This window comes from Alteraquisediminimonas sediminicola (assembly GCF_019740335.1).
GTDB lineage: Bacteria > Pseudomonadota > Alphaproteobacteria > Sphingomonadales > Sphingomonadaceae > Alteraquisediminimonas > Alteraquisediminimonas sediminicola.
The window spans coordinates 968,694-1,026,364 of the sequence record NZ_JAHXZS010000001.1 but is presented as its reverse complement, the minus strand read 5'-3'; the positions used below and the strand labels follow the sequence as shown (position 1 = coordinate 1,026,364).

Below are 57,671 nucleotides of genomic sequence, written 5' to 3'. Positions count from 1 at the left end.
CGCTGTCGCCTTCGACGAGATATAATTCGGTGCCTGCGGGGTCATCCGACGAACAGTCGGTCAGCTTGCCCGGCAGGCGTAGGTTGCGCTTGGACGTCGCGGTCTTGCGCTTGACCTCGCGTTCGGCCTTGCGGCGCAGACGTTCGTCCATGCGATCGAGTATGAAGCCGAGCAATGCCTTGCCGCGTTCCATATTATCGGTGAGATAATGGTCGAAATGGTCGCGTACCGCGTTTTCAACCAGTCGCGCAGCTTCTGGCGAGGTCAGCCGGTCCTTGGTCTGGCTTTGGAATTGAGGGTCGCGGATGAAGACGCTCAGCATCACCTCATTCGAGGTCATAATGTCTTCGGCGGCGATGTCTTTGGCCTTTTTCTGGCCGACCAATTCGCCAAAGGCGCGCATGCCCTTCACAATCGCGGCGCGTAAGCCTGCTTCATGTGTGCCGCCATCGGGGGTGGGGATGGTGTTGCAATAATAGCTATAGCTGCCATCCGACCATAAGGGCCATGCGACCGCCCATTCGACCCGGCCTTGTTCATCGGCAAAGTCTTGGCGTCCGGCGAAGAATTCGGAAGTTGCGCATTCGCGCGCGCCGATTTGTTCCTTGAGATGATCGGACAGGCCGCCGGGGAATTGGAACACGGCCTCGCTCGGCGTGTCGTCACCGATCAGTTCGGCGGCGCATTTCCAGCGGATTTCGACGCCGGCGAAGAGATAGGCTTTTGAGCGGGCGAGGCGGTAGAGGCGGGCGGGCTTGAAATGGGCGGTGTCGCCGAAAATTTCGGTGTCCGGGGTGAAGGACACGGACGTGCCGCGCCGATTGGCGACCGGACCCATTTCCTCAATGGACCCAAGCGCCAGTCCGCGTGCGAAGCGTTGGCGATAGAGCAATTTATTGCGGGCGACCTCGATCACCGTGTCGGTGGACAAGGCATTGACCACCGAGATGCCGACGCCGTGCAGGCCGCCCGAGGTGGCATAGGCCTTGCCCTCGAACTTGCCGCCGGAGTGGAGCGTGGTGAGGATCACTTCGAGCGCGGATTTGCCCGGAAATTTGGGGTGCGGATCAACCGGGATACCGCGACCATTATCGGTGATGGTCAGGCGATTGCCCGGTTGCAGGTTGATTTCGATCCGATTGGCATGGCCGGCCACGGCCTCGTCCATCGCATTGTCGAGCACTTCGGCGGCGAGATGGTGATAGGCGCGTTCGTCGATCCCGCCGATATACATGCCGGGACGGCGACGTACGGGTTCGAGCCCTTCCAACACCTCGATGGTGGAGGCATCATAGGTGCCAACGACAGCACCCGGCGCGGCAAAGAGATCTTCATCGGACATGGGGGGATGCATAGCGGGTCGGGAGTCCGACGTGCAAGGAGATGTTGTTGCAATATGATAGGAGCGGTGCGCTTTCCCTCATTTAGGGGCTGATGTGCGCTTTAGCATGGCGAAACGGGTGGTGTTACTGCCCTTGGAAATTGCCGCCAAATGTACGCAGTGCCGCAAGGACGACCGGCTGCCGCGCCTTATTGAGAGGAAAGCCAAGGCGACACCAAAGGGAAGGGGGTGTCGCCGCCCGGCGTTTGAGGGGCTAAAAAACTTTTACCCGCACCAATGAATGTCGATGGGCTGTTCCAGATCGGCGAGCACGCGGCCAATGGGCAGGGCTGAGGACGTGCCGTCTTCAATCGCCTGTTCGAGCAGCTCGCGGCGATTGTCGCCCTTGGTGACGATCATCAGCGAACGGGCGGACGCAATCGCTGCGCGCGACAAGGTGACGCGGGCGACGGGGGCGTCTTTCGGCATCGGTTCCGGCATGACGCCCAAAGCGCGACGTTCTTTCGGGCCGTTCAAGGCTTCATCCAGATCGGGACCGGCATAGATCGCGGCGGTGTGGCCGTCTTCGCCCATGCTAAGCCAGATCAGGTCGCAGGGCCATTGCAAGTCCTGCAGGCGCGCATCGGCGGCCTTGCCCGCGGATTTATAATCCTTGGTGTCGCTGCCGATCGGCATCACGCGCGCGCCGAGCGGGAGAAACAGCTTGGCCAAAGGCGTGACCTTGGCGAGCGGATCGCTGACCGGCACAAGGCGATCATCGGTCGGGAAGATGGTGACTTTCTTCCAGTTCAGCTTTTGCTTGGCCAATTTTTCAAGAATCGGCATCGATATGTCATCGACCGGCACCGAAATCACGGCATCGCCGCGCGCATCGAGTGCGCTTTCGATGATGAAACCGACATCGCCCGCTACCGCATCCGCCAGTTCGGTGGCGGTGTCATAATCCCAGAATTCGGCTTCGATCATCAGATGAACTCGATCTTCGACACGCAATACCAACGGTCGCCCGATGGCACGGTCACTTCGATTTCGTCATCGACCTTCTTGCCGATGAGCGCACGGCCCAAGGGGCTGTTGTACGAGATGCGACCGCGCTTGGCGTCCGCTTCCATCTGGCCGACGAGCTGATAGGTGATCGGCTTGTCATCCTCATCGAGCAAGGTCACGGTCGCGCCGAACACGATCTTGTCGCCGGACAGGCTTTTCGGATCAACGACCATGGCGCGGGCCATGCGGTCGTCCAGATCGCCAATCGAGGCTTCGATCTGTCCCTGACGTTCCTTAGCGGCGTGATATTCGGCATTTTCCGAGAGGTCGCCATGGGCGCGCGCTTCTTCGATTGCCTGAATGACTGCCGGACGTTCGATCATCTTGAGGCGCGTCAGCTCCTCGGCAATCATTCGATAGCCTTCTTCCAGCATGGGCATTTTCTCTGGGGATGCCATGTACTCGGAACCTTTCGTCAAAACGCTCCCGTGACGCTCCGGGTTGGAGCGCCATACAACCTCACGATGTCGGGATTGAAGTTAGTGGCCCTTAATAGTCCTGGAGTGCGCGAACTTCAAGTTCATGCGCACGCAGGGCTGCAATCGCCCTTGCCGTGGCGACGGAGGCCGCGGCAGTGGTGAAATACGGGACCTTGCCATAAAGGGCGGACACGCGGATCGACTGGCTGTCTTTCAGCGATTGCCAACCTTCCGTGGTGTTGAAGATCATGGCGACTTCGCCATCCTTGATCTTGTCCACGATGTTGGGGCGGCCTTCGGCGACCTTGTTGACCTTTTCGACGTTCACGCCCTGCGCGATCAGATAATCGGCAGTACCGCCAGTCGCGATGACCTTGAAGCCGAAATCGGCCAATTGGCGCACGCCGGGCAGGATCACGGCCTTGTCGCTATCCTTGACGGATACGAACAGGGTGCCGGATTCGGGCAGGATCGTGCCTGCGCCCAATTGCGCCTTGGCGAATGCGGTCGCGAAATCGCTGTCGATGCCCATGACTTCGCCGGTCGATTTCATTTCCGGGGACAATACCGGATCGACGCCGGGGAAGCGCGCGAACGGGAAGACGGCTTCCTTGACCGCGATATGTTTGATGTGGCGATTGATCTTCGGCAGTTCGGCCAGCATTTCACCGGCCATGACGCGGGCGGCGAATTTGGCGATCGGCTGGCCGATGGCCTTGGCGACGAACGGCACGGTGCGGCTGGCGCGTGGGTTGACCTCGATCAGATAGACCTTGTCGTCCTTGACCGCGAACTGGATGTTCATCAGGCCCTTGACGAACAGGGCGCGGGCCAGTGCATCGGTCTGGCGCTCGATTTCCTCGATGATGTCCTGCGACAGGCTATAGGGCGGGAGCGAGCAGGCGCTATCGCCGGAATGGACCCCGGCTTCTTCGATATGCTGCATCACGCCGGTGACGACGACATCGGTGCCATCCGAAATCGCATCGACATCGACTTCAATCGCATCGCGCAGATATTGATCGATCAAGACGGGGCTATCGCCCGAGACCTTGACCGCCGTCTGGATGTAATTTTCCAACTGCGCCTGTGTGTCGACGATTTCCATCGCGCGGCCACCCAGCACGTAAGACGGGCGCATCAGCACCGGATAGCCGATCTTATCGGCGACCGCGATGGCTTCTTCCCGGCTGCGGGCGATGCCATTGTCCGGCTGGCGCAGGCCGAGCTTGTTGATCAGCGCGGCGAAGCGTTCGCGATCTTCGGCCAAGTCGATGGCGTCGGGCGAGGTGCCGAGGATCGGGATGCCCGCATCTTCGAGCGCCTGTGCGAGCTTGAGCGGGGTCTGGCCGCCGAACTGCACGATCACGCCCTTGAGCGTGCCGTTCTGCTGTTCGACATGGAGGATTTCCAACACGTCTTCAGCAGTCAGCGGTTCGAAATACAGGCGATCCGACGTATCATAATCGGTCGACACCGTTTCCGGGTTGCAGTTGATCATGATCGTTTCATAACCCGCTTCCGACAGCGAGAAACACGCATGGCAGCAGCAATAATCGAACTCGATGCCCTGACCGATACGGTTTGGGCCACCGCCGAGGATCACGATTTTTTCGCGGTCGGTCGGCTGGCTTTCGCATTCCGGCTGGCCGAAAATCGGGCTTTCGTAAGTCGAATACATATAGGGCGTTTTCGCGAGGAATTCCGCCGCGCAGGTATCGATTCGCTTGAACACCGGACGCACGCCGAGACGATGGCGCAGCGCGCGCACTTCCTTTTCGGTCACGCCGCCGGTCATCGCCGTCAGTGCCTCATGCACCAGACCGCCACTGCTGGCGGCGGCGCTGGCGAGGCCGGATTTGAGATTCGCCGATTGCAGCGCGAGAAATGCGAGACGTTCGTCCGAAAAGCCCATCGCCTTTAATGCGCGCAAGGATTCAGCATCGCGCGGCAGGCCATTGTCCATCACGCCCTGTTCAGCGGCGACGATTTCTTCGAGCCGTTCAAGGAACCATGGATCGAATTTCGCAATCGCGGCGATTTCGGCGACGGTCATGCCTTCGCGCAATGCCTGTGCGGCGATCAACAGGCGATCCGGGGTCGCGCGCGACAAAGCGGCGGTCAGATCGTCCTTGGAGGCGCCCTTCAGTTCATCGATGAAGTTGAAGCCGGACAGGCCGGTTTCCAGCCCGCGCAGGGCCTTTTGCATCGATTCATGGATGTTGCGGCCAATCGCCATCACTTCGCCGACCGACTTCATCGCGGTGTGGAGCAAAGGTTCCGCGCCCTTGAACTTTTCAAAGGCAAAGCGCGGGATCTTGGTCACGACATAATCGATGGTCGGTTCGAATGATGCAGGCGTCGCCCCGGTGATGTCGTTGGTGATTTCATCGAGCGTATAGCCGACCGCGAGCTTGGCCGCGACCTTCGCAATCGGGAAGCCGGTCGCCTTGGACGCGAGCGCCGATGAACGCGACACGCGCGGGTTCATCTCGATCACGATCAGGCGGCCATCCTTGGGATTGACCGCGAACTGCACGTTCGAGCCGCCGGTTTCGACGCCGATTTCACGCAGGCACGCGATGCTCGCGTTCCGCATGATCTGATATTCCTTGTCGGTCAGCGTGAGGGCGGGCGCGACGGTGATGGAATCGCCGGTGTGGACGCCCATCGGATCGATATTTTCAATCGAGCAGATGATGATGGCATTGTCGTTGCGATCGCGCACGACTTCCATCTCATATTCTTTCCAACCCAAGAGCGATTCTTCGATCAGCACTTCGGTGGTCGGCGAGGCATCGAGGCCGCCGGTCACGATCTGGAGAAATTCATCCTTGTTATAGGCAATGCCGCCGCCGGTGCCGCCCATGGTGAAGGACGGGCGGATGATCGAGGGCAGGCCGGTGCGTTCCAGCACGGCGAGCGCCTCATCAACCGAATGGGCAATGCCCGAGCGCGCGGATTCGAGGCCGATCTTGTCCATCGCATCGCGGAATTTGATGCGGTCTTCGGCCTTGTCGATCGCTTCGGCATCCGCGCCGATCATTTCGACATTATATTTCGCCAGCGTGCCATCGTTGAACAACGCCAGCGCGGTGTTGAGCGCGGTCTGGCCGCCCATTGTCGGCAGGATCGCGTCCGGGCGTTCCTTGGCGATGATCTTTGCCACGATTTCGGGCGTGATCGGTTCGATATAGGTCGCATCGGCCATGTCCGGATCGGTCATGATCGTGGCCGGGTTCGAATTCACGAGGATGATGCGATAGCCTTCCTCGCGCAGCGCTTTGCAGGCCTGCGTCCCGGAATAATCGAACTCGCATGCCTGACCGATGATGATCGGGCCTGCACCAACGATGAGGATGGATTTGATGTCTGTGCGCTTGGGCATGGTCTTAATTCACACTTTCGCCGGTCATCATCCCCACGAACTTTTCGAACAGATAATGGCTGTCCTGCGGGCCGGGGGAGGCTTCGGGATGGTATTGGACGCTGAACGCGGGCTTATCGGCGAGTTCGAACCCGCAATTGGAGCCATCGAACAGCGAGACATGGGTTTCACGCGCATTTTTCGGCAGGGTCGTGCTGTCGACCGCAAATCCGTGGTTCATGCTGGTGATTTCGACGCGATCATCGGACAGGCGCTTGACCGGGTGGTTCGCGCCGCGGTGGCCCTGGTGCATTTTCGACGTTTCCGCGCCAATCGCGATGCCGAGCATCTGGTGGCCAAGGCAGATGCCGAACAACGGCTTGCCCGTTTCCAGCCATTGTTGGATCACCGGTACGACATACGCGCCGGTTGCCGCCGGATCGCCGGGGCCGTTCGAGAGGAACAGGCCGTCCGGGTTATGCGCCATGATGTCTTCGAACGACGCGGTCGCCGGGACCACGGTTACGCGCGCGCCTGCCGCGACGAGGTTACGCAGGATGTTGCGCTTCACGCCGAAATCCATCGCGACGACCTTCGGACCGGTGGCTTGCGCGCTGTTCGCGTCATAGCCATTGGCGCGAGTCCAAAGCCCGTCTGCCCAATCATAGCTTTGCAGGGTGGTGACGGGCTTGGCGAGGTCCATGCCTTCCAGCCCCGGCCATGATTTGGCCATCGCCTGCAAGGCGGGGATGTCGAACTTGCCGTCCGGGCTGTGCGCGATCACGCCATTGGGCGCGCCTTGTTCGCGGATGCGGCGCGTCAGTGCGCGGGTATCGATGCCGGAGATGCCGATGCGGCCATTCGCGGTCATCCATTGGATGAAATGCCCGGAGTTGCGATAATTTGATGGGTTGGTGACGTCCTCGCGCACGATGCAGCCGAGTGCGTGCGGGTTGGTCGCCTCAATATCTTCGGCATTGGTGCCGACATTGCCGATATGCGGGAAGGTGAAATTGATGATCTGCCCGGCATAGCTCGGGTCCGTCATGATTTCCTGATAGCCGGTGATCGATGTGTTGAAGCAGATTTCGCCCACGGCAGCGCCAGCGGCCCCGAATCCACGACCCCAGATGACCTCGCCAGACGCCAGAACAATAGCCCCTGTCGCGTTATTTGGCGCAGGCGGATAAGCGGCGTCAGCCATAGGGCGGGCACTCCTTGGGTAAGATTCGTCATCGCGATGTTGCAAGGCATCCGACTAGGGATGCGAACCGCCAGCGTCAATCTATTAAAGCAGCACAGGAACGGCTAGGAGCACGACTTACCGAAATTAATGGAAGTTATGGCATGATTCGCGACGATATCAAGAATGCACTGGTCACAGCGATGAAGGGCGGGGACAAGGCCGGGACGGCGACGATTCGCCTGATTCAGGCAGCGATCAAGAATCGCGACATCGAGGCCCGCACCGGCAAAGCGCCAAGCGATGATGATGTGCTGGTGATTGAGGTCATGCAGAAGATGATCAAGCAGCGCCGCGAATCCATCGATATGTTTGAAAAGGGCGGGCGGCCAGAACTCGCCGCCAATGAAGCCGCGGAAATCGTGGTGATTGAACGCTTTTTGCCCGCGCAGATGAGCGAAGCGGAAACCATCGCGGCGATTGAAGTGATCAAGGCGGAACTGGGTGCGACCTCGGTCAAGGACATGGGCAAGGTGATGGCGGAGCTGAAAGAACGCCATGCCGCGAGCCTCGATATGAGCAAGGCGAGCGCCTTGGTGAAGGGTGCGCTTTCTTAATCCATGAGCCTGACCCCTGCCTTTCTCGATGAATTGCGTGCGCGGACAGTGTTGTCCGCGCTGATCGGCAAGAGTGTGAAAGTCACCAAGGCAGGGCGCGAATATAAGGCGTGCTGCCCCTTTCATAACGAGAAGACGCCGAGCTTCACGATCAACGACGATAAGGGCTTTTACCACTGCTTTGGCTGTGGGGCGCATGGCGATGCGATTCGCTGGATGACCGATCAGCGCGGCCTGCCGTTCATGGATGCGGTGAAGGAATTGGCGGCGGCCGCCAATTTGGATGTCCCTGCGCCCGATCCGCGCGCGGCGGAGCGCCAGCAACGGGCGAATTCGCTGCATGATGTGATGGCTGCCGCTGCCGAATGGTTTGTGGCGCAGCTTGCGTCCTCTGCGGGGGCGGAGGCGCAGCAATATCTCGTCCGCCGGGGATTGAGCCGGGCGACGATTGAGCGTTTTGGCATGGGGTTTGCGCCGGATAGCCGGGGCAAGCTGCGTGCGGCGCTCGCAAAGTTCGGCGATGATATGCTGATCGAGGCGGGGCTGTTGATCTCGGTCGAGGGCAAGGAGCCTTATGACCGGTTCCGTGGCCGGGTGATGATCCCGATCCGCGATGCGCGCGGGCGGGTGATTGCCTTTGGCGGACGGATTTTGGGCGATGGTGAGCCGAAATATCTGAACTCCCCCGATACGCCGTTATTCGACAAGGGGCGCACGCTTTATAATCTCGACCTTGCTTTGGCCGCATCGCGCAAGAGCGGGCGGGTGATCGTGGTCGAGGGCTATATGGATGCGATTGCGCTGGCGCAGGTCGGGATTGGCGATGTCGTCGCCCCGCTTGGCACGGCGCTGACCGAGCAGCATCTTGAGCGGCTGTGGCGGATGACGGATGTGCCGATGTTGTGCTTCGATGGCGATTCGGCGGGGCAGAAGGCGGCGATTCGCGCCGCGTTGCGCGCCTTGCCGTTGTTGCAGCCGGGGCAGTCGTTGCAATTTATCACCCTGCCGCAAGGGCAAGACCCGGATGATCTGGTGAAAAGCGGCGGGGCGGGGGCGTTTGAGCGGTTGGCGGACACTGCCGAGCCTTTGGTCGATCGGTTGTGGGCGCATGAGCTTGCATCCGGGCCATTGGCGACGCCGGAAGAACGCGCCGGGTTGAAGCAGCGATTAAATGAGTTGGCGCAGGCGATCCAGCAGCCTGATATTCGCCAGCAATATCGCGAGGAATATCGCCGCCGCTTCGATGAGAAATTCGGTTGGCAGCCGCGCAATACTGCGCCGATGCGCCAGAATGCGTGGGTGCCGCAAGGTACGGGCCAGCGGCGTGGCCAGATGCGCGGGGGCGGCAAGGGGGGCTGGCAACCGCCATTGCCGCCGGTGCGCGCCGGGACGTTGGCGCTGGCGCAGGGCGGGGTCGAGGCGGGTTTCAGCCGTGCGATCCTGGAAGGGCTGGCGCGTTTTCCGGCGTGCATTGCGGAGCGGGCAGAGGCGATTGCGGCCATGCCGATCACCGATCGGCGCGATGATGCGCTGCGCCATATACTTTTAGATATAGCTTTTTCTTCAACAAAGCTTGAACCACAGGCCGTGGCTACCATATTGGCGGAAAAGGGATTGCATGGCATTGGCGGGACGACGAGTTCCGACAAGGGTCTTGCCTTTTCCTTTTTGCGTGGCAAGGCAGATTCCGGGCGGGCGCGGCGTGAGTTGATCGAGTTGATCGACGCGTTGTCCGAGCGGGTGGAAATTGCAACTGCGCTGGGGGACGCCGATCGGCGGTTCACGGCAATGTTGGACGAAGCGAGCTTTGCGGAGCAGCAGCGGCTGCGGGCGGCGCTACAGGCGGCGGAGACGCGGCTGGCCGATCTGGTGCAAGACGCCGGATCGGGGCAAGATGGGGTATAAGGGTCACTTATGGCAAAGGCAGATATGACGGATTCGACAGATAAGGCGGAAGCAGGCGATGCCCCGCTGATCGACCTCAATGAAGCCTCCATCAAGAAGCTGATCTCGCGCGCGAAGAAAAAGGGCTATCTGACGTACGATCAGCTCAATGAGGCGCTGCCGCAGGATCAGATGTCGTCCGAGCAGATCGAAGACATCATGTCCGCGCTCAATGACATGGGCGTGAACATCGTCGAGAACGAAGAAGCGGGCGAAGACGGCGATCAGGACGATAATGCCGAAGAGCAAGTCACCGGCCTAGATGACGGCGACGGCGATGGCTCCGGCCTGATGACGCAGGAAAAGAAGAAGGAAACCATCGATCGTACCGATGATCCGGTGCGGATGTATCTGCGCGAAATGGGCGCGGTCGAACTGCTGAGCCGCGAAGGCGAAATCGCCATCGCCAAGCGGATCGAAGCCGGTCGCGACACGATGATTCTCGGTCTGTGCGAAAGCCCGATCACGTTCAACGCGATCATCGATTGGTCGACCGCGCTGAATGAAGGCACGATGCAATTGCGCGAGATCATGGATCTCGATGCGATGCTGTCGAAGGATCCGGCGCCGGAAAGCCTGACCGATGACGATGTCGATGGCGATGGCGAGATTTCGGAAAAGACCGCCGGGCCGAGCTTCAAGGAAGAAGATGAGGTCGAGGAAGAATCGGCCGATGGCGATGAGGACGAAGACGGCCTGACCGAACGCCGCGCCAAGCGGCCAGTGGAAGAGGAAGAGGAGGACAACACCCTTTCCCTCGCCCAGATGGAAGAACAGCTCAAGCCGATGGCGCTTGAGCGATTTGCCACGATCACCTCGCTTTATCACCGCTTTGCCAAATTGCAGGGCCAGCGTTTGGATGCGCTCGGTTCGGGCGTCGGTTTCCCGCAAAAGCAGGAAGACGAATATCAAAAGCTGCGCGAAGACCTCACCGCCGAGGTGGAAAGCGTGCAGTTTCATGGCAGCAAGATCGAATATCTGGTCGATCAGCTGTACAGCTTCAACCGTCGTTTGACCGCGCTGGGCGGGCAGATGCTGCGGCTGGCCGAGCGCCACAAGGTCAATCGCAAATCGTTCATCGATTCCTATATCGGCCATGAACTCGATGAAAATTGGGTCGAACAGGTCCGTGGCATCGATAAGAAATGGGCGGCCTTTGCCGACGCTGAAGTCGATACCGTTGAACGCATTCGCGCCGAAATCGCCGAAATCGCGCAGGCGACAGGCATGTCGCTCGGTGAATTCCGGCGTATCGTCAACATGGTCCAGAAGGGCGAACGCGAAGCGCGTATCGCCAAGAAGGAAATGGTCGAGGCGAATTTGCGGCTCGTGATCTCGATTGCGAAAAAATACACCAACCGTGGCTTGCAGTTCCTCGATCTGATTCAGGAAGGCAATATCGGCCTGATGAAGGCCGTCGATAAGTTCGAATATCGCCGTGGGTACAAGTTCAGCACTTATGCGACCTGGTGGATCCGACAGGCGATCACGCGCTCGATTGCCGATCAGGCGCGGACGATCCGTATCCCGGTGCATATGATCGAAACGATCAACAAGCTGGTCCGTACCAGCCGTCAGATCCTCCATGAAATCGGTCGCGAACCGACGCCGGAAGAATTGGCGGAACGTCTGTCGATGCCGCTGGAAAAGGTCCGCAAGGTGATGAAAATCGCCAAGGAACCGATCTCGCTCGAAACGCCGATTGGCGATGAGGAAGATTCGCATCTCGGTGATTTCATCGAGGACAAGAATGCGATTATCCCGGTCGATGCGGCGATTCAGGCGAATCTGAAGGAAACAGTGACACGCGTGCTGGCATCGCTTACCCCGCGTGAAGAACGTGTGCTGCGGATGCGTTTCGGCATCGGCATGAACACCGATCACACGCTGGAAGAAGTGGGTCAGCAGTTCAGCGTGACCCGCGAACGTATTCGTCAGATCGAAGCCAAGGCCTTGCGCAAGCTCAAACATCCGAGCCGGTCACGCAAGATGCGCAGCTTCCTCGACCAATAAGCTTCGTACATAAATAAGCTGATTTTTGGCGGCGCGGTCCTTGTTAAGGGGCCGCGCCGTTTCCTTTTCGCCTGACCGTGGTTGATCCGCTTTTAGGCCTCATTTCGTCGCAAATCGGCGAGATTTATATATTCATAAACTGGATGTTTACCTGATCTCATTATGCCGGTTCCATCAATTGGCCGGGGCAGTGCGCTTCCTTGCCCAAACCGCAGAGGATGGCAGTCATGTATCAGGGTCAAGCACAACAGCGCATCGTTGCTGGCATCGACACTGCAATCTGGGCGCTGGTCGGGCAAGAAGGGACCATCAGCCGGTCCTATGTCCGTGGGCCGGGCATGAGCGAGAGCCGGACGGCGGGGCGCAATCTGGCCGATGCGGTGCATTATCTGTGCGTGCTGCATGGCCGCCATCCCGGCGTGGTTGATATTGCGGCGAATATGACGGCCGATCCGGTCATCGGCGCATGGATGGCGAAGGTAATTGAGGCGTTCGCCGAAGAGCGCCGCTACATGAACAAATTGGCCGTCGAGGTTGGTCCTCAGCCATCGACGCCGGGACAGGCCGAAAGCGTGTCGACGGTGAATAGCCAGCGGCACGCGCTTGAAATTCTATCGCGTTCGGATCGTGACGGCTGTGCGCTGGGCGCGGCGATTGCGCTGGTGCTGGATTGGGTGGCTGTGCGAAATGTGCTGGACCGCGCGGCGACGCGCTTGGGTATGACGCCGATCCCCTTGGGCTTGCCGCTGGAAGGCGATACGCTGGCGATGGCGGCCCATTATGCGACGACGCCGGGGATCGAGCGCGCGATCCTGTTCGGGGCGCAGCAATTGGTCGCCCAGCATCGCGGCCTGTGGAATTTATTGGAAGCGCGGCATCTCGCGCGCGCCGATTATTGAGCGCGCAACGGCGATCAGATTAATGGTCTGACGCGGTGTGGCCGTCTGCCAGCACGAAGCGGCGGTCGCAATAAGGGCAGTCGACCGAGCCGCTTTCATCCATCTGCAACCAGATACGGGGATGGCCGAGCGCCGCGCCACCGGGAATATCCGATGCGCCGTCGCAGGCGATGCGGCTGTGACGCACAATAACAGTTTCAGGCGCCGAGCTGTCGGAGACGTTGACGGGAGTTGTGCCGGTCATGTTGGTTCCTCGCACTGGCGCAGTTGATAACGTGCCGCCTCTAACAAGCCGCTCTGCCCAGTGCAATCAGCTTTGCGCAATCTGGTAATGATCAGGCGGCGTCCATTGCTTTGATCATCCGCCAGACCAAGGCTTCGTCGGCTTCAAGCGGCGATAGTAGGGCAATGCGGCCATCCGCCGTGCGGCACCCGAGCAGCACCATGAATTCGCGTTCGCCCGCCTCCAGATCGAGCACCGCCACCGGGGCATGATTTTCGAGGGCGGATTGCGCGCTATGACGGCGCCTTGGCGTGGCGGTCGCCGGATTGTGGCTGCGTCGCGCCTCGCGTTCGGCCTTGACCACGCCCTTGATCCCGCCCTCCGTCTGTTCCAGCAGGGGGGGGAGCGCACCTTGGCCAAGATGCAGCCGCGCCGCATGTTCGAGTACGGCTGCGAATTCGGTCACGCGGCTTTTGTCATAATCGCCGCCGAAGACGAGCTTGATCACCGCCGTCATCGGGGCGCGTTGCTGGACCTTGACTCCGGCATCTTCCAGCAATTCGCGATAATCCGTCGGTTGTTGGCCAGCGATGATCGCGAAATCCCATGCGGAGCCAAGCGCCCGATAGAGCGCGGCGCGGCTACGATGATCGGCGGCATGGGAGAGTGCGGCAAAGGCGCGGGCGGCCGCGAGATGATCACCAAGACCCGCATCCGGGCCGATCATACCGATCGGGTCGGCCTTTGCCGTGCCGCCGAAAAAGGGCATGCCGATGAGGTCGAGTTCGTCCTCACCATGCGCGGCTTCCTCGCTGGTCGGCGTGAAGAGGGGGGGCAATGGCGAGGCCAAGCGGTCGTGTTGTTGGTCGGTCCGGGCGCTGCGCTGGATTTCTTCATGGAGGCGGCAGACCAAGGCCGAATCGGCCAGTTCTTTCCAGTTGATCACGCCATAGATGAAGTCGATATTGTCGTCGTCGGACGAGAACGGCATCAAAATGCCGCGATACAGCGTGTTGTTGCCGCGATGGTTCACGAATTCGGCTTCGAATCCGATCGGTGCGCGGTTGGCGATGATCTGGAGATAATGATCGGTCAGGCGGGACACCAATGACCGGGCAGGGACCTTGTCGACAGAATCGATATTTGTTTCCGGCGCACATTCCGTTTGCAGCGCGGTGCCGAGGAACTGGATCGTCGGGTTTTCGATATCGCAGGTGAAGTCGAGCAAGATGCTATTCGGCCCGAAATCGGCGAGATTGGCCGGTTCCAGATCCTCAATCGACGGAAAACAGCGGTCGCCGAGCAATGACACCCAATAATTATAGGCGCGGACATGCATACGGCGTTCGTCACTGCCCAGCACGACTGGCGTTTCGATGCCGTGATCGGCGGCATTGATTTGGACGGCATCATCCTGATGGCCGTAGACATTATCCATGTGTTGTCCCAGTTCCCAATACGGACCAATGGGACGGTTATGCCAGATGGATGGTTAACTAAGCGTATAGGCTATTCGGTTAATGGACTGAAACCAAGGGTGGTCCATGCGATGTGCGAGAAAGCAGATTCCCCGGTTGCATCCGTCGAATGACGCTGATATTGCGCAGCCCAGATTGGCAAGCCATCAGGCTAAACCGTCAGTGCCGCCTTAGCTCAGTTGGTAGAGCATCGCATTCGTAATGCGGGGGTCGTAGGTTCGAATCCTATAGGCGGCACCATTAAGCTTTATGCTTCTTCCACTAGGATAATCCGGAACTTGCTGCTGAAGGTGCCTTTGGGTGTGTAGCTGCTTGGGTCCTGTTTGGGGCGCGTTGGGTAGGAAAGGTGGCGTGGACCTACGCTGGGCCTAGATGAGTTTGGTCGTGGCGATCAATGCTGCCGGTGATGTGTTCGGCCGGTCATGCCGCCCATCCACGCCTACCTAATCCAATGCATTTGGCGTTAACCAATAATTCGTTTGATTGCCGCCATTTTGAAGATATATCCATCTCATAACGGTAATAATTATAAATCGGTCGCTAACTTTATTCTGCCGATGCGCTTGGCATCGGTGGGGGCATTGTAATCGAAGGGACCGATATGACGACCTACACATGGCAATTTGGCGCTGAAGGCAGTGGGGTATATTTCTCGATTGTCTATGACAGTGAGACCGGTAATTTCACGGTAAACTCCTTTGAAGGGTCATTCGATTTGAATGCCCTTTGGTTTTCCAACGGCGATAAGACGGTCGATGGTGATACCACCCTTGTAAAATCAGACAGCAGCCTGAACATGAATGGTTCCAACACTGTTTGGGATGATGAGGGCAATGCCACCAGTGAAAAGGTCGTCTGGGACGATTATCTGAAGGTGTCGAGCACGGGTCTGGGATCTGCCGGGGAAGCCAAGACATCCTTCGTGAGCGAGGGCGAATCCTATACTTTCTCGGCGGGTGATTTCGATCCTGAAGAGTTCGGCACGCTTGGCGTTCGCGCGACGAGCGTGAACGGTGGAGACGGCCTGAAATGGGTGGATAGCGCGCCTGTCATATCGACCAATAATCCTTGGGGCGACAATCCCTTCAGCATTAATCTGTCGGGTGGGCAACTCCTCAGCGGGGCGGCTGGTGTTGCTGGTGTCGATGGAAGTCCCGGGGGGGCTGGCACAACGAGCGTGGCTGGCACTGATGGTACAGACGGTTCGGCAGTGGGTGACGGCACCGATGGCACGAATGCGACCGCCACAGGTTCCCCCCCAGTCAGGGTTGCAGCGACCGATGGCACGGACGGGGCTGCTGGCATTGATGGCACTGATGGCGGAGATGCGACAGCAGGTGGAGATGGTCAGAATGGCACAGATGGGCAGGCTGGCGGCGATGGCGATACTGCCATGGTCGCTGATGCGCTTGATGGCAATGATCAGGGCTATACGGCAATCTTGATCAATTCCATCGGTAGTGCGACCAATTCGATTTACGGTGGCGACGGCGGTGCTGGCGGCGATGGCGGCGATGGCGGCGCTGGCAGCGATGGTGCAGACGGCGGTGCTGGCGGCGATGGCAGCGATGGCGGCGATGGTGGCGATGGTGGGAATGGGATCGGTTCCGGTGGCACCGTCTATCAAAGCAGTGGCGACGGCGGGGATGGCGGCGTCGGCGGTGACGGTGGCGATGGCGGCGATAGTGGTGCCGGCGGCGACGGTGGTGATGGTGGTGTCGGTGGCGATGGCGGTGATGCTGGTCACGCTATCCAAAACGGAGACCTAAGCGATGTCTTCATCATTGGCAATACGGATTTGGTCATCCTCGGTGGTCTGATTGGCACGGGCGGCGATGGTGGCGATGGTGGCGATGCTGGTATCGGGGGCACGGCTGGCGACGGTGGTGATGCTGGTATCGGTGGCACCGGTGGTGATGCTGGTACTAAGGTTGGTAGCGGTACATCGGGTACAGACGGCGCAGACGGCGTTGACGGCACCAACGGCGATGTTGGTGTTGTCGGCGCTGACGGTGTTGCTGGTACCGATGGCGCTGATGGCAGTGGCGGGGATGCGTATCTGTTAAGGGCCGCGGCCTTTTCGGACAGTGTTGATGTCGATGCGTCGGCCTTTACCGGTCAATTGACGATTTCCGGTTCCGATTTTGATGATAGCTTCATCTTCGGCACAGGCGGCACCATTGCTTATGCGACGCTTGGCAGTGATGATTATGTGTTCAGCGCCGAAGGTGCTGCAGATGAAACCATCATCTATACCGCCGCAGACCAATCATCCGGCGGATCGATCGATTCCATCGACAATTTCGACTTGTTGCATGACAAGATAGATGTTTCCTCAATCACCGAAAGTGACTGGGATTATGCTTGGGACAATAGCAGCAAGTCGCTGACGATTGATCTGGATGGTGATGCTTCGGCCGATATGGCGATCACCCTTTTGGGCATCAACACCACGGACATCAATGATTTCGCATTGGCCTTTGCGTGATCGCTGTGGCGATTGTCAGGATGGAATCCTGATGAATGGGATGGCGGCTTCAGGGGGGCGTGTATCAGATGCATGATCTGCGTTCCCCGGCCTCCATCCTGCAGGCGGCGTTGCTGGCAGCGCGCCGCCATTTTGTCTGGGCGGCAGGGTTCAGTGCGTTGCTGAACCTGCTCTACATCGCGCCAACCTTATATATGCTCCAGATTTATGATCGGGTGGTGCCGACGCGCGGTGGGCTGACGTTGGTCTATCTGACGTTGGTACTGGTCTTTGCGCTTGGCACCTTGTCGCTGCTTGATCTGGTGCGGTCGCGTTTGTTGGTGCGGGCCAGTATGCGGCTGGATCGGATGTTGGCCGGTGCCATTGTCGAGGCATCGCTCGATCATCGCGGCGGCACGCGGGAGACCATGAGCAAACAGGCGCTGCGTGAGTTCGATACGCTGCGTCAGGCATTGTCAGGAGGGGCGATTCTGGCGGTGCTGGATGCCCCGTGGACGCCGATTTATATCCTTGTTTGCATGTTGATCCATCCGGCGCTCGGGTTGCTTGCGCTTATAGGGGCGGGGTTGATCGTCATGGTCGCATGGCGCAATGAAAAGGCGACACATGACCCGCTGAAACGGGCCAATGAGGCTGCCAACCGGGCATATACGGGGCTGGAGCAGTCATTGGCCGGGGCAGAAGCAATTCGGGCGTTGGGGATGCGCGGCGCGATGGTGCAGCGTCATGTTGCTGCCCGCGAGGAAATGATCGCCTTGCAGTCTGGTGCCAGTTTTGCGGCGGGTCGATATACGACGTTCAGCAAGTTCCTGCGCATGTTGTTGCAGTCATTGGCGTTGGGATTGGGCGCGCTTCTTGCGATTGATGGGCTGATTTCGCCAGGTGCGATTTTTGCGGCATCCTTTCTTCTGGGGCGTGCGCTTGCCCCCATCGATCTGATTGTGGGCAATTGGCGTAGCGTGGTGCAGGCGCAAGGCGCGATGCAGACGCTGGAATCCTTGCTCGCGGAAAAGCCGTTATCTTTGGCGTTGACCCATTTGCCACCACCTGATGGCCGGTTGAGCATCGAAAGCTTGCTGGTCCTCAATGCTCGTAAGGACGCCCCCATTTTGGCGGATGTCTCGTTTAAGACGGAGCCGGGGGAAATCGTGGCGATTGTCGGGCCTAGCGGCGCAGGCAAATCAACGCTGGCGCGGGTTATTTCGGGCGGAATTGCGGCTGATCGTGGTGCGATCCGTTTTGATGGCGCGGAGCGGGCGGACTGGGATCAGGAACGCTTGGCCCGCCATATTGGCTATTTGCCGCAATCGACATCTTTGTTTGCGGGCAGTGTGCGCGACAATATCGCTCGTTTCGATGTGGGCAGCGGGGATGATCGTCGTCAGATGGACGAGGAAGTGATCCGGGCGGCGAAGGAATGCGGCGCGCATGACATGATTCTGCGTCTGCCACAGGGCTATGATACGCCGCTTGGCTGGGGTGGGAGTGGCCTTTCCGCCGGTCAGGCGCAGCGGGTCGCATTGGCGCGGGCGCTTTATGGTCGACCTAGCGTGATCATTCTTGATGAACCGAATGCACATCTTGATGCCGATGGCGAAGTTAGCCTCGTCAATGTGCTGGTCAAGATGAAGGAGGAGCGGAAAACCGTCCTGATTATCGCGCATCGCATGGGGATCATGGCGGCGGTGGACAAGGTGCTGGTGGTCAATAATGGCCGGGTGGAGATGTTCGGGCCGCGTGACGAGGTGTTGACCCGCCTCAAACAGGCCCCGCCCGCGATAACGAAGGCGGCATAGGTGATGCAGACGTCTTCTTGGCTCATTCCTATGCAGCAGCTTCGCCATTATCTGACTGCCGATGTGACGGCATCGCAGGGGGATGGGCATATGGGGCCTGATGATCCGCAATTGGATATTCGGGCCGGTATCATCATCGCTGCGTTGTTTTTTGTGGTGTTTATCGGCTGGGCGGCGGTGGCGCGCATGGACGCTGCTGCTTATGCTTCGGGGCGCGTGACGGTATCCGGGCAGCGACAGGTTGTGCAGCATCGCGATGGCGGCGTGGTGGGGGCTATACTCGTCAAGGAGGGGCAGGTCGTACGGCAAGGGGAGGTGCTTCTTCGTCTTGCCGCCGCCGAGGTGCAGGCTGATGCCGCCGCGCTGGCTGGACAATCATATAGTCTGTTGGCGCAGCGGGCGCGATTGAGGGCCGAGCAACTTGGCCAAAGACAGATTACGCCACCTGAGGAGTTTCTTTCCCTTACAGGTAAGGATCGAGCGGAAGCCGATCTGGCGATGAAGATACAAGAGGTGCAACTGCGCACGCGTTCCTCGCTATTGGTGACGCAGCGCGGCGTCTATGGGCAGCAAAGGGCGCAGGCGGGGGATCAGCGTCACGGCTATGCCGCCCAATTGGCATCGGTCCGCGAACAGGAACGCTTGATCGTGCAGGAATTGGAAAGTCTGCGGCCTGTGGCGGAAAAGGGTTTCGTTAGTATGAGCCGTGTCAGGGCGTTGGAGCGTGCGCGCGCGGACCTTGTGGGGCAGGGCGGAAAGCTGGAGGCCGCGATGGCTGAATCCGCCGGTTCGATGGGAGAAAGCAGCCTCAGATCGACCGAAACGCTGAATGCGCGGCAGGAAAGTGTGGCGGCGGAATTGCGGGAGGTTGAGCTGGCGTTGAGTGATGTCTTGCCCAAGCTCAACGCCGCCAAGGACCGATTGGCACGAACTGAGGTCCGGGCGTCGGCAACTGGCACCGTGGTCGGTCTTTCTGTCTTCACCGTGGGCGGTGTGATCGCGCCGGGCCAGAAGTTGATGGATATTGTGCCCAACAAAGCGCCGATGGTGATCGAAGCCCGTTTTTCGCCGGACGATATTGATGATGTGCTTATCGGGCAGACCGCGACGGTGCGTCTGACCGGGTTGCAAGATCGCAACTTGCCGATACTGGAGGGCCAGATTACGCTGAATTTCAGCCGATAGCTTTGTCGATGAAAAAAATGGGCAGTCCTTCTTTACGGGGGAGATCGTCGTCCCTGTATCGCAGGTAAATCTTGTCAGGGATCGTCGCGGTCCCGCTTTCAATCTGAAGCCCGGCATGCCTGTGCAGGTGTTGGTGCCGCTCCGCAAAAGGACGGCGTTGCAATATTTGCTGCAGCCGTTGACGGAGAATTTCTGGCGGGCATTCCGCGAACATTGATTTGCGGCTGGTCTGCATATCCGTGATCCGGGGCGTGGCAATATTAGAGTCCCGGGGTCGGTCGTGAAGATGTCGGTCGCGCTGGACTTGCTATTATGCCTGACTTTATTTTGGCTTATGGTGTCGCGAAAAAGTGCCTTCGTAATGCGGGGGGCGTAGGTTCGAATCCTATAGGTGACACAATTTCCCCCGCATCATGATAATTAGCGGCAGGACCGCTTTCTGGCGACCTCGCGCCCGATGAGCGCGCCTGCGCCTGCGCCGATGACGGTACCCACTGCGCGATCGCCACGGGTGTCGATTGATCTGCCCACCAGCGCACCCGCGACACCGCCGACGACAAGACCTACCGTGCCGTCACTCCGGCGACAATGCAGGCGTCCGTCCTTGCCGCGCCATTCGCGTGCGTTTTGTTGTTGTCCGGCAAAGGCGGGGGTGAGGGGGGCGGCCAATGATGTCGCGGCGACCGTCATTGCGGAGGCCATCAGGAAGAGTTTGCGCATATCAAGTTCCTTGTTGATCATAAAAGCGCTGTCCGTAGCTTGGCGCCACGGACAGCATTATTTACGAGTGGTTGACCTTAGTTGAGGCCGCTGATCCGTATCTTGCGGATTTCACCATAGCGCACCGAGCAGCGGAACTGGCCATAATCGGCATAATCATGGCGGCCATAACGGTCGTAATTGTCATAACGGTCATAGCGCCCATCGCGGTTGTCGCGGTCATAGCGGCGATCGCGATCATCCGTCCTGACATCGCCGCGAATTTCATAGCCGCCACGCGTGCGCGTCACCCGCGTGATGCGCGTGACATCGGGCCTGTCGCCATAACGCGATGCGCGGCTTTCTACCGCATTCACGCATTGTTCAATGGCGCGGCGCGCCCCGCCATAACGGCGCCAATCATCACGATAATCGCGCCCGTCGCGATAATCCCGGTCATATGTCTGGCTCGACAGGATGGCGGCAAGGCCACCGATCACGATAGCGCCTGCAATGATGGCACCGGCATCGATGCGGTCATCGTCGTAATGGCGATCCCGATATTGCTCCCGAGGCTGATCGCGATGCTGCATCTGGGCCTGTGCGGGCATGGATGTTACGAGCATCGTCGTGACAAGCAGCGAACCCATCGCCGCCTTTGCCATCATTGGAAATTTATTAGCCATGATGCTATTCCTCATCTTCTGGCGGGCCTCAAAGGAGAGGCCCTATGAAGTGAACTTTACACGGCCGACAATGTTCCAAGCCTGAACCAGATGGTAAGCTGTGGTTCATCTACGGCGGTGCGACTTTATGTGAGGGGAGCAAGCGATGGAGCAGCAGGCACATTGGAGCGATGTCTACACCACCAAAGCGCCCGATACGGTAAGCTGGTATCAGCCAACGCCTGCGCCCAGCCTGCACGCGCTTGATCGTCTGCACATTGCCCCGACCGCATCGGTGATCGATATCGGCGGGGGCGCATCCTATCTGGTCGATCATCTGCTCATGCGCGGGTTTTCGGATGTGACGGTGCTCGATATAGCCGCGCCTGCGCTGGACATCGCCAAGGCGCGGCTGGGCGAGGCGGCGGTCCACGTGCATTGGGTCGTGGCAGACATGACTTTATGGGTGCCGGGGCGCTGTTTCGATGTCTGGCATGATCGCGCGGTGTTTCATTTCCTGACCGAAGAAGGCCAGCGCGCGGCCTATCGTAAGGCCTTGGAGCAGGCCTTGGCCCCGATGGGTGTCGCGATCATCGCGACCTTTGCGCTGGATGGGCCGGAGAAATGCAGCGGCCTCGCGGTGCAGCGTTATGACGCGGCGGGCTTGGCCAAGGCGCTTGGGCCGGCATTCGCCTTGGTCGCGGACTGGCGCGAGGTGCATGTCACGCCGGGGGGTGGGCAGCAGGCCTTTACATGGGGCGTGTTCAAGCGGGCGTGAGGGGGCTTTAAAAGGCGCAAAAAAGGGGCCGCAACCGGAGTTGCAGCCCCTCTTATTTTGTCTTGGCGAAGGATCAGAACTTGATCGAGGCCTCGACGCCATACATGCGCGGCAGGCCGGGCAGAGTGGCGTTGATCGCGAACACGGCGCCCAATGGGAAACCGCCGGTTTCATATTTTTCCTTGGTCAGGTTCTTTACGAAACCCGCCACCGAAATCCCGGTGTCGCTGATGTTATTCAGCTCCAGACGGGCATCGATGAGCTTATAGCTCTTGATGGTCGTGCCGGGCAGGATGGTGTCCTGCGCGTTGGAATAATAGAATTTCGACTGGGTATAAATATCGCCGCGCAGCGCGAACTCCCCAACGCCCGGCATTTCATGGGTGGCACGGAAGAAGCCCGATGCCGTCCATTTCGGGGCATCGCCATAAGGACCGAAATGCACCGTGGTGTTGCCGACGGTCGCCTCTGGCGTGCCGGTGTACCGCGCATTGGTGTAGGAGACCATGCCGCCCAATTGGAACCATTTGGCCGGACGGATCGAGCCATCGAATTCTACGCCGGTGACGCGGGCCTTGGGCACATTGCCCGAGACGGCGGCCACGCCGAGATAGATGGCGCGGATGACCTTTTTGATGTGCTGATCATAGACCGCCACGTTGAAATTGGCAGGCACATCGCCAAGGAAGCCGTTGAACTTGGTCCCGACTTCGAAGTCATAGGTCGTTTCCGGTTCGAAGCTGTTGGCGGTGAACTGGCCACCGGCAAGGGCATTGGCGGCAGTGCCGTTGAAGCCGCCGGTGCGCCAAGAACCGCGCTGCGAGACATAGACCATCAACGCATCGCTGATCTTGTAATCTGCCGACAGGGTCCAGCTTGGCTTGTTGGCCTTCAATTTGGCGGAGGCCGGGAAGCCCGGCAGGCCGAGGTTGAAATCATCCTGCGACCCGTCATAGCCGCTGGTGCGACGCGTCGGGGTCAGCTTGGTCTGTTCCCAGGTCCAGCGACCGCCTGCGGTGATGTTCAGCCGATCCGTCAGCGCATAGGACATCTGAGCATAGACGGCCTTGGACTTCGACTTGATGGTATATTCGCGCAGGAATGCGCCGACGCCGGTCGGTGCATAGCTGGGGCAAACGTCAGCGCCGCAGAACGCGTAATCCGGGGCGAAGGCCAGTTGCATCCGCTGATAATCTGAGCCGGAGAAATAATAGAGGCCCGCGATATAGTTCAGGCGATCATCCGCCAATTTGCCGGATACCTGCAATTCGTCGGAGAATTGCTTCTGGCGATAGCTATAGCCTTCAGCATCGGTGCCATGGTCGAAACCGATCAATAGTGGTTCGAACGGCGTGCCATCGACATCGGTGCGGTCGCGCGAGCTGGCCTTGTTATAGCCGACGACATTTTTGATCGTCATGCTGTCGGACGCTTCGAAGGTCGTAGTGTTGGTGGCAGTATACTGGTTCGCGCGGTGCGCGCCGGTCTGGTTGTTGAAGATATCGTAAAAGCCGTAGCCCTTTTGCGCTTCCATAAAGCTGGCGAGACCGGTGAACCCGAGTTGGGTAAACCGTGCGCTATCCTTTAGAAGGGCGGAAATGCCATTCGGATAAAGGGTGTTCGACGGCAGGCCGAAGGACAAGGGCGTGCTGCCGTTCATCTGGCCCGTCACATAGGTATTCTGGGCTTTCAGGCCAGCGCTGACCCCACCGGTGTGGAGATATTGGAACATGGAATAGTTCTCAAGCCGATCGCTTAGGTGCAGCACGAGCGACGGACGCACGCTGAAGCTGTCGAGCGAGCCATTCTTGGTCCCCAGCCAGACGTTGCGCTGATAGCCGTCGCGCTTCACATATTGCGAGGCGACGCGGAATGCGCCGAGGTCGTTGAGCGGGATGTTGATCGCGCCTTCCAGCGAACGGGCATCGTAATTGCCATAAGAGGCCTTGGCATAGCCGCCGAGTTCATCGGTCGGGCGCTGGGTCTGATACAGCACCGCGCCGCCGGTGGCGTTGCGGCCAAACAAGGTACCCTGCGGCCCTTTCAGGACCTGAATCGACTGAAGATCATAAAAGGACGAGGCGGCAACGCCCTGTGCGTTGAATTCGTTCACATAGGTCAGCACCGCAGGCGCGGCGAACGAAAAGGCATCAAGCGACTGGCCGCGCAGCGAGAAAGCGAGCTGGTTCGACGAGTTCGTCTGGCGCACGGTCAGGCCGGGGGTGGCGGTTTGCAGGTCGGTTTCCGACATGATGCGGCGTTCCTGCAAAGTGGTCGCGCTGATCGCGGTCACGGACACCGGCACGTCGGAGAGCTTTTCCTCGGTACGACGTGCGGTGACGACGATGTCATCGCGATTGGCGGTTTCGGATGCGCCTGCGCTGTCCTGTGCGAACGCAGCTGTCGCGGTACAGGCGAGGACGAGGGTCAGCGCGGTCGCGCAACTATTGGTGAGATTGATTTTCATATATCCTCCTTTATAAACAATGTTTTACTTGTTTTTTGAATGGGGCCGGGGTTGAAGTGCCGGTCTGTTGGCGCGCTGTTTCAAGCGCGCGTGCCACGCCACGCCAAGGTGCCGCCGTCGATGACATAGGCAGCGCCGGTGATGAACGATGAGTCCTCGGACGCGAGGAAGCAGGCGAGCTTGGCGATTTCTTCGGGTTCGCCGAGGCGCGGGATCAGATGCGCGCCGGTCAGCACGCTCATGATCTGGTCTTTGTCTTCGGCGGCGGCGAAATATTTCTCCAGCATCGGCGTGCGAATGGCGCCGGGGCAATAGCAGTTGCAGCGGATGTTGAATTTCGCGAGATCGACCGCAGCGGCCTTGGTCAGCATGTGGACGCCGCCCTTGGTTGCGCAATAGACGCCCGCCATCGGATAGGCGACGAACGAACCGGTCGAGGCGACGTTGACGATGGCTGCGCCCTTGGTCGAATTTTTCATGAACGGGACAGCGTGCTTGATCGCGAGCCAGACCGCGCGGAGGTTCACCTCATAAACGATGTCCCAAATGTCATCGCCCATTTCTTCGATCGAGGTTTTGTCGGTCAGATCGGTTTCATGCACCGCCGCATTATTATGCAGCACGTCGATGCAGCCATATGTGTCGCCAACCTGCTGCATCAGCGCCTTGATCGCGGCCGGGTTGCGCAGGTCGCAGGGGATGAAGCTGGCTTCATGACCCTCGGCCAGAATGGCGGCGACAGTGTCTTCGCCCGCGGCGGCATTGATGTCGGTGATGACCACCTTGCCGCCTTGCCGTGCCATTTCAATCGCGCTCGCGCGGCCCATGCCGCTGCCTGCGCCGGTAATAATGCAGACCTTGCCATCCAGACGGTTGCCCACAGATAGTCTCCCCTTGAAGGGCGGCTGCGGACTCTTTGGTCCCGCATGCTGCCGATAGTGTGGGGGCATCAGTCCAAAGCGGGTGATGCCCCCATATTGCGTGTGTCAGACGGGCATTTTGATCTTGGGCGCGACGTCTTTCGCCAGACGTTGCAGGGATTCTGCCCAAGGCTTGGGATCGTCGATGCTGTCATGCTGGTTGACGGCGATCTGGCCCCAGCCGCCGGTCTGATCGGCGAGCTTTTCAAGCTTTTCCGTGACCGTTTCCGACGAACCGCACAGCCATACATGGTTGACGAGGAAATCTTCGTTGATGTCGTCCGGCTGCAAATTCAGGCCGGAATCCGCGATGATGCCCTCGAACAGGCCGAACTTCTTGTAGATCGGCACGAGATATTCGCGCCATGTTCGGGCAAGGCCGCTCTTCAAGGCCAGACGCTTGGCCTCGGCATCGGTATCGGCGATGAACACGTCGCGGCAGATGCGGAAGCGGTTGCGATCCGCGACATAGCCTGCGCCGGTGGCGGCGGCAGCCCAAGTGTCCCAATGCGCCTTCATCTGTTCGACGCCGCCGAAAAACGAGATCGGGCTGTAATTGCGCTCGCCCGCGAATTTCATCGAGGGTGAGTTCTTGGACAGGCCGGTGACGGCGATTTCCATCGCATCGCGCCCACCCCAAGGGTTGTTATTGGCGATTTCGACGTCATAGCCGGGCATATTGTCCGGCCCCGGAAAACCGGCGCGGAAGGTTTCGCCCTTGTGCATGAACGGTTCGCGCTTCCAGACGCGCTCCATCAGATCAAGCGCTTCCAACTGGACCTTGCCGAGTTCCATGATGCTATCATAGCCGTGCAAAATCGCGTCGGTGTGATGGCCGCCTGGCGCCACGCCAAGGAAATAGCGGCCTTCCAAGATCTGGCTAAGCCAGCCGATGCGGATCGCGAGGGTTGCTGGATCGTGGAATGGCAGCAAATGCGCCATCGGGGCGAAACGGATCGTCTTGGTCGACTGGGCAGCCGCCGCGATGATGACATCGGGCGACGGGATGTTTTCCCATGCGAGCGTATAATGTTCGCCAATCATGAAATCGGCGAAACCGGCCTCATCCGCGATCCGCGCAATGTCCACTGCCCAGTCAAAGACCTGACGGGCGGTCCGGTTAGGCGGATTATACGGGGTCATGAAAATCCCACACTGCATTTCAGTCATTCCCTTCCATTTTTCAATTTGGCTTTTTTATTTTCGTTGCTCAGGCGCGTCCGGGGCTGCCGCCGCCGCGCGCCATCTGATGGGTATGTCGTTTTGATCCATCTTGCCGACTCAGACGCATGTTCAACGTGAATGTTGATAGGTCAACAGTGGCGTTGATATGGAGTCTAAATAGAGATGTCAACCGTATATGGGCAAAAATGATTGGTGTTGATGCCTATTATATGAATGTAGGCGCGCTTAAAATTTAAGACACCTGCTTAATTAGGGTAAGTCAGGTGTTTTAAATAAGACATATTGAATATATTTGGTGAATTTGTATAAATATTACTTTTACATATGAATTATATTTTAATTTATTACTTTATATATATTTCGATTAGTAAAGTAATAATTCTGAGGTTGAATTTCGATCAAGTTCATCGCCGTTAACTGCTGCGGCAATGCATGGCGGTATCCGATGATGGGTTGGGCGTTGGGCCTTTGTCAGGCCGAGCATTGATGTAGATCAATATTGCAAGTGAAACGCAAAAATAAACCTATTGAAACTCATTCGCAATAACGCCATCAGGGCCGCGAAAGGGGTTATCTATGACGAATCGTTTCTTGCTTTCCTTGCTCTCTGCTGCGGCGCTGGCTGTGCCGGGCGTGGCTTTGGCGGATGAAAATCTGTTTGGTTACAATACGGGTGCGGAAACCTTGCCCAAGGGATCGGGCGAGATTTACGTTTTCAACACGCTTCGTTCCGATAAGGGGCAGGGCACATATCGCGCCGTCGATACCGAGATTGAAGGTGAATATGGCGTGACGGATCGGATCACCTTGTCCGCCGCCGCCAGCTTCCTCAGCATTGATAGCAATGGCTTGTTGATTGACGGCTATCTGCCGAAGCCGATCGACAAGGGGCCGCGTTTTTCGGGGCTGGAGATGAAAGCCAAGTTCAATGTATTGAGCCCTGCGCTCGATGATTTCGGGCTTGCGATCATTACTTCGGCAGAGGTCAAGCGGCTTGACCCGCATAGCGGCCAGAAAAAGACCGAATATGAAGCCCGCGTCACGCTGGCGGGGCAGAAATATCTGATGCAGGGCCAGTTGATCTGGGTCGGAAATCTCGGGCTGAAGGCGGGCCACGAAACGCGCAAGGCCATTGCCAATCTGCCGGAAGGCTTTGATTGGCCGACCGATCCCGAAATGGAAATCGAACTGAGCGCAGGCACAGGGCTGAGCTATCGCGTAGCGCCTAATTGGTTTGTCGGCGCGGAAACGCAATATGCATCGGAATATGAAACCGAAGTGGGCCAAGAGCGCTGGTCATGGTTCGCCGGTCCGACCATTCATTATGGCGGCGAGAAATTCTGGGCGACCTTGACCTGGTTTCCGCAGATCAAGGGTGGTGGGGAAACCTATCCCGGCCAGACCGGGCATTTGCATCTGGTCGAAAAGACGAAGAATGAATATCGCCTCAAAATTGGCATGAACTTCTAAAGGAGTGCGGCAATGGCCCAGATGAAATGGTCGCATGTGATCGCATTGCCGGTGCTTGCCACGGTATCTGCGCCAGTTTCGGCCACCGAATATCTTTCGGTGGCCGATGCCCAGCGGGTGCTGATCCCGCAGGCTCAAAATTTCGTACCTTTCACGGTGACGCTTAGCCCGGCGCAACTGGCGCAGATCAAAAAAATGTCAGGCGTGCCGCAGCATAATGCACAGCCGAAAATCTGGCGAGCGATGAACGGCAAGGCGACGATTGGCTGGATCATTGTCGATGAAGTGATCGGCAAGCATGAATTCATTACCTATGCCACCGCCATATCGCCTGATGGCCATGTGCTGGGCGTCGAAATCATGAGCTATCGAGAGTCCAAGGGCGGGCAGGTGCGCGACCCGAAATGGCGTAATGTGTTTCGGGGCAAGTCCGTGCAGGACCAGTTCAAGCTCAACAAGGATGTGCCGAACATTTCGGGCGCGACCTTGTCTTGCCGGAACATCACCGATGGCGTGAAGCGGTTGCTGGTGTTGCATGCGCTGGCGCTTGGTCGGCAAAGCTGAGTTGATTACTCGTTGCAGGCCATATCTGGGGACATTTGTCGAGATCAGCGTCCCCGATCGTCACGCGAATGCGATTGAACCGGCATTTGCGACGATCGCGCATGTCCAACAGTGCATGTCCTTTCATGCGCCGGATAGCGATCTTGCCCGGTTGCGCGATGCGCCTGCTGGTGTCCCGGTCGCGGTGGATCGGAACACCGTGGCGGTGTTGCGCGTGGCGCGGGAATTATATGACCGTAGCGATGGCCTGTTCGATGTCACCATTGGCCGGGAGTTGGTGCGGGATGGTTTTCTGCCGCGCGTATCGGCCCTGCATCTGGGGCGATATACCGGTTGTGCCGTGGATATCGAGATCATCGACGATCAAAATGTCTGCTGTCATCGCCCGATGCTGATCGATCTTGGGGGGATTGCCAAGGGTTATGCAGTGGACCGGGCGGTTGAAGTCCTCATCGCGCATCAGGTGGATGAGGGGCTGGTCAATGCGGGTGGCGATTTGCGGATATTTGGCGAACGGGTCTGGCCGATTGCCCTGCGCGATGCGGACGATCAGATTCGCTGGACGATAGATTTGCCGTCATGCGCCTTGGCCAGTTCCGCCAATCTCCAGGATCGCCGCCGGTCGCGCGGACGCATGCGGACGCCGCATATCGGGGAGGGTCGTGAGGCGGTGGCCTCCAGTCAGCGCACCAGCGTGATCGCAGATCGTTGCATCATTGCCGATGCGATGACGAAAATCGCGATGGCATCGCCTGCGCTGGCGGTGCCGCTGTTAAATGCTTATGGGGCGCAGCTATTGGCCGATCCCGATGAAGGAATGATGTAACCGATGCCTCACCGCCGCACCGCCCGATTGGCCTCTTGGCAGATATGGCTATTGACCCTGAGCGGCAGCGGTCTGTGGCTGAGTGGCAGCGCATGGTTGTTGCTGCATTATTATGGCCAGACCGAGGGCGAGTTCGGGCCGCAGATGAACCCGTTGGAGCCTGATATGCTGACGGTGCATGGGTTCATGCTGATCCCGGCCTTGCTGGGCATTGGCGGGATGTTCGTGGCGCATATTCCGCATGGCTGGACACACCGGCATCAGCGTGTCGCCGGGGTCTTGCTCAGCGTAATTCTGGCGGTGCTGATCGCGAGCGGATATTTGCTTTATTATCTGGGGGATGAAGATTGGCGGGCATGGGCCAGCCTTGGCCATTGGGCGCTGGGGCTTTTATTGCCGCTGGCGTTTGTCTGGCATTATATCAACGGGCAAAAGGCGCGGCGGCGATCCACCCGCCGACCGCCAAACGGCCAATCGGGCCGTCAGGCGGTATAGGCGTTACAATTTATCGGGGCGTCCAGAAGACTTCGGTGATGATCTTCTGCCCCTTGCCGATCATACGTTCATAGATGCGGCCTCGGCCATCCTTGGTAAAGGCGACTGCCTTGCCCCATTCGGCGGGGGAATTGCCGGGATCGACATCCGCCGTGCCTTGGTCGTTTAAGGTCCGAATGCCGAAATTGGTCGGCATATGTTGCGGGCCGGTATCGACCACGGTGGCGGCCGCTATGGGGCTGTTCACAAATTGCGACGGCGTGCCACAGGTCGTGGTAGAGATGTAGATGCAGTCGAGCAGCGCATAATCATTGGTATTGGGGGCTGTGTTCGCCGCCCCATAGGTCCCGCCACCACCCGGTGCGTTGGTATAATCCATGCAGGTACCAAAATTCGCGTTGTTGAAATTGGTGTCGTCATGGCCAAGGCCGATCGTGTGGCCGATCTCCTGACAGGACACCAGTTGCTTCCATGCGGGCGTATTATAGGCGGTCAGATTGAAATAGCTGTCGTTCAGCTTGACCGTGCCTTTGACGATATAGCTGCCTGACGTCCAGATCTGGGCGATGCCGAGCCAGCCATTGTTGCCATATTTCGCGTTGCAGACTTCGACTGCATTATTCGGGCCTTTGCAGGTCGACCGGTTGACGCTCCCCGTTTCTGGTGTCGCGCTTAATTCGACATAAGCGGCAGCGTTCCATATTGTTGTCGCCGGGCTGACATAGCCAGCCCATGCGCCGCTTACATTCATGCGGACAACCAAGTTTATGGGTCTATTTTGCCACCGATATGTGCCCCATTGGGTGGCTGCCGATGCCGTTCCAACCGTTGTGGATACAAGGGCCGCAAACGCCAAGACATATGCCGATACGGGCGACTGTCTAATATAAGGCTGGGCTTTCATCATGGCCTCCCGAAATTGTATAATAAAAATTTAATATACTCTATCTGGCGGGCATCGCCAAACAGCTTTGATGGCTGGATTGATCAGAGTCTATGGGCTTGATTGTTCTGGAGATCGATCCGGTCGCGCCAGATTTCGAGCAGGGTCTGGGTACCAGCGACGATGATCGGTCCCAACACGACGCCATAAGGGCCAAACAGCAATAGCCCGCCGATAATCGCGATAAAGCTCGGCATCGAATGGAGCGCCAATTTCCGTCCGACGAGCACGGGATACAGAACATTGTCAACCAGCCCGACAACGATCATTCCCCACAGGGTCAGCAATGTGGCCGATAGAATTTGCCCCTGCATGGCGAGCACAAAAGCGGCGGGCGCCCAGATGACAAAGGCGCCAAGAAACGGGATGACAGCGAGCAAGCCCATGACCACGCCCCAGAATAAGGGCGATGGCAGGTCGAGCCACCAGAACATCAGCCCGCCCAGAAATCCCTGCAGGGCGGCGACCACGATCGTGCCATAAACCGAGGCGAAGACCGTGCTGTTGATCCGGTCAACCAGCATGCGAAACTCGCCGGGGGCGAGCGTGCTGATCCGTTCGACCGCGACCAATGCCCGGTCGTGATCGCGCAGCAGGTAGAACAGGAAGTAAAAAGTGACGAGCAGACTGAGAATGCTTGAGATCGAACCTTGCAACAGGCCGGCGCTCCATGTCCCCAGCGGCGAGGTGATCGCCTGTATCAGTTGATTGAGGTCGAAATGTTCGGTCAGCCAACGGATGATGGGGGCGAGTGCGGGGCTATGCTGTGCAAGTCGGGTCCATGTGGCCGGCGTCATCGCGCTACTGAGCAAATTGCCGCTTTCGACCACCTGATTGATGAGGGTGCTGGAAATCAAGGCGATGGGCACTACGACGATACAGGCGACGATCGCCACGGTGATGCTGGTGGCCAATCCCGGCAACTTGACCAGTTCGACGATTCGCCGTTCAAGCGGGTAAAACAATACCGCCAAAGTGATCGACCAGACGATGGAGGACAAAAAGGGCAGGGCGATCAGCGAACACAGGACCAAGCCCAAGATCAGCGCCGCCGTCAGCGCGATCATGGCGTAATAACGGGGTAGAGGTGTATGCTCGCTGGCCAAGATGCGTTCCCATATGGACTGGATTTTCTACGCATACTCTATTGGGCAGGCTTAACTGATGTTTGATCCTAATCCATGCCGGGCCGCCAAGCGACTATATATTTTCAGGTCGCCATTTCTGACGACCTGATGCGGGTGAATATAGGTAATTTAGACAATACGCAGGCCGGGGCGCTTGAAGGCGGTTTCCGGTTTGTAGCGATCGCAGACATGCCATTTGCCGGGGGAATCGTCGATAATCTGAATGTGGCGCGCCTTGGGCTGAATCAAGGTCGGGTCGATGTCCTGATCGAGCAATATGCCAAAATTCTGCCGGAAAACCCAACGGACAACGCCGGTCACGCGCTGTCCTTGTGGGAAATGGACTGTGACTTGGTCGCCCTCAATCGGCGGGACAGTCTTTGAAAGAGCACCGATCCCCCGGTTTGACAGGTTACGCGCGACAATTTCCTGTAACGGTCGACCGCCGCGTGACATTTGCAGCACGATCAGCCGCGTCTGACGCGCATCGCGCTGTTCGCTATCCTGTTCATGTTCCAGCATTGAAACCCTCATGTATCTTGATTGACCATTGGTTGATGCTGCCGACAGCCCATGGGCATTCCGGCCATGGCGCGTCAGCATCTGGCTGTAATATATGACGAATATAAGTTAAGGGATCGAAAACGCCCCCGCATCTTTACGTGAAAGGTTGATCTGCGTGGCGTGTGGATGGTCAGTGGCTGCTTTGCTGTGCGCTATGTTTACGATGATGCATGGAGATGGCCCATTGCGTCAGTTCGGCGAAGGTCAGCTCCCTGAAAAAGGTGAGGCCGACCTGATTGGTCTTGGTCCAGCACACTTTGGCGCGACGCGAATCCAGACCTTCGATCATGATCGTCACCTCCTGATCAATGCGCAGGCCGTCCGTGATGATCTTTGCGCCGCCTTGCGAGACATCCAGCACGGAAATGTGGAGCAATTGCTGCCCCATATAGAGATCGGCCTTGCACGGGATCGTGATGCGGGGCGCGCGCTGGATATTGCCATCAAGCACGCGCCGCGACATTTTCCGCAGTACATCCATAACATCAATCCGGCGGTTGAACTGCACGCCGATCCGCCCGTCATTGGCCCAGATGATACGCCCTTCCAAATCCAGATCGCCGAGCATCTGGACCGTAATCGACGCGCCGACCTCTATATCGGTATGGACATGGCCCATCATCCCTTCGGGCGAGATATTGCGCACCAGGCACAGGCCCTGAAATGTGCCGACGTTGATGGCGACGGGGCGAAAAATCGTCGTGATGCGATCATTGCCCTGATGCTCGGTCGCAAATTCGCTGACGGACGGGGAACGCATGAATTGGCCTCACTCGGTACTCGGCGCCAATATTCTATGAAATTTTTCAAGATACTTACGCCTACATATTTAGAATGCCCTGATCGCAGAAATGGCTAAATGAATGTTTAAGTCTTGCGCCATATTGATGGTAAAGATGGAATATTGCTTGATGCAGCGCTGCTTTTCAGGCTTATCGACGGCGCTTGAAACGGCGCGAATGGAATGTGCGACGCTTATTCCATTGTGCGAAGCAGCATAAACCTGTACCGGACGGCCGATAATAAGCGGCGCCGGTGTGAAACTGCACGAGGCTCGGCTGATGCAGATGGAACTCCTCTTGTTTGAAAAGATCTCCTGATATGGCGTTTGACGCTATTCCCAAGCTATTGTCCGATGCGCTGGTCGCGCGCGGCTATGAAGCTCTTACGCCCGTTCAAGACGCTGTGCTGGAACCGGAAGCACGCGGTCGCGACCTTGTGGTGTCCGCGCAGACCGGGTCCGGTAAAACGGTTGCTTTCGGCCTTGCGATGGCGACCGAGCTGTTGGACGAAAATGGCTATGCGCCGGTCGCCGCTGCGCCGCTCGCGCTGATCATTGCGCCGACTCGTGAACTGGCCTTGCAGGTCAGCCGCGAATTCATCTGGCTTTATGGCCCGACCGGCGCGCGTATCGCGACCTGTGTCGGCGGCATGGATGCCTCGAAAGAACGCCGGGCCTTGAGCCAGGGCGCGCAGATCGTCGTCGGCACGCCGGGCCGTTTGCGCGACCATCTCGAACGCGGCGCGTTGAACCTGTCTGCGTTGAAGGCGGTTGTGCTCGACGAAGCCGATGAAATGCTCGACATGGGCTTTCGCGAAGACCTTGAAGAATTGCTGGATGCGACCCCTGAGGGCCGTCGTACCTTGTTGTTCTCGGCGACCATGCCGAAGCCGATTGTGGCGCTCGCCAAGCGCTATCAGCAGGATGCGTTGCGCATCTCCACCGTGACCGAAGATCGCGGCCATGGCGATATCAGCTATCAGGCCGTCACGGTCGCGCCTGCCGATATTGAAAATGCGGTGGTCAATCTGTTGCGCCTGCATGAAGCGCCGACGGCGATGCTGTTTTGCGCGACCCGCGATAATGTGCGGCATCTCCATGCCAGCCTGATCGAACGTGGTTTCGCGGCGGTGGCCCTGTCGGGCGAGCATAGCCAGAATGAGCGCAATCAGGCGTTGCAGGCATTGCGTGATCGCCGGGCGCGGGTGTGCGTGGCGACCGACGTTGCGGCGCGCGGCATCGATTTGCCGAGCCTGTCTCTGGTGATCCATGTCGAACTGCCGCGTGATGCGGAAACCTTGCAGCACCGTTCGGGCCGGACGGGCCGCGCGGGCAAGAAGGGCGTGGCGGTATTGCTCGTCCCTTATCCGCGTCGTCGTCGCGTCGAAATGATGCTGCGTGGCGCGCGGATTGCGGCCGATTGGATCAACCCGCCGACGCCGGAAGATATTCGCATCGGTGATCGTGAACGCTTGATCGAAGCCCTGTTGCAGCCGGTCGAGATTGATGATGAAGATCGCGCATTGGCGCAGCGGCTGATCGCCGAAAAGACGCCGGAAGAAATCGCGGCGGCATTGGTGCGCGCGCATCGCGCCCGCATGCCCGCCCCGGAAGAGCTGATCGACGTCAGCTCGGGTCCGCCTGCGCGCCTTGATGGGCCACGTGCCGGTTTTGAAGATACGATCTGGTTCCGCATGGACATCGGTCGCAATCACAATGCCGATCCGCGTTGGGTATTGCCGCTGTTGTGCCGTCGTGGTCATATCACGCGCACGGAAATCGGCGCGATCCGCATTACCGCCAATGAAACCATGTTCGAAGTGCCGCGCGGCGTTGCGGGGCGTTTCGCCGAAGCGGTGAAGCGCACGGCCAATGACACGGATGACGAAGGCAGCGTGAAGATCGAAGCGACGGACGGCAAGCCGCGCGAAGAAGCGCGTCGCAACCGTCGTGAAGATGGTGGCGGCGAACGTCGCGAACCACGGACCTTTGCCAAGAAATCGCCACCGCCGCGCGCGACGCTCGGCACGGCACCGCGCCGGTCGGATCATGCCGATGGCGGTCAAGGTGCTGGTGGCCGACCGGCCTATCAGGGCGCGGGCGACAAGCCGGGCTATAAGGGTGCTGGCGGCAAGCCGGGTGGTGGCTTTAAGGGTGCTGGCGGGAAACCGGGCGGCTTTAAGGGTGCTGCCGGCGGCAAGCCTGCCTATCACGGCGGCGCAGGTCGTTCGGGTGCCGGTGGACCCGGCGGTGCTGGCGGCAAGCCGACCCGTCCGGCGGGTGGAAAGCGTCCGCGCTAAATCCTTATGCTGACGATCCTCGTTGATGCCGATGCCTGCCCGGTGAAGGAGGAGATCTATAAGGTCGCCTATCGCCATGAGGTATCGGTGGTGGTCGTCAGCAACAGCTTAATCCGCATCCCGGCACATCCGTTGATTTCCCGTTCGATTGTCAGCGACAGCTTCGATGCCGCCGATGACTGGATCGTGGAGCGCGCAGGCGCCGGTGCGGTGGTCGTGACGGCGGATATATTATTGGCGGATCGTTGCCTGAAATTGGGGGCGGCGGTGATCGCGCCCAATGGCAAGCCGTTCACCATGGCCTCGATTGGCGCGGCGATCGCCACCCGTGCGATCATGGCGGATTTGCGTGCCGGTGGCGATGCGATCGGCGGGCCGCCGCCGTTCAGTAAGACCGATCGGTCGCGCTTTTTATCGGCGCTGGATCAGGCCTTGGTGCAGTTGAAGCGGGGTCGCTGATTTTTAAAACAGGCCGTGGCTGCCGCCGACCGCGCCGATGACGGCGATCACGCTTACAGCCAATAAAAGGCGATGCGCCCACTCCATCCGTTGGAAATCGGCGGCGGGGGTCTGGGAATTGAGCATACGGCGATGCAGGAACAGCGGTTCCAGCACGAACAGCATCACGAAGAATATCAGCCACACGTCCAGCATCGCATGCATCCACCAATAATGGAGGTCGGCAAAACGGCTCCATAGATCGGCGCGATAGGTCATCCAGAACCCGCTCGCGCCTGCCAGCACGACCCAGATCTTGGCTTGCGGCGCGAAACGCCCTTCAATGCGGTGGAAGGCGGCAAGGCGATCATCCGGCTTTTCCGCCGCACGGAGGGCGGGCATCAGGACCAAGGTGACCAACCCGACGCCGCCGATCCAGAACAGCACTGCCACGACATGCACGACACGGGTGAGGGTGAAGTCATCCATTCACCGGGTGTCCGTGATAAAATTCGACCTGCATCTTCATCGGACCATTGACTTCGACATGATGGGTGCGGGCAGGGGCAATGACGCCGGGACTGGTGGGGGTGACATGCACCGGGTGGGGATCGTCATTGAAAATCAGCCGCACCTCGCCCTCCAGCACGCGCAGCAGGCCCCATACGCCCTCTTTGGTGCGGTGTTCGTTGCGGATCGCCATGGGAAGGCTGTCCTGATCGAAAATAGGGGTAATTTTATAGGGGGAGGGCGCGGCCATCATTCGGCCTTTTCCGGTTGTGGGGCGTTGGTGGCGCGGCGGGTGTGCGCAAATGTGGCGGGCTTGAAAAACAGCGCGAGGCCGAGGCTCTCAGCAATGCGGGCAGCCTTGGCCTGCAACTGAGCGGCGGCTTCGGGTGCCATTAATTCATCCGTCGTCATTTGCCACAAGCGCAGCCAGCGGTCGAACATCTCGGGGGCGATCCGGTCTTTATGCTGCATATGTGCCGGGACCGGCTGACCCTTGTAACGTCCGCTACCAAGCATGATCGAGGACCAAAAGGCCGTGAGTCGTTCCAGATGGTCGGGCCAGTCATGCACCGCATCGTTGAACAGCGGCCCGATCATGTCATCCTGACGCACCCGGGCATAAAATGTCTCGATCAGGTGCTTTAGCCCTGCTTCATCGATCTGGACCTTGTCCATCATGGGCTTGTTCCTGCATTTTCCTAAAACGTATCAGTCGTTATACCCCAAATCGCATGAATAAATTAAGCGTATTTCAAGCAACGTCACGGCATATATTCGATCTAGCGGATGGCGATCCTTGAATGGTTGCGTTATCATCGGTCGATGAGCAAAGGGTTGCGCCAAATGGCTATGGGACATGCATTTATTCCGGTTGAGCGGGTGCAAGGGGCGCGGATTGTTTTGTCTGCGATCTGGCCTGCCATCTTGTTGACCAGCCTGTCGGCATGTGGCGGTGGCGGTGGCGGTGGGACGAACTCTACGCCTACGCCGCCCGCACCGCCGGTGGCGACCAATTATAATACGTCCGAATATCAGCGTTCGCGCGGGTCGGTGCGGATGGATGCATTGTCGGCCTATAATCAAGGCGCGAGCGGCCAGAATGTGACCGTCGGCATCATCGACACGGGGATCAATACCGCCAGCCCGGAATTTTCGGGTCGCATCTCCACCGCTTCGCGGGATGTGACGGGGAGCCGGAGCGTCTCAGACATTCAGGATATTGATGAACATGGCACCGCTGTGGCGGCAATCATCGGCGCGGCGCGCAATGATGTGGGTATCATGGGCGTGGCCTTTAATTCGACCCTGTTGGTGTTGCGCGCGGATGCGCCCGGCACCTGCGGCACGAGCACAGGCTGCGAATTTTTTGACACGGCGATCGCCCAGGGGGTCAATGTATCGGTGGCGAATAATGCGCGGGTGATCAATATTTCGCTGGGCGGCGGCGCAGCCGGTAGCGTGTTTCGCAACGCCATCGATAATGCCACGGCGAATGGCAAGATAGTCGTCATTTCGGCGGGCAATGAAGGGGGTGTCGATCCCGATGCATTCGCCTTGATCGCCAATGATGCGGTGGCGCGCGGATTGGTGATTATTGCGGGGTCGCATGATCTGGATGGGACGACGCTTTCGTCCTTCAGCAACAAGGCGGGCATTGGCCAGAATAATTATTTGGCGGCGCTGGGTTCAAATGTGGCGACCATTGATGAAAATGGCGTGGATGTGATTGCGTCCGGCACGTCCTTTTCCGCCCCTCATATCTCGGGCGCGATTGCGTTGCTGGCGCAGGCTTTTCCCAATCTGACGGGCGCGCAGATCGTGGACTTGCTCTATACCAGCGCTATTGATCTTGGCGCGGTGGGTGTGGATGCGATTTATGGCCGGGGCAAATTATCGCTGACCCGCGCGTTTCAGCCGCAGGGCAGGACATCGCTGGCACTTGGTGCAGCAAGCCCGGATGGGGTTGCGGTGTCGTTGACCAGTAATGGCATGTTGAGCGCGCCGATGGGCGATAGCGCGTTACAGGGTCAGGCATTATCGGGCACGGTATTTCTCGATGGCTATGGCCGGGCCTATCAGGGGGATTTAGCGCGCACCCTTGGCCGCGCGCCACAGTCGCGCCGATTGGTTGGCAGCCTGATGGGGCAGGGGCGATCCTTTGCGGCCAATGCGGGCGGGGCATCGCTCCGGCTGTCCTTTGGGCAACGCGAGGGCGATGGGCAGCATTATTTGCACAGCTCGGCGGAGCAGCCGCGATTGTCACCGGAGGGCTATGGCTTTGGGGCGGGCGTCACGCCTGCGCGGGCGATGGCGGCGACGGTGATGGGGCGGATTTCGTCCCGGACCCAATTGGCATTCGGTTTTTCCCAGATCGGCAGCGATCTCGCCCGCCAATTCGATGGCGGGGAAGAGGCGCGGTTCCTGTTGGCGAACAGTCCGTTATCCACCCCCGGTTTCGATCATCGCGCAGGCCAGGCCTTTGCCATTCGTCATGAGCGCGGCGGCTATGCATTCACGGTGACGGCAGAATCCGGCGATGCGCTGGGCTGGTCGCCGGAACGGGTGGACAAATATCCCTATCGCATGGTCGGGGCCTCGGCGACGCATCGGGGCGGACATTGGCAATGGGGCGTCGGCGCAGGGCTGATGGACGAACAGGCGACGATGCTGGGCGGGATATTCGGCCCGGCCTTTGGTGTGGGCGGTGCGCGGACATATTTGATTGATGGACAGGCGCGACTGGATTTCAGCCCGCATTGGACCGTGGCAGGGCAGATGCGCCAAGGCTGGACACAGGCGCAATTGAGCGGCGGTCTGGCCACGGGCGGGGTGATCCTGTCGCGCAGTTTTGCGGTGGATGTGATGGGCAAGAACCTGATGATGCGCGGCGATCGGCTGGGCCTGCGGATGAGCCAGCCATTGCGGGTGGAGCGCGGTGGCCTGCGTCTCGCGGTGCCGGTCAGTTATGATTATGCGTCACGGACGGCGACCTTGGCGTCGCGTCAATTCGGCTTGACCCCAAGCGGGCGGGAAATCGATCTGGAGGCCAATTATGGCGTCCGCCTTATGGGGGGATGGATCGATACGAACCTGTTCTGGGGGCGGCAACCGGGCCATATTGCCGCCCAGCCCCATGATATGGGCATGGCCGTGCGCTATGGGCTGCATTTTTAGAACTTAAGCGCGTGGCAGATGCTGGCGCGCCCATTGGACGATCTGGGCATGGGGAACGGCGCCGGATTGCCGCGCCAGTTCCTTGCCCTTGTGGAGCAATATCAAGGTGGGAATGCTCCTGATGGCGAAACGGCTGGCCAAGGCCTGTTCGGCCTCGGTGTCGAGCTTGCCGAGCCGGAGTGCCGGTTCGAGGTCGCGGGCCGCCGCTTCGAACGCAGGGGCCATTTGACGGCAGGGACCGCACCAGCTTGCCCAGCAATCGACCAGCAAGGGAAGATCGCTGCTTTGTGCATGGGCATGAAAATTGGCGCTGGTCAGCGTCACGGCATGGCCGGTGAACAAGGCCGATCCGCAACGCCCGCATTTGCCGCCTGCGCCTAAACGGTCGGACGGCGCACGATTCAGGGTCGCGCATTGTGGGCAGGCAATAATCAGATTTTGCGTCATCTTATCTGTCCTCATCCCGATCTGGCGGTGATGATAAACCTTAAGCTGATTCGCGCCAATATTGATGAGCTTGCGGCATGATATGCGGGTATATGTGGTGACCCCTACGGGAATCGAACCCGTGCTTCAGCCGTGAGAGGGCCGCGTCCTGACCGCTAGACGAAGGGGCCGGATGAGGTTGGCAAAACCGGGTGTCGGTGCAGATGGAGCGGCAACAGTGAGTGTAACAACTACATGCACTGATTCGGGATGCCGATGCCATCTTCTGCGAAAGCGCCGATTATCAGCGCTTTAAGAAATTGGTCGGGGAAAGAGGATTCGAACCTCCGGCCCCTGCCTCCCGAAGACAGTGCTCTACCAGGCTGAGCTATTCCCCGACCGAACCAACGCGTTTTGACACGCACTGGAGAAGCAGTGGGGGAGCCTATAGGCAGAGATTGCGCAGGGATCAAGCTCCCTTGGCGGCGATCATGTCATTTACATGCACAAATTTTTCGCGCGGGGACTCATCGCGGGCGCGGGCGACCTCGGCGACATCGATCGTCTGCCAATCTTCGAAGGTCACGACATCGTGATGACGCGCTTTGAGCAGGGCATCCAGCCCCGCGCGGCCCGCCTTGCCTGCGGCGATGGGGTGGTCGGCAGCGATCTGGTCGGCGATGAACGCGCCGTCCGGCTTGTTGGTGCCGATGGTGCCGCTGGGGCCGCGTCGCGCCCAGCCGACGCAATACAGGCCGGGAAGGATGCGGCCATCCACATTGGCGAAACGGCCCGAATGTTCATCATAAGGCACGCCCGGAATATGCGGGGTGCGATAGCCGATACAACTGACGACCAATTCGCACGGGATCGCATAGGTTTCGCCCGTGCCGACCGCCTGCATCTGATGATCGAGCCTTGTGCGTTCCACGATCATCCGTTCAACCTTGCCATCGCCTTCCAGCGCAACCGGCTTGGCGAAAAAATCGAATTCAATCGTGATCGGCTTGGTATCGGATGGGGGATTGGCCGCGTATTGGCGAATCAGTTCGACCGATTTACGCATGCCGGGTTCGAGCAAGGCATCTTCGCTGGCAGGCGGAAGGTCGGCTGGATCGACCTTGGGCGCGGCGCGGCTGAGATAGCCGAGTTCGGCCAGCTCCTTTGGCGTCATCGCGATTTGGTGCGGGCCGCGACGGCCAAGGATGGTGACGTGGCTGATGTTGGAGTGATCGAGCGCGTCAATCGCATGGGTGACGATGTCCGACCCGGCGAATTCTGTGCGCGTTTTGGAGAGGATGCGGGCGACATCGAGCGCGACATTGCCATTGCCGACGATCACTGCGCCGGTGCCTTTCAAGGGCGGATTGAGGGCGGCATGATCGGGATGGCCATTATACCAGCCGACCATGCCCGCTGAACCGACCACGCCCGGCAGATCATCGCCCGGAATGCCCAATTTGCGATCATTCGGCGCGCCGGTCGCCAGCACCACCGCATCATAGAGATCGAGCAACTCCTCAATCGATAATGTCTCGCCGACTGAGACATTGCCGTAGAAACGCACATTTTCCGAGGTGGCGACGGCTTCATATCGCCGGGTGACGGCCTTGATCGATTGATGGTCGGGGGCGACGCCGCTGCGGATCAGGCCGAACGGGCTGGGCAAGCGGTCGATAAAGTCGATCTGCACCTTGTCGCCGAAAATCTTCTGGCAGGCTTCTGCGGTGTAAAAGCCTGCCGGGCCGGAACCAATGATCGCAATATGGTGCATCAACATCATCTCCGTCTGGTGCGGCGGATTTGATGCCGCCTTTATTCCCAGACAGGCTAGCCCAGCAGGGGCGGCGCGCAAGCCTTAAATGATGAGCGGTGGATCGGGTGCGGACATTCTTCAGAGGGCATGCCGTCATCCCCGCGTAGGGCAGGGAGCCAGACAGGGCGGACTGACGCGGTGATGCGCCTCTATCGATCCGATGGTGTTTATGGATTCCCGCCTTCGCGGGAATGACGAGGGGGGCAATATTTGAGTCGACGACCTAGAGTTTGAGGCCGAAGCGCGGGGCCACCCAGATCATCAGCAGATAAAGGCCGATGGTGATGACGCAGCCCAGCGCCAGCGCGAGGTGGAATTGCACATCGCGGCGCAACAGCCAAGGCACGATCAGGAACATCGGCAGGGACGGTAGGACATACCAGAAGGTCGCTTCGGCATGGCTGGCGAGGCGTGCTGTATCGCTCGTATCATGCCACAGCCAGAGCATGCCGATGACCGAAATCAACGGCAAAGACGCGATCAGTGCGCCGAAGCCGGGGTTGCGCTTCGCCACTTCGGAAATGAGCGCGATCAACAGGGCCGATAGCGCGGTTTTGACGAGAAAATACATGTTGGCGTGTTCCTTGTGGGGGGCTTCGCGTTCAGCTCGCTTGATCGATCAGGGCGGCGGCCTTGTCGCTGTTCCAGTCCATTTCCCCGATCATGCGCCAGACCTCGCGGCCTTGCGAATCATAGAGGATCGTGACCGGCAATGTGTCGGCCTTGAGCGTCAGCATCAGATCGTTCTTTTTATCGAGATAGGGGAGGATATTTTTCAGCCCCGCTTTCGCGAGAAACGGATCGACGGCGCGGCGGCCCTCAATGTCCATGCTGATTGCGACTACGCGCAATTTGTCGCCACGCGCGGCGGCAAGGGCATCCAGCGTCGGCATTTCGACCACGCAGGGCGCGCACCATGTCGCCCAGAGATTGACGAGCACCGGCCTGCCCGCGAATTCCGCGAGCCGGACTGGCCTGCCATCCGGGCCTTCAAATGGCGTGTCGGGGGCGAGGGTTCCCTTGAAGTCGTTGATCAGACCTGCGCCAGCAGGGGCTTGGGGGGCGGGCTCGGCAATGGCTTGCGCCGAGTTTTCGGCGGCTTTGGCTTGCGATGGAGCTTCGCTTTGCCTATCGCAGGCACAGACCAGCGACAGTAGCGGGAGAAGAAAGATTAGCGGCCGCAACGAGGGTAACTCCAATAGCATGTGGGGCGGGCGTTTCGCCGAAGGCCCGACGGCCATCATGCGCGAGATAAACGCGTCGATCCCGTTCGACAAGCGGCTCTGGCAACAAGATATTGCCGGATCGAAGGCGCACGTCACGATGCTGGAGGCGCAGGGCATTGTCACGGCCAGCGATGCGCAGGCGATTCGCGACGGGCTGGACACCGTAGCTTTGGAATATGCCGCCAATGGCGTGCCGGTCGATCTGGCGCTGGAAGATATTCACATGGCGACCGAAAGCCGGTTGGCCGCGCTGATCGGCGCGCCTGCCGGTCGGCTGCATACGGCACGGTCGCGCAACGATCAGGTGGCGACCGATTTCCGCCTGTGGGTGCGCGATGCGATGGACGGGGTGCTGGTGGGGTTGCGGGCGTTGCAGGTGGCGCTGGTCATCCGTGCCGGTGAGAATGTCGCCACGGTCATGCCGGGCTATACCCATTTGCAGGTCGCCCAGCCGGTGACGCTTGGTCATCATCTGATGGCCTATTATGAAATGATCAGCCGCGATGTCAGCCGGTTCAGCGATGCGCGGCAGCGGATGAACCTGTCCCCCTTGGGTGCGGCGGCGCTGGCGGGGACGGGCTTTCCGATTGATCGCCACATGACGGCGGCGGCGCTCGGATTTGATGGGCCGACGCGCAATTCATTGGATAGCGTATCGGATCGCGATTTCGCGCTCGATTATCTGATGGCGGCGGCGCAATGCAGCCTGCATTTGTCGCGGCTGGCGGAAGAGTTCATCATCTGGGCCAGCCAGTCATTCCGCTTCGTGAAATTACCGGATGCCTATTCGACCGGCAGTTCGATCATGCCGCAAAAGCGCAATCCGGATGCGGCGGAATTGGTGCGCGGCCATTCGGGCCGGATCATCGGTAGCCTCACCAGCCTGATGATCACGATGAAGGGCCTGCCGCTCGCCTATTCCAAGGATATGCAGGACGACAAGCCGCCGGTGTTCGAGGCGCATGATCTGTTGGCGTTGTGCATCGCGGCGATGACCGGGATGGTTGAAACGCTGACCTTTGATGCCGCGCGGCTGCGTCAGGCGGCAGAGGGCGGGTTTTCGACCGCGACCGATCTTGCCGATTGGCTGGTGCGCGGCGCGGACATTCCGTTTCGCGAGGCGCATCACATCACCGGGGCGGCGGTCAAGCTGGCAGAGCAAAAGGGCTGTGCGCTCGATCAATTGTCGCTGGACGAATTGCAGGCGATCGATGCGCGGATCGATGACCGCGTGTTTGCCGCGCTGTCGGTCGATCAATCGGTGGCCAGCCGCAAGAGCTTTGGCGGGACGGCACCGGAACAAGTGCGTGCGCGCGTTGAAGAAGCACGCGCCGAATTGGGGATAGGCGGATGAAACGGATCGGCGTGATGGTCGTGCTCGGCATGGCATTATTGGCCAGCGGTTGTGGCCGTCGCGAGCCGTTGAAACCGGTGTCGGGCACGTCGCTGCCGCCCAAGGCTGACTCTGCGCGTTATGCGCCGAATGCGGAGCAATTGATGCGCCCATCGGCGGAGGCTGTGCCGGGCCGAAGCGATGAATTGCTGGGGCGTTCGCAGGATCGCTATGACGATTATTTCGATCTTCCGCCCAAGTGACGCGTGGATCTGTGACGCGCGGATTATTTTTAGACATTTTTGCTGATTGAGCCTGACCCATGGACCATTTTGAATTGATTGACGGCGTGATGCACGCCGAGGGCGTCTCGTTGGAGACGATTGCCGAACAGGTCGGCACGCCCGTCTATGTCTATTCCACCGCGACGATTGAGCGCCATGCGCAGGTGTTTCGTGAAGCGCTGGCCGCGACCGGCGATCCGCTGATCGCCTTTGCGGTCAAGGCCAATCCCAATCGGGCAGTGCTCGCGACCTTGGCCAAACAGGGCTATGGCGCGGATGTCGTGTCGGCAGGCGAATTGATGCGCGCGCGTGCGGCGGGGATTCCGGCGGATCGCATCGTGTTTTCGGGCGTCGGCAAGACGGCGGATGAAATGCGTCTCGCGCTGGAGGAAGGGATTTTCCAGTTCAACGTGGAATCCGAGCCGGAGGCGGAAATGCTGTCGGCGGTCGCAGTGGAGATGGGCAAGATTGCGCCCATCGCGTTTCGCATCAACCCGGATGTGATCGCCGGGACCCATGCCAAGATTTCCACCGGGGGCAAGGAAAACAAATTCGGCGTTGCATATGATCGCGCGGTGCAGGCTTATGCGCTGGCGGCGGCGCTGCCGGGGCTGCGGGTGCAGGGCATTGCGGTGCATATCGGCAGCCAGTTGACCAATCTCGACCCATTGCGTGCCGCCTTTGAAAAGATCGGGGCATTGATGGCCGAATTGCGCGCCGCTGGTCATGTATTGGCGACGGCTGATCTTGGTGGCGGGCTGGGCGTGCCTTATGATCCGGCTGAACCATTGCCGCCATCGCCCGCTGCTTATGGCCAGATGGTGGCCAAGGCGACCAAGGGCTGGAATGTCCGTTTGATGTTCGAACCGGGGCGGTTGATCGTCGCCAATGCCGGGGTGCTGTTGAGCCGGGTGATCCGGATCAAGCAGGGCGCGGCCAATGATTTCGTGATCGTCGATGCGGCGATGAACGATTTGATGCGACCGAGCCTCTATGATGCATGGCATGATATTCGTGCGGTGCGTCCGCGCGGTGATACGATGTCGTCGACGGTGGTCGGACCGGTGTGCGAAACGGGCGATACTTTTGCGACCAATCGCGTGACGCCTGATTTTGAGGCGGATGACCTGATGGTGTTCGCCACGGCGGGTGCCTATGGCGCGACAATGGCGAGCACTTACAATAGCCGTGCATTGACGCCAGAGGTATTGGTGAAGGGCGATAAATGGTCGGTCGTGCGCGCGCGCCAGCCGTTGGAAACGCTGATCGCCGGGGATAATGTGCCTGACTGGCTTTAAAAGCGCTTATTCATAATAAGCGTCGATGGGGACGCGGCCTCGAAATTCGCCTATGGTCGACCCCGTCACCATCAACTGGCCGCCAAAGCTGAATTCCAGCGTCCCATCCCCGCCGAGCCGAGGGGATGAGGGCAGGCTGGTGTGAATCTGGGCCAGCATGGCGGTTTTGCCGCCCGGCCCGATCATCGTGACCGCATTGGGCAGGTCGATCCGGACGGCGCGTCCCGGTGCGCCGCGCAGGCGCACCCGGCCCGACATTGGCTGTCCGCCCAGATCGACCACTTGCCCCGACAGGGATCGCCCACCTTCGGGCGCGACCGTGACGCTGCCGCTCGTCATATTATTATCGAGTGCGATCCGATCGAAATTGAGCGGTTGGATGACCTCAACCTGCAGATGATAGGTCAGTGCCTCATCCCCCATGTCATTGGGCGATTGGGCGCAGAGTTGGCATTGTGCGAATACAGGGCCGGGGTGCGCGGAAATCACGCTAAGGGCGAGGCAGGTCGCCGCAAGGATTGGCTTGTTTTTCATGTCCCTAGGGCGCATCCTAAGCGCAAACATACAGGTTGGGAAGTGGATGTCGTTTCTATGTGCTGGCCCGGTTGACCCGTGCCCTGCTTGATGCGATCAATTCGGCCTGATTAAGCGGGGCGGTAAAATGGTATATTTGTTGCGTTCTTCCTGTGCGGTGCTGATGGCCTTGCTCATGTCTGGCCATGTGCCTGCCATGGCCGAGATGGCTACCCCCGTTGTTGCTGCACCAACCACAATCGCCGCACCGGAAGAAGACGCCGACCATGCGTTGATCCGTTTGTTTGCCGAAAGCGATGAAGCCTCATTGCGGCGCAATCCGATCAATGCGCTGTTTCGCGGCGATCTGCGTTATGCGAGCAAGTTTGGCGATTATGTCACCGAAGCTTTTTTCGATGGTGAGCGCATGGCCGCAAGGGCTGATCTTGTCCGCTTGCGCGCGATTGATCGGGACCGGCTGAACCCGACAAATCGCGTGGCCTATGACAGTTTTCGCTGGCAAACCGAGATGACGTTAAAGGGGCTGTCTCCGCCGATTTTGGCCGGGACGGCGGTGCGCCCGCTTGATCATTTTTCCGGGTTTCAGACTTTTTATCCCGATCTGGCATCCGGTCAATCGGCGGCGCCGTTCAAGACTATTGCCGATTATGACAATAATCTGTTGCGTAATAGCGGTTATGTCCGCTTGCTCGATCGTTCGATCCTGCGTTTTCGCGAGGGCCTGACCAAGCAAATCGTGCATCCCCGTTTGATCGTACAAAACATGATCGACCAATTCGCGATGCAATTGGGACAGTCGGAAAAAGATGCACCTTTCCTTGCGCCCATCGCCAAATTTCCGGCGGATTTTTCTGCGGCGGACAAGGCGCGGTTGAGCCGGGCCTATCTCCGCCAATATCGACAGGAAATTCGCCCCGCTTATCGCCGGATGCATGATTTTCTCAAGAATATCTATCTGCCCAAGGCGCGCGAAGGGGTGGGGCTGGTCCATATGAAGGGCGGGCCAGCGCTTTATGACTATCTGATCGAGCAGAATACGACCTTGCCGTTATCGGCGGATCAGGTGCATCAGATCGGGCTGGCTGAGGTCGAACGTATTCGTGGAGAGATGGAGACGATCAAGGCCAAGGTTGGCTTTAGCGGTACGCTGGCGCAATTTTTCGACTTTATCCGCACCGATGCCCGGTTCAAGCCGATGAGCAAGGAGGCGCTGCGCGATGGCTATTTCGCTATTGGCCAGCAGGTCGACAAGCGTGTGCGCGAACAGTTTTCGGTCATTCCCAAGACACCACTCGAAATTCGGGCGGTGCCTGCCTATCGCGAAAAGACCGATGCGGGCGGTTCCTATCAACAGGGATCGGCGGATGGAACCCGGCCCGGTATTTTCTATTTCAACACCTATGATCTGCCGAGCCGCACCACGCCGGGGATGGAGACTTTGTATCTCCATGAAGCGATCCCCGGCCATCATTTCCAGATCAGCCTTGCGCAGGAAAATAAGGATCTGCCTGCCTTTATGCGCTTTGGCGGCAATACGGCCTATGTCGAGGGCTGGGCGCTTTATGCCGAAAGCCTGTGGCATGAACTGGGGATGGAGCAGGACCCCTATAGCCGCTTTGGCGGGCTGGATGATGAGATGCTGCGCGCGATGCGGCTGGTCGTCGATACCGGTATCCATGCCAAGGGTTGGACCCGCCAACAGGCGATGGAGTATATGATCGCCAACAGTTCGATGGGCGAGACCGATGTGCGGTCGGAAGTGGAGCGCTACATCGCCATTCCGGGTCAGGCGCTGGCGTATAAGATCGGGCAGATGACGATTGCGCAGATGAAGGCGCGGGCGCAGGCGGTACTCGGCAAGAAATTCGATCCGCGCGAATTCCATGCCCAGATCCTGATGACCGGCGCCTTGCCGATGGCGGTGCTGGAAAACAAGATCGATACATGGCTGGCGGAGCGCAAGTGAGCGATGGCGGAGAGGGAGGCGAACAGGGCCGGGGTGCCGCCTGTAGGATCATTGACGATCAATGATCCTGATACGGCCTCCAGCCGCCGTGCGGCGGTGGGGGAGATGGTGTGCGCGGCGCTGGATCGCGCAGCCAATGTCGGGCGGGTGGATAATGACCGGCTCGATATGTTTTATGGCTATGATTTTGTCACGCCCGCCGAATGTGCCGCGCTGATCGCGATGATCGATGCGGATTGCCACCCGTCCGAGGTGGTGAGCGATGAGGGCTATGCATCCGAGCGCCGGACGTCCGATAGCGGTGATCTTGATCGTTTTGACCGGTTGGTCGCCGAGATCGATGCGCGGATCTGCGATGTGATGGGCCTGCACCCGCGCCAAGGCGAAACCATGCAGGGGCAACGCTATAAGGTCGGGCAGCAGTTCGACCTGCATCAGGATTATTTCAGCCTGAAGCGCGGGATCTGGCCGGATAACATGCGGACCGGCGGCCAGCGGACATGGACGGCGATGATCTATCTCAACGCGCCGGAAGCGGGTGGCAATACATGGTTTCGCGATGCCGGTTTTGCGATGCAGCCGGTGCCGGGCCTGTTGATCATGTGGAATAATATGCGGGCCGATGGCAGCCCCAACCCCTTTGCGCTCCATGCTGGCCAGCCGGTCGAGGCCGGGGTGAAATATGTCATCACCAAATGGTTTCGCGAGGGATATTGGGTCTAGGGGAAAGGGATATCCTTCCCCCTAGAGTTATCACCCCAGACGCTTCAGCGCGGCTTCCAATCGTTCGACTTCCGATGCTTTTTCATCATGGTCGGCACGGGCCTTTTCCACTGCCTCGGGCTTTGCCTTTTCGACAAAGGCCGGGTTGTTGAGGCGACCGGACAGGCCCGCCATTTCCTTGGACAGGGACTCTATCGCCTTGTTGATGCGCGCGCGTTCGGCGTCGAGATCGATCACGCCCGCCAGCGGCAGGACGAAGGTTGCCTCGTCCACCACCAATTGGATCGCGCCGCCTTCGGGAGCCTGTGTCATCGCCACATTTTCGAGCCGGGCAAGCCGGGCAATCGTCGATTGCTGGCTGGCAAGCCGCGCGATGGTCTGGCTGGAGGCGTCGCGGACGAATGCATTGAGCTTGGCCCCCGGCGCGATGCCGAGTTCATTCTTGGCGGTGCGGACTTCGCTCACCAGACGGATCAGCCAGTCGATTTCTGCCTGTGCCGCCGCATCCACCGTCGCCTGTGGCGCGGGCCAGCGGGCGTGGATCAGATCATGCGGGCGCGGGTTGGCGGGATCGGCCAAGGCGTGCCACAATTCTTCCGTGATGAACGGCATGAACGGGTGGAGCATGACCAAGATCTGATCGAGCACCCAACCGGCCACGATTTTCGATTCCGGATCGGTCTCGCCCTTTTCGCCATCGATAAAGGGCGGCTTGATCAGTTCGAGATACCAGTCGCAGAAATTGTTCCATACGAAATGATAGATGCTGTTCGCGGCTTCATCATAGCGCAGGTCAACCAGCGCCTTGTCGAGTTTCGCCAAGGTTTCCATCACCTCGCCGATGATCCAGCGATTGACGGCAAGTTCGGCCTTGGGGGCTTCGAGCGTTTGCGACGCGCCGATGCCGTTCGACATGCAGAAGCGGGTGGCGTTCCACAGCTTGGTCGCGAAGTTGCGATAGCCCTCGACCCGCTTTTCATCGAGCTTGATGTCGCGGCCTTGGCTTTCCATCGCGGTCAGGGTGAAACGCAGCGCATCCGCGCCATATTTGTCAATCAGGCCCAGGGGATCGACGGTATTGCCCTTGGATTTGGACATTTTCGAGCCATCGGCGGCGCGGACCAGACCATGGAGATAGAGCGTCTTCCACGGCACTTCCTTCATGAAATGCAGGCCCTGCATCACCATGCGGGCATCCCAGAAGAACAGGATGTCGAAGCCGGAAATCAGCACATCATTCGGGTAATGGCGCTGGACCATCGCCTCATTTTCCGGCCAGCCCAGTGTGCCGAACGGCCAGAGCGCGGACGAGAACCACGTGTCGAGCACATCTGTGTCGCGGGTGAGCTTTACGCCTGCGCCCGCCTGTGCCTGTGCATCGGCCTCATCATCGGCGACATAGACCTTGCCATCTTCATCATACCAAGCGGGGATTTGATGGCCCCACCACAATTGGCGCGACACGCACCACGGCTGGATATTTTCCATCCAGTTGAAATAGGTTTTTTCCCATGTTTTCGGGACGATCTTGATCGCGCCCGAGCGCACGGCCTCAATCGCGGGCTTGGCGAGTGTTGCGGCATCGACATACCATTGGTCGGTCAGCCAAGGCTCGATGACCACGCCCGAACGGTCGCCATAAGGGGTCTGGATGACGCGATCTTCGATCTTGTCCAACAGGCCGAGCGCGTCGATCTGCTCGACCACAAGCTTGCGGGCCTGAAAGCGTTCCATACCGAGGAATTCAGCCGGGATCAGGCCGTCTGCGGTCTGGATCACATTGGCATCGGCATCGAGCATGTTGAGCATGTCGGCGGGTTTGAACCCTGCGCGCTTGCCCACTTCAAAGTCGTTGAAATCATGGCCCGGCGTGATCTTCACTGCGCCCGAACCCAATTCGGGATCGGCATGTTCATCGGCCACAATCGGGATCAACCGGCCCGTGATCGGCAGTTTGACCATTGTCCCGATCAATGCCTTATAGCGCTCATCTTCCGGATTCACGGCGACGGCCATATCGGCGAGCATGGTTTCAGGCCGGGTGGTCGCGACCGCAATATGGCCCGAACCATCGGCCAGCGGATAGCGGAAGTGCCAGAACTTGCCGTTCACTTCCTTGGTTTCGACCTCCAGATCGGAAATCGCGGTTTTCAGGCCGGGGTCCCAGTTCACCAGACGTTTGTCGCGGTACAACAGGCCCTGTTTATAGAGCTCGACGAACACCTTGAGGACAGCCTTGGAAAAGCCCTCGTCCATCGTGAAGCGTTCGTTGGCCCAATCGCAGCTTGCGCCAAGACGGCGGAGCTGGCCGGTGATTTGTCCGCCGGATTCGGCCTTCCATTCCCAGACCTTGGCGATGAAATCATCGCGCGAATAATCGGTGCGCTTTTCCCCGCGCGCGTTCATCTGGCGTTCGACGACCATCTGCGTCGCGATGCCCGCGTGATCGGTGCCGGCGACCCACAATGCATCCTTGCCCTGCAAACGGGCGTGGCGGATCAAAATGTCCTGCAACGTGTTATCGAGCGCATGGCCGATGTGCAGGCTGCCGGTCACATTGGGGGGCGGCATGACGATGGTATAGGGCGTCGCATCCGGGCGCGACGGGCGGAATGCGCCCGTGCTTTCCCAATGCTGATACCAGCGGGCTTCAATGGCGGCGGGGTCGAAGGTTTTGGACAATTCGGTCATGGGAACGGCCCTAGCGATTCAGCCCCGCGCTTTCAATGCCGCCTGTGCAGCCGCCAGTCGTGCGATCGGCACACGGTAAGGCGAGGCCGAGACATAATCGAGGCCGACGCTTTCGCAGAACGTGATGCTCGCCGGGTCGCCGCCATGTTCGCCGCAGATGCCGAGCTTGATATTCGGGCGGGTCTTGCGGCCTCGTTCGGCAGCGATTTGCACCAGTTCGCCGACGCCTTCGATGTCGAGGCTGACGAATGGATCGCGGGCGTAGATGCCCTTATCGACATAGGTGGTGAGGAAGCGGCTGGCGTCGTCGCGGCTGACGCCCAGCGTGGTTTGCGTCAGATCGTTGGTGCCGAACGAGAAGAATTCGCCGACTTCGGCGATTTCCCCGGCCTTCAGCGCCGCGCGCGGCAGTTCGATCATCGTGCCGACATGATATTCGACGCTTGCATTTTGTTCCTTGAATACGGCCTGCGCGGTGCGGTCGACCACTTCCTTCATCAGTTCCAGTTCGCGCTTTGTCGCGACGAGCGGGATCATGATTTCGGGGAAGGGGGCGGCGCCGGTTTTGCTCCCGACTTCCAAGGCCGCTTCGAAAATGGCGCGGGCCTGCATTTCATAGATTTCGGGATATGTTACGCCCAGACGGCAGCCGCGATGGCCGAGCATCGGGTTGAATTCATGCAATTCATTGGCGCGACGTTTCAGCGTTTCGATGCCAACACCCGCCGCTTCGGCGACGCTGGCGAAATCCTCTTCCGCGTGCGGCAGAAATTCATGCAGCGGCGGATCGAGCAAGCGGATCGTGACCGGCAGGCCCGTCATCACCTCGAAGATGCTGACGAAATCGCCGCGCTGTTCGGGCAGCAATTTATCGAGTGCGGCGCGGCGACCTGCCTCGTTTTCGGCGAGGATCATCTGGCGGACCCAGGTGATGCGCTTGTCATCGAAGAACATATGTTCGGTCCGGCACAGGCCGACGCCTTCCGCACCGAATTCGCGCGCGACCTGACAATCATGCGGGGTTTCGGCATTGGCGCGGACCCGCATCCGACGGACCTTATCGGCCCAGACCATCAACGTGCCGAAATCGCCCGCCAGTTCCGGCTGCACGGTCGGGACGGACCCGGCCATCACTTCGCCGGTCGAGCCATCCAGCGTGATGAGATCGCCTTCGCGAATTTCGCGACCCGCCACGCGGCAGACCTTGGCCGCCGCGTCAATCGCGAGCGCGCCTGCGCCCGAGACGCACGGGCGGCCCATGCCACGGGCGACGACCGCCGCATGGCTGGTCATGCCGCCGCGCGCGGTCAGAATGCCCTTGGCCGCGTGCATGCCGTGAATGTCTTCCGGGCTGGTTTCCACCCGGACGAGGATCACGCTCTCGCCCATTTCGGCGCGTTTTTCCGCGACATCCGAATCGAACACCGCAATGCCGGAGGCTGCGCCCGGCGAGGCGGGCAGGCCCTTGGTCAGCACATCGCGATGCGCGTCCGGATCGAGCGTCGGGTGGAGCAATTGATCGAGCGCGGACGGATCGACGCGGGCGACGGCCTCTTCCTGCGTGATCAGATCTTCGTTCGCCATATCGACCGCGATCTTGAGCGCGGCCTTGGCGGTGCGCTTGCCGGTGCGGGTCTGGAGCATCCAGAGCTTGCCGCGTTCGACGGTGAATTCAATATCCTGCATATCGCGATAATGGCGTTCCAGCAGGTCGAACACGGCGGCCAATTCGCCATAGACCACGGGCATGGCCTCTTCCATCGACAGCGGCTTGGCATGCGCGGTTTCGCGCGCGTCCTTGGTCAGATATTGCGGCGTGCGGATGCCCGCGACGACATCTTCGCCCTGTGCGTTGATGAGGAATTCGCCATAATAGGCGTTTTCGCCAGTCGCCGGGTCGCGGGTGAAGGCGACGCCGGTTGCGGACGTATCGCCCATATTGCCGAATACCATTGCCTGCACATTGACGGCGGTGCCCCAATCGCCGGGGATATTGTTCAACCTGCGATAGACCTTGGCGCGTTCGGCCTGCCATGAGCCGAACACCGCGCCGACTGCGCCCCAAAGCTGATCATGCACATCCTGCGGGAAGGGCTTGCCCCATTCTTCCACGACCAGTTCATGATATTTCGCGACCAATGCCTTCCAGTCATTGGCGGTCATTTCGGTATCGAGGTGGAAGCCGCGATCTTCCTTCGCGATTTCGAGCGCCTCTTCAAACGCGCCATGATCAAGGCAGAGCACCACGTCCGAATACATCTGGATGAAGCGGCGATAGCTGTCCCATGCGAAGCGTTCATCGCCAGAGGTGGCGGCCAATGCCTCCACGGTCTGATCGTTCAAGCCGAGGTTCAGCACCGTATCCATCATCCCCGGCATTGAGACGCGCGCGCCGGAACGGACCGACACGAGCAGCGGGCCATTGCCGGTCGGGGTCGCATCGCCGAATTTCTTGTCGGTGACGGTTTCGATATGAGCGATGCCGTTGGCGACTTCGGCAAACAGTTCTTCGGGGAATTTTTCGCCTTCTTCATAATAACGCGCGCACATGGTCGTCGCGATGGTGAAGCCGGGGGGGACGGGCAGGCCGATAGAGGCCATGCCATCCAGATTCGCGCCCTTGCCGCCCAACAGCGTCTTGTCGCCCGCTGCGCCATCATTGGCACCGCCACCAAAACGATACACGTAACGGGTCATTGGCTTTACCCCTCTATCTTGCTGAAATCGGCGACATTATGCACGGCGTCGCGGAAGCGGACCAGTAAATTTAAACGGAATGCGCGTTTGTCCGCATCCGGATCGTTGACCATAACGGCATCGAAGAAATGGTCGATCGGCGCGCGCAAGGAAGCGAGCGCGGTCATCGCGGCTTCGAATTGTTCGGCCTCGACCGCGATCCGCGCCTGTGGTTCGGCGCTATTCAGGGCATCGAGCAGGGCGCTATCCGCCGGATCGAGTTCGGGCGGGCTAGCCGGGGCGTTTGGCACATCTTCCTTTTTCAGGATATTGGCCGCGCGCTTGTAACCGGCGAGCAGGTTTGTGCCATCATCGGTCGCGACGAATGCCTGCAACGCATGGACGCGGGCGAGCAGACGGACGAGATCGTCTTCAAAGCCCAAGGCCGCGACCGCGTCGATCAGGTCGTGACGGACGCCCGCTTCTTTCTGCTGGACCTTGAGGCGGTCCACCATGAAATCGAGTACGCCATTTTGCCCCGCGTTGATGTCGTTCAACGGGAAACGAAGCCCATTGGTTTCGATCAGGCTGATCACGCCAAGAGCCGAACGACGCAGCGCGAACGGGTCTTTCGAGCCGGTCGGCTTTTCATCGATGCGGAAGAATTCATTGAGGCTGTCGAGCTTATCCGCCAGCGATACCGCGACCGTGATCGGGTCGGTTGGGACAATATCGCCTTGGCCGACCGGCTTGTAATGATCGCGCACGGCGTTCGCGACTTCCGGCTTTTCGCCTTGGGCGGCGGCATAATAGCCGCCCATCACGCCCTGCAATTCGGGGAATTCGCCGACCATGCCGGTGACGAGATCGGCCTTCGCCAGACGCGCGGCGCGTTCGGCGTCATCGGGGTTTGCACCCTTGACGATGTCCTGTTCGACCAGCCAGCGGGCGAGCTTGGCGACCCGGTCCACCTTGTCGGCGACGGTGCCGAGCTTGTCATGGAACACGATGTCGGCCAGTTTTTTCGCCTGTGCATCGAGCGCGATCTTCAGATCCTGTTCGTAGAAGAATTTCGCATCCGACAGCCGGGCGGCCAGCACCTTTTGATTGCCCGCGACAATCGCCGCGCCACCATCCAATGCGTTGATATTGGCGGTGCAGACAAAGGCGTTCGCCAGCTTGCCCGCCGTATCGCGGCAGATGAAATATTTCTGGTTGATGCGGGCGGTGAGCTGGATCACTTCTTCCGGCACCTGCAAGAAGCTCTCATCAAAGCGACCGAGCATCGGCACCGGCCATTCGGTCAGCCCGGCATTTTCAGCAACCAGACCTTCGTCCTCGACCAGCACAAGCCCCGCCGCAGCGGCAGCCTTGGCTGCGCCGTCGCGGATGATGTGCTGGCGTTCTTTCGGATCGAGAATGACATGATCGGCGCGCAGCTTCATCGCATAATCCGCCGCATTGCCGATGGTGACCGTGCCGGAAGAATGGAAGCGATGGCCGACGGTCGTGTAGCCGGATTGGATGCCGTCGATTTCCAGCGGGACGAGATCATCCCCCAACAAAGCGATGATGCCCTGCAACGGGCGGACCCAGCGCAGGGATTCGGTCGAGGCACTCGGCCCGCCCCAGCGCATCGATTTGGGCCATGGGAAGGCGCGGATGATGGCGGGTACGGCCTCGGCCAGCACATCCGCCGTCTTGCGGCCCGGCTTGTCGAACACGGCGAATAGCACGAGATTGCCCTTGCCGTCGTCGCGTGTCTCCAATTGGTCGCGGGTGAGGCCGGTGGAGCGCAGGAAACCGGCCAGTGCCTGTTCCGGGGCATCGGCGCGCGGGCCTTTGCGTTCTTCGCGCACAGCCTCGGTTTCAAGCGGCAGGTTGCGGGCGATGAGCGCGAGGCGGCGCGGGGTCGCATAGCTTTCGATGCTCGCGGCCTTCAGCCCCGATTTGGCGATTTCATCGGCGAACAGTCGCGCGAGATCGGCTGCGGCCTTGGCCTGCATCCGGGCGGGGATTTCTTCCGAGAGAAGTTCAAGCAGGAAGTCGGTCATGATCAGGCCTCCCACCCGTTATGCGCCATCCATGCGGCACAGGCGCCCTTGGTCAATTCGCGCACGCGGCCAATATAGGCCTGACGTTCCGCGACCGAGATGACGCCACGTGCTTGCAGCGTGTTGAAGATATGGCTTGCCTTGATCGCCTGATCATAGGCAGGCAGCGGCAGGGGCTTGTCGCGATCGAGCAGCGCCTTGCATTCTTCGGCGGCCATGTTGAATGCCTTGAACAAGGTGTCGGTGTTCGCGGCCTCGAAATGATAGGCGCTGAACTGACGCTCATTTTCGAGGAAGACGTCGCCATAGCTTACGCCATGATCGTTGAACGCGAGGTCGTACACATTGTCCACGCCTTGGATATACATGGCGAGGCGTTCCAACCCATAAGTGATTTCGCCCGCGACCGGCTTGCAATCAAAGCCGCCGACCTGTTGGAAATAGGTGAACTGAGTCACTTCCATGCCATCACACCAGACTTCCCAGCCAAGTCCCCATGCACCGAGCGTCGGGCTTTCCCAATCGTCTTCGACAAAGCGAATGTCATGCAGCATCGGATCGATGCCGATGGCTTTCAGCGAGCCGAGATAGAGTTGCTGGATATCGCCGGGGGAGGGCTTCAGGATCACCTGATATTGGTAATAATGGCCGAGCCGGTTCGGATTTTCGCCATAGCGGCCATCGGTCGGGCGGCGGCTCGGCTGCACATAAGCGGCGTTCCAATGGCCGGGGCCAAG

General features: G+C 59.5%; 49 protein-coding genes and 3 tRNA genes (2 of these 52 cut by a window edge). 22 read left to right on the top strand and 30 right to left on the bottom strand.

Annotated elements, in window-relative coordinates; all coding sequences use genetic code 11:
* The 5 genes from parE to carA form a co-directional block, all read right to left on the bottom strand.
* Window positions 1-1,342, bottom strand: partial view of a DNA topoisomerase IV subunit B gene (parE, locus tag K6117_RS05080; RefSeq protein ID WP_221792600.1) — the 5' portion only. The gene continues 641 nt to the left of window position 1, outside the view; 1,342 of the gene's 1,983 nt are visible here — the first part of the coding sequence; it begins with the start codon at window positions 1,340-1,342; its stop codon lies beyond the left edge, outside the window.
* A 264-nt stretch (window positions 1,343-1,606) separates the two neighbouring features.
* Window positions 1,607-2,308, bottom strand: coding sequence for a 6-phosphogluconolactonase (locus K6117_RS05075; RefSeq protein WP_221792599.1), 702 nt, complete (start codon window positions 2,306-2,308; stop codon window positions 1,607-1,609).
* Window positions 2,308-2,787 (bottom strand): transcription elongation factor GreA, encoded by a 480-nt coding sequence (gene greA / locus K6117_RS05070; RefSeq protein ID WP_221792598.1) that lies wholly within the window; start codon window positions 2,785-2,787, stop codon window positions 2,308-2,310. The genes K6117_RS05075 and greA overlap by 1 nt, the downstream gene beginning before the upstream one ends.
* Window positions 2,788-2,878: 91 nt before the next feature.
* On the bottom strand, window positions 2,879-6,196 hold the full coding sequence (carB, locus tag K6117_RS05065) for a carbamoyl-phosphate synthase large subunit (RefSeq protein ID WP_221792597.1): 3,318 nt from the start codon (window positions 6,194-6,196) through the stop codon (window positions 2,879-2,881).
* Window positions 6,197-6,200: 4 nt separating this feature from the next.
* Window positions 6,201-7,379, bottom strand: a complete 1,179-nt coding sequence (carA, locus tag K6117_RS05060) for a glutamine-hydrolyzing carbamoyl-phosphate synthase small subunit (protein ID WP_221792596.1) — start codon at window positions 7,377-7,379, stop codon at window positions 6,201-6,203.
* Between the two features lie 143 nt (window positions 7,380-7,522).
* On the opposite strand from carA, the gene K6117_RS05055 reads away from it, so the two are divergent.
* The 4 genes from K6117_RS05055 to K6117_RS05040 all read left to right on the top strand — a co-directional run bounded on the left by K6117_RS05055 (window position 7,523) and on the right by K6117_RS05040 (window position 12,831).
* The gene (locus K6117_RS05055) at window positions 7,523-7,975 is read left to right on the top strand and encodes a GatB/YqeY domain-containing protein (protein WP_221792595.1); all 453 of its coding nucleotides are present in this window, start codon (window positions 7,523-7,525) and stop codon (window positions 7,973-7,975) included.
* A 3-nt stretch (window positions 7,976-7,978) separates the two neighbouring features.
* On the top strand, window positions 7,979-9,880 hold the full coding sequence (gene dnaG, locus K6117_RS05050; RefSeq protein ID WP_221792594.1) for a DNA primase: 1,902 nt from the start codon (window positions 7,979-7,981) through the stop codon (window positions 9,878-9,880).
* A 24-nt stretch (window positions 9,881-9,904) separates the two neighbouring features.
* The gene (gene rpoD, locus K6117_RS05045) at window positions 9,905-11,932 is read left to right on the top strand and encodes an RNA polymerase sigma factor RpoD (RefSeq protein WP_425514681.1); all 2,028 of its coding nucleotides are present in this window, start codon (window positions 9,905-9,907) and stop codon (window positions 11,930-11,932) included.
* A gap of 218 nt (window positions 11,933-12,150) precedes the next feature.
* Complete coding sequence (locus K6117_RS05040) at window positions 12,151-12,831, top strand: DUF6975 family protein (RefSeq protein ID WP_246604815.1); 681 nt, start codon at window positions 12,151-12,153, stop codon at window positions 12,829-12,831.
* 19 nt (window positions 12,832-12,850) lie between these two features.
* On the opposite strand, the gene K6117_RS05035 is transcribed toward K6117_RS05040, so the two are convergent.
* Complete coding sequence (locus K6117_RS05035; protein WP_221792592.1) at window positions 12,851-13,075, bottom strand: zinc-finger domain-containing protein; 225 nt, start codon at window positions 13,073-13,075, stop codon at window positions 12,851-12,853.
* A 91-nt stretch (window positions 13,076-13,166) separates the two neighbouring features.
* The gene (locus K6117_RS05030) at window positions 13,167-14,492 is read right to left on the bottom strand and encodes a PAS domain-containing protein (RefSeq protein ID WP_221792591.1); all 1,326 of its coding nucleotides are present in this window, start codon (window positions 14,490-14,492) and stop codon (window positions 13,167-13,169) included.
* A gap of 204 nt (window positions 14,493-14,696) precedes the next feature.
* Here K6117_RS05030 and K6117_RS05025 point away from each other — a divergent pair.
* From K6117_RS05025 to K6117_RS14700, 5 genes are all read left to right on the top strand, one after another.
* Window positions 14,697-14,772, top strand: a tRNA-Thr gene (locus K6117_RS05025).
* 361 nt (window positions 14,773-15,133) lie between these two features.
* On the top strand, window positions 15,134-17,020 hold the full coding sequence (locus K6117_RS05020) for a hypothetical protein (RefSeq protein ID WP_221792590.1): 1,887 nt from the start codon (window positions 15,134-15,136) through the stop codon (window positions 17,018-17,020).
* A gap of 35 nt (window positions 17,021-17,055) precedes the next feature.
* On the top strand, window positions 17,056-18,816 hold the full coding sequence (locus K6117_RS05015) for a type I secretion system permease/ATPase (protein ID WP_246604814.1): 1,761 nt from the start codon (window positions 17,056-17,058) through the stop codon (window positions 18,814-18,816).
* A 3-nt stretch (window positions 18,817-18,819) separates the two neighbouring features.
* Window positions 18,820-20,001, top strand: coding sequence for an HlyD family type I secretion periplasmic adaptor subunit (locus K6117_RS05010; RefSeq protein WP_246604813.1), 1,182 nt, complete (start codon window positions 18,820-18,822; stop codon window positions 19,999-20,001).
* Complete coding sequence (locus K6117_RS14700; protein WP_484771504.1) at window positions 19,988-20,218, top strand: beta-barrel domain-containing protein; 231 nt, start codon at window positions 19,988-19,990, stop codon at window positions 20,216-20,218. Before K6117_RS05010 ends, K6117_RS14700 begins: the two co-directional genes overlap by 14 nt.
* Before the next feature lie 203 nt (window positions 20,219-20,421).
* On the opposite strand, the gene K6117_RS05005 is transcribed toward K6117_RS14700, so the two are convergent.
* Together K6117_RS05005 and K6117_RS05000 are read right to left on the bottom strand one after the other, a co-directional pair.
* Window positions 20,422-20,721, bottom strand: a complete 300-nt coding sequence (locus tag K6117_RS05005) for a glycine zipper 2TM domain-containing protein (RefSeq protein WP_246604811.1) — start codon at window positions 20,719-20,721, stop codon at window positions 20,422-20,424.
* 77 nt (window positions 20,722-20,798) lie between these two features.
* A complete protein-coding gene (locus K6117_RS05000; RefSeq protein ID WP_246604810.1) occupies window positions 20,799-21,386 on the bottom strand; it encodes a hypothetical protein in 588 nt (195 codons plus the stop codon).
* A gap of 145 nt (window positions 21,387-21,531) precedes the next feature.
* Here K6117_RS05000 and K6117_RS04995 point away from each other — a divergent pair, with 145 nt between their 5' ends.
* Window positions 21,532-22,143, top strand: a complete 612-nt coding sequence (locus K6117_RS04995; RefSeq protein ID WP_221792589.1) for a class I SAM-dependent methyltransferase — start codon at window positions 21,532-21,534, stop codon at window positions 22,141-22,143.
* A 73-nt stretch (window positions 22,144-22,216) separates the two neighbouring features.
* Here K6117_RS04995 and K6117_RS04990 read toward each other — a convergent pair whose 3' ends face one another.
* The 3 genes from K6117_RS04990 to K6117_RS04980 form a co-directional block, all read right to left on the bottom strand.
* On the bottom strand, window positions 22,217-24,610 hold the full coding sequence (locus tag K6117_RS04990; protein WP_221792588.1) for a TonB-dependent receptor: 2,394 nt from the start codon (window positions 24,608-24,610) through the stop codon (window positions 22,217-22,219).
* Window positions 24,611-24,690: 80 nt separating this feature from the next.
* Entirely contained in the window at window positions 24,691-25,491 is an 801-nt protein-coding gene (locus tag K6117_RS04985) for an SDR family NAD(P)-dependent oxidoreductase (RefSeq protein WP_221792587.1), read from the bottom strand.
* A gap of 105 nt (window positions 25,492-25,596) precedes the next feature.
* Complete coding sequence (locus K6117_RS04980) at window positions 25,597-26,700, bottom strand: LLM class flavin-dependent oxidoreductase (protein ID WP_246604809.1); 1,104 nt, start codon at window positions 26,698-26,700, stop codon at window positions 25,597-25,599.
* A 591-nt stretch (window positions 26,701-27,291) separates the two neighbouring features.
* Between K6117_RS04980 and K6117_RS04975 the strand changes: the two genes are divergently transcribed.
* Genes K6117_RS04975 through K6117_RS04960 form a run of 4 tightly spaced genes read left to right on the top strand, consistent with a single transcriptional unit; the run spans window position 27,292 to window position 30,070 of the window.
* Entirely contained in the window at window positions 27,292-28,185 is an 894-nt protein-coding gene (locus K6117_RS04975) for a DUF6662 family protein (protein WP_221792586.1), read from the top strand.
* A 12-nt stretch (window positions 28,186-28,197) separates the two neighbouring features.
* Window positions 28,198-28,749, top strand: coding sequence for an FMN-binding protein (locus K6117_RS04970; protein WP_221792585.1), 552 nt, complete (start codon window positions 28,198-28,200; stop codon window positions 28,747-28,749).
* The gene (locus K6117_RS04965) at window positions 28,721-29,575 is read left to right on the top strand and encodes an FAD:protein FMN transferase (RefSeq protein ID WP_221792584.1); all 855 of its coding nucleotides are present in this window, start codon (window positions 28,721-28,723) and stop codon (window positions 29,573-29,575) included. The genes K6117_RS04970 and K6117_RS04965 overlap by 29 nt, the downstream gene beginning before the upstream one ends.
* 3 nt (window positions 29,576-29,578) lie before the next feature.
* On the top strand, window positions 29,579-30,070 hold the full coding sequence (locus K6117_RS04960; RefSeq protein WP_221792583.1) for a hypothetical protein: 492 nt from the start codon (window positions 29,579-29,581) through the stop codon (window positions 30,068-30,070).
* A gap of 10 nt (window positions 30,071-30,080) precedes the next feature.
* On the opposite strand, the gene K6117_RS04955 is transcribed toward K6117_RS04960, so the two are convergent.
* The 4 genes from K6117_RS04955 to K6117_RS04940 form a co-directional block, all read right to left on the bottom strand.
* Window positions 30,081-30,821, bottom strand: coding sequence for a hypothetical protein (locus tag K6117_RS04955; RefSeq protein WP_221792582.1), 741 nt, complete (start codon window positions 30,819-30,821; stop codon window positions 30,081-30,083).
* Window positions 30,822-31,057: 236 nt separating this feature from the next.
* On the bottom strand, window positions 31,058-32,119 hold the full coding sequence (locus tag K6117_RS04950) for an AI-2E family transporter (RefSeq protein WP_221792581.1): 1,062 nt from the start codon (window positions 32,117-32,119) through the stop codon (window positions 31,058-31,060).
* Between the two features lie 150 nt (window positions 32,120-32,269).
* Window positions 32,270-32,674, bottom strand: a complete 405-nt coding sequence (locus K6117_RS04945; RefSeq protein ID WP_221792580.1) for a hypothetical protein — start codon at window positions 32,672-32,674, stop codon at window positions 32,270-32,272.
* Window positions 32,675-32,834: 160 nt separating this feature from the next.
* Window positions 32,835-33,464: a PilZ domain-containing protein gene (locus tag K6117_RS04940; protein WP_221792579.1), complete on the bottom strand. Its 630-nt coding sequence runs from the start codon at window positions 33,462-33,464 to the stop codon at window positions 32,835-32,837.
* Between the two features lie 341 nt (window positions 33,465-33,805).
* Here K6117_RS04940 and K6117_RS04935 point away from each other — a divergent pair, with 341 nt between their 5' ends.
* Window positions 33,806-35,785: a DEAD/DEAH box helicase gene (locus tag K6117_RS04935; protein ID WP_221792578.1), complete on the top strand. Its 1,980-nt coding sequence runs from the start codon at window positions 33,806-33,808 to the stop codon at window positions 35,783-35,785.
* 6 nt (window positions 35,786-35,791) lie between these two features.
* Complete coding sequence (locus K6117_RS04930) at window positions 35,792-36,244, top strand: YaiI/YqxD family protein (RefSeq protein ID WP_221792577.1); 453 nt, start codon at window positions 35,792-35,794, stop codon at window positions 36,242-36,244.
* Window positions 36,245-36,247: 3 nt separating this feature from the next.
* Here the strand turns inward: K6117_RS04930 and K6117_RS04925 are convergent, their stop codons facing one another.
* From K6117_RS04925 to K6117_RS04915, 3 genes are read right to left on the bottom strand one after another with little or no spacing between them, the layout of a single operon-like run.
* Window positions 36,248-36,712, bottom strand: coding sequence for a hypothetical protein (locus tag K6117_RS04925; RefSeq protein WP_221792576.1), 465 nt, complete (start codon window positions 36,710-36,712; stop codon window positions 36,248-36,250).
* On the bottom strand, window positions 36,705-36,986 hold the full coding sequence (locus tag K6117_RS04920) for a TehB family protein (RefSeq protein ID WP_425514680.1): 282 nt from the start codon (window positions 36,984-36,986) through the stop codon (window positions 36,705-36,707). The genes K6117_RS04925 and K6117_RS04920 overlap by 8 nt, the downstream gene beginning before the upstream one ends.
* The gene (locus K6117_RS04915; protein ID WP_221792902.1) at window positions 36,983-37,408 is read right to left on the bottom strand and encodes a group III truncated hemoglobin; all 426 of its coding nucleotides are present in this window, start codon (window positions 37,406-37,408) and stop codon (window positions 36,983-36,985) included. Before K6117_RS04915 ends, K6117_RS04920 begins: the two co-directional genes overlap by 4 nt.
* Before the next feature lie 168 nt (window positions 37,409-37,576).
* Between K6117_RS04915 and K6117_RS04910 the strand changes: the two genes are divergently transcribed.
* The gene (locus K6117_RS04910; RefSeq protein WP_221792575.1) at window positions 37,577-39,907 is read left to right on the top strand and encodes a S8 family peptidase; all 2,331 of its coding nucleotides are present in this window, start codon (window positions 37,577-37,579) and stop codon (window positions 39,905-39,907) included.
* Between the two features lie 3 nt (window positions 39,908-39,910).
* Here the strand turns inward: K6117_RS04910 and trxC are convergent, their stop codons facing one another.
* From trxC to K6117_RS04880, 6 genes are all read right to left on the bottom strand, one after another.
* On the bottom strand, window positions 39,911-40,354 hold the full coding sequence (gene trxC / locus K6117_RS04905) for a thioredoxin TrxC (RefSeq protein WP_221792574.1): 444 nt from the start codon (window positions 40,352-40,354) through the stop codon (window positions 39,911-39,913).
* A gap of 95 nt (window positions 40,355-40,449) precedes the next feature.
* Window positions 40,450-40,524: transfer RNA gene (locus K6117_RS04900), tRNA-Glu, on the bottom strand.
* A 130-nt stretch (window positions 40,525-40,654) separates the two neighbouring features.
* Window positions 40,655-40,731: transfer RNA gene (locus K6117_RS04895), tRNA-Pro, on the bottom strand.
* A 71-nt stretch (window positions 40,732-40,802) separates the two neighbouring features.
* Complete coding sequence (locus tag K6117_RS04890) at window positions 40,803-42,107, bottom strand: FAD-dependent oxidoreductase (protein WP_221792573.1); 1,305 nt, start codon at window positions 42,105-42,107, stop codon at window positions 40,803-40,805.
* Between the two features lie 265 nt (window positions 42,108-42,372).
* On the bottom strand, window positions 42,373-42,720 hold the full coding sequence (locus tag K6117_RS04885) for a DUF3147 family protein (RefSeq protein WP_221792572.1): 348 nt from the start codon (window positions 42,718-42,720) through the stop codon (window positions 42,373-42,375).
* Window positions 42,721-42,751: 31 nt separating this feature from the next.
* On the bottom strand, window positions 42,752-43,333 hold the full coding sequence (locus K6117_RS04880; protein ID WP_246604808.1) for a TlpA family protein disulfide reductase: 582 nt from the start codon (window positions 43,331-43,333) through the stop codon (window positions 42,752-42,754).
* A gap of 19 nt (window positions 43,334-43,352) precedes the next feature.
* On the opposite strand from K6117_RS04880, the gene argH reads away from it, so the two are divergent.
* The 3 genes from argH to lysA are packed head-to-tail and all read left to right on the top strand — an operon-like array spanning window position 43,353 to window position 46,290.
* The gene (argH, locus tag K6117_RS04875) at window positions 43,353-44,729 is read left to right on the top strand and encodes an argininosuccinate lyase (RefSeq protein ID WP_221792570.1); all 1,377 of its coding nucleotides are present in this window, start codon (window positions 43,353-43,355) and stop codon (window positions 44,727-44,729) included.
* Window positions 44,726-44,971: a hypothetical protein gene (locus K6117_RS04870; protein ID WP_221792569.1), complete on the top strand. Its 246-nt coding sequence runs from the start codon at window positions 44,726-44,728 to the stop codon at window positions 44,969-44,971. Before argH ends, K6117_RS04870 begins: the two co-directional genes overlap by 4 nt.
* A 59-nt stretch (window positions 44,972-45,030) precedes the next feature.
* Window positions 45,031-46,290, top strand: a complete 1,260-nt coding sequence (gene lysA / locus K6117_RS04865; RefSeq protein ID WP_221792568.1) for a diaminopimelate decarboxylase — start codon at window positions 45,031-45,033, stop codon at window positions 46,288-46,290.
* 6 nt (window positions 46,291-46,296) lie between these two features.
* On the opposite strand, the gene K6117_RS04860 is transcribed toward lysA, so the two are convergent.
* Window positions 46,297-46,824: a DUF4402 domain-containing protein gene (locus K6117_RS04860; RefSeq protein WP_221792567.1), complete on the bottom strand. Its 528-nt coding sequence runs from the start codon at window positions 46,822-46,824 to the stop codon at window positions 46,297-46,299.
* A gap of 127 nt (window positions 46,825-46,951) precedes the next feature.
* Between K6117_RS04860 and K6117_RS04855 the strand changes: the two genes are divergently transcribed.
* Complete coding sequence (locus K6117_RS04855; RefSeq protein ID WP_246604807.1) at window positions 46,952-48,790, top strand: DUF885 domain-containing protein; 1,839 nt, start codon at window positions 46,952-46,954, stop codon at window positions 48,788-48,790.
* Window positions 48,791-48,793: 3 nt separating this feature from the next.
* Window positions 48,794-49,513: a prolyl hydroxylase family protein gene (locus tag K6117_RS04850; RefSeq protein WP_221792566.1), complete on the top strand. Its 720-nt coding sequence runs from the start codon at window positions 48,794-48,796 to the stop codon at window positions 49,511-49,513.
* 30 nt (window positions 49,514-49,543) lie between these two features.
* On the opposite strand, the gene K6117_RS04845 is transcribed toward K6117_RS04850, so the two are convergent.
* The 4 genes in view from K6117_RS04845 to K6117_RS04830 are tightly spaced (at most 18 nt apart) and all read right to left on the bottom strand, a layout consistent with a single transcriptional unit that may run on beyond the window.
* Window positions 49,544-52,204 (bottom strand): valine--tRNA ligase, encoded by a 2,661-nt coding sequence (locus K6117_RS04845; RefSeq protein WP_221792565.1) that lies wholly within the window; start codon window positions 52,202-52,204, stop codon window positions 49,544-49,546.
* Between the two features lie 18 nt (window positions 52,205-52,222).
* The gene (ppdK, locus tag K6117_RS04840) at window positions 52,223-54,901 is read right to left on the bottom strand and encodes a pyruvate, phosphate dikinase (RefSeq protein WP_221792564.1); all 2,679 of its coding nucleotides are present in this window, start codon (window positions 54,899-54,901) and stop codon (window positions 52,223-52,225) included.
* 5 nt (window positions 54,902-54,906) lie between these two features.
* A complete protein-coding gene (glyS, locus tag K6117_RS04835; RefSeq protein WP_221792563.1) occupies window positions 54,907-56,934 on the bottom strand; it encodes a glycine--tRNA ligase subunit beta in 2,028 nt (675 codons plus the stop codon).
* 2 nt (window positions 56,935-56,936) lie between these two features.
* A protein-coding gene (locus tag K6117_RS04830) for a glycine--tRNA ligase subunit alpha (RefSeq protein WP_343211743.1) crosses the window boundary here: on the bottom strand, window positions 56,937-57,671 show its 3' portion. Its footprint extends 144 nt past the window's final position; only the last 735 of its 879 coding nucleotides appear in the window; its start codon lies beyond the right edge, outside the window; the stop codon is at window positions 56,937-56,939.

Coding starts and splice junctions, on each gene's coding strand:
- K6117_RS04980 (WP_246604809.1), bottom strand. CDS start 26,700: ATGACTGAAATGCAGTGTGGGATTTTCATGACCCCGTATAATCCGCCT.
- K6117_RS04860 (WP_221792567.1), bottom strand. CDS start 46,824: ATGAAAAACAAGCCAATCCTTGCGGCGACCTGCCTCGCCCTTAGCGTG.
- lysA (WP_221792568.1), top strand. CDS start 45,031: ATGGACCATTTTGAATTGATTGACGGCGTGATGCACGCCGAGGGCGTC.
- K6117_RS05030 (WP_221792591.1), bottom strand. CDS start 14,492: ATGGATAATGTCTACGGCCATCAGGATGATGCCGTCCAAATCAATGCC.
- carA (WP_221792596.1), bottom strand. CDS start 7,379: ATGGCTGACGCCGCTTATCCGCCTGCGCCAAATAACGCGACAGGGGCT.
- rpoD (WP_425514681.1), top strand. CDS start 9,905: ATGACGGATTCGACAGATAAGGCGGAAGCAGGCGATGCCCCGCTGATC.
- K6117_RS04940 (WP_221792579.1), bottom strand. CDS start 33,464: ATGCGTTCCCCGTCCGTCAGCGAATTTGCGACCGAGCATCAGGGCAAT.
- K6117_RS04855 (WP_246604807.1), top strand. CDS start 46,952: ATGGTATATTTGTTGCGTTCTTCCTGTGCGGTGCTGATGGCCTTGCTC.
- K6117_RS04960 (WP_221792583.1), top strand. CDS start 29,579: ATGCCTCACCGCCGCACCGCCCGATTGGCCTCTTGGCAGATATGGCTA.
- K6117_RS04945 (WP_221792580.1), bottom strand. CDS start 32,674: ATGAGGGTTTCAATGCTGGAACATGAACAGGATAGCGAACAGCGCGAT.
- K6117_RS05075 (WP_221792599.1), bottom strand. CDS start 2,308: ATGATCGAAGCCGAATTCTGGGATTATGACACCGCCACCGAACTGGCG.
- K6117_RS04975 (WP_221792586.1), top strand. CDS start 27,292: ATGACGAATCGTTTCTTGCTTTCCTTGCTCTCTGCTGCGGCGCTGGCT.
- K6117_RS05020 (WP_221792590.1), top strand. CDS start 15,134: ATGACGACCTACACATGGCAATTTGGCGCTGAAGGCAGTGGGGTATAT.
- K6117_RS04925 (WP_221792576.1), bottom strand. CDS start 36,712: ATGGATGACTTCACCCTCACCCGTGTCGTGCATGTCGTGGCAGTGCTG.
- K6117_RS04965 (WP_221792584.1), top strand. CDS start 28,721: ATGCGCTGGCGCTTGGTCGGCAAAGCTGAGTTGATTACTCGTTGCAGG.
- K6117_RS04990 (WP_221792588.1), bottom strand. CDS start 24,610: ATGAAAATCAATCTCACCAATAGTTGCGCGACCGCGCTGACCCTCGTC.
- K6117_RS04970 (WP_221792585.1), top strand. CDS start 28,198: ATGGCCCAGATGAAATGGTCGCATGTGATCGCATTGCCGGTGCTTGCC.
- K6117_RS04920 (WP_425514680.1), bottom strand. CDS start 36,986: ATGATGGCCGCGCCCTCCCCCTATAAAATTACCCCTATTTTCGATCAG.
- K6117_RS04890 (WP_221792573.1), bottom strand. CDS start 42,107: ATGCACCATATTGCGATCATTGGTTCCGGCCCGGCAGGCTTTTACACC.
- glyS (WP_221792563.1), bottom strand. CDS start 56,934: ATGACCGACTTCCTGCTTGAACTTCTCTCGGAAGAAATCCCCGCCCGG.
- K6117_RS04935 (WP_221792578.1), top strand. CDS start 33,806: ATGGCGTTTGACGCTATTCCCAAGCTATTGTCCGATGCGCTGGTCGCG.
- K6117_RS04850 (WP_221792566.1), top strand. CDS start 48,794: ATGGCGGAGAGGGAGGCGAACAGGGCCGGGGTGCCGCCTGTAGGATCA.
- K6117_RS05010 (WP_246604813.1), top strand. CDS start 18,820: ATGCAGACGTCTTCTTGGCTCATTCCTATGCAGCAGCTTCGCCATTAT.
- K6117_RS04870 (WP_221792569.1), top strand. CDS start 44,726: ATGAAACGGATCGGCGTGATGGTCGTGCTCGGCATGGCATTATTGGCC.
- carB (WP_221792597.1), bottom strand. CDS start 6,196: ATGCCCAAGCGCACAGACATCAAATCCATCCTCATCGTTGGTGCAGGC.
- K6117_RS04955 (WP_221792582.1), bottom strand. CDS start 30,821: ATGAATGTAAGCGGCGCATGGGCTGGCTATGTCAGCCCGGCGACAACA.
- K6117_RS05000 (WP_246604810.1), bottom strand. CDS start 21,386: ATGGCTAATAAATTTCCAATGATGGCAAAGGCGGCGATGGGTTCGCTG.
- K6117_RS05040 (WP_246604815.1), top strand. CDS start 12,151: ATGGCAGTCATGTATCAGGGTCAAGCACAACAGCGCATCGTTGCTGGC.
- K6117_RS04995 (WP_221792589.1), top strand. CDS start 21,532: ATGGAGCAGCAGGCACATTGGAGCGATGTCTACACCACCAAAGCGCCC.
- K6117_RS05055 (WP_221792595.1), top strand. CDS start 7,523: ATGATTCGCGACGATATCAAGAATGCACTGGTCACAGCGATGAAGGGC.
- K6117_RS04910 (WP_221792575.1), top strand. CDS start 37,577: ATGGCTATGGGACATGCATTTATTCCGGTTGAGCGGGTGCAAGGGGCG.
- K6117_RS05035 (WP_221792592.1), bottom strand. CDS start 13,075: ATGACCGGCACAACTCCCGTCAACGTCTCCGACAGCTCGGCGCCTGAA.
- ppdK (WP_221792564.1), bottom strand. CDS start 54,901: ATGACCCGTTACGTGTATCGTTTTGGTGGCGGTGCCAATGATGGCGCA.
- dnaG (WP_221792594.1), top strand. CDS start 7,979: ATGAGCCTGACCCCTGCCTTTCTCGATGAATTGCGTGCGCGGACAGTG.
- K6117_RS04885 (WP_221792572.1), bottom strand. CDS start 42,720: ATGTATTTTCTCGTCAAAACCGCGCTATCGGCCCTGTTGATCGCGCTC.
- K6117_RS04915 (WP_221792902.1), bottom strand. CDS start 37,408: ATGGACAAGGTCCAGATCGATGAAGCAGGGCTAAAGCACCTGATCGAG.
- K6117_RS04845 (WP_221792565.1), bottom strand. CDS start 52,204: ATGACCGAATTGTCCAAAACCTTCGACCCCGCCGCCATTGAAGCCCGC.
- K6117_RS04930 (WP_221792577.1), top strand. CDS start 35,792: ATGCTGACGATCCTCGTTGATGCCGATGCCTGCCCGGTGAAGGAGGAG.
- trxC (WP_221792574.1), bottom strand. CDS start 40,354: ATGACGCAAAATCTGATTATTGCCTGCCCACAATGCGCGACCCTGAAT.
- greA (WP_221792598.1), bottom strand. CDS start 2,787: ATGGCATCCCCAGAGAAAATGCCCATGCTGGAAGAAGGCTATCGAATG.
- K6117_RS05015 (WP_246604814.1), top strand. CDS start 17,056: ATGGGATGGCGGCTTCAGGGGGGCGTGTATCAGATGCATGATCTGCGT.
- argH (WP_221792570.1), top strand. CDS start 43,353: ATGTGGGGCGGGCGTTTCGCCGAAGGCCCGACGGCCATCATGCGCGAG.
- K6117_RS05005 (WP_246604811.1), bottom strand. CDS start 20,721: ATGCGCAAACTCTTCCTGATGGCCTCCGCAATGACGGTCGCCGCGACA.